Source organism: Vibrio sp. MED222 (assembly GCF_000153005.1).
GTDB classification, from domain to species: Bacteria; Pseudomonadota; Gammaproteobacteria; order Enterobacterales; family Vibrionaceae; genus Vibrio; species Vibrio tasmaniensis_A.
In genome coordinates this window covers 191636-249306 of sequence record NZ_CH902607.1, presented here as the reverse complement: position 1 = coordinate 249306, position 57671 = coordinate 191636, and the positions used below count along the sequence as shown (strand labels likewise).

Annotated in this window: 42 protein-coding genes (1 of these 42 cut by a window edge); 25 read left to right on the top strand and 17 right to left on the bottom strand. The window is 44.0% G+C overall.

Going from position 1 to position 57671, the window contains the following annotated elements; all coding sequences use genetic code 11:
• The 3 genes from MED222_RS13675 to speA all read right to left on the bottom strand — a co-directional run.
• On the bottom strand, window positions 1-9239 hold the 5' portion of the coding sequence (locus tag MED222_RS13675) for a retention module-containing protein (RefSeq protein ID WP_009846514.1). Its footprint begins 5884 nt before the window's first position; only the first 9239 of its 15123 coding nucleotides appear in the window; it begins with the start codon at window positions 9237-9239; the stop codon falls past the left edge of the window.
• Window positions 9240-9963: 724 nt separating this feature from the next.
• Window positions 9964-10890, bottom strand: coding sequence for an agmatinase (gene speB, locus MED222_RS13680; protein WP_009846513.1), 927 nt, complete (start codon window positions 10888-10890; stop codon window positions 9964-9966).
• Window positions 10890-12797: an arginine decarboxylase gene (speA, locus tag MED222_RS13685; RefSeq protein WP_032555232.1), complete on the bottom strand. Its 1908-nt coding sequence runs from the start codon at window positions 12795-12797 to the stop codon at window positions 10890-10892. The genes speB and speA overlap by 1 nt, the downstream gene beginning before the upstream one ends.
• A 561-nt stretch (window positions 12798-13358) precedes the next feature.
• On the opposite strand from speA, the gene MED222_RS13690 reads away from it, so the two are divergent.
• The 4 genes from MED222_RS13690 (at window position 13359) to MED222_RS13705 (ending at window position 18793) form a co-directional block, all read left to right on the top strand.
• Window positions 13359-14795, top strand: a complete 1437-nt coding sequence (locus MED222_RS13690; RefSeq protein WP_009846511.1) for a coniferyl aldehyde dehydrogenase — start codon at window positions 13359-13361, stop codon at window positions 14793-14795.
• Window positions 14792-15370 carry a TetR/AcrR family transcriptional regulator gene (locus tag MED222_RS13695; protein WP_009846510.1) on the top strand — a complete coding sequence of 193 codons (579 nt, stop codon included), beginning with the start codon at window positions 14792-14794 and terminating at the stop codon, window positions 15368-15370. Before MED222_RS13690 ends, MED222_RS13695 begins: the two co-directional genes overlap by 4 nt.
• A gap of 495 nt (window positions 15371-15865) precedes the next feature.
• Complete coding sequence (locus MED222_RS13700; RefSeq protein WP_009846509.1) at window positions 15866-17440, top strand: ABC-F family ATP-binding cassette domain-containing protein; 1575 nt, start codon at window positions 15866-15868, stop codon at window positions 17438-17440.
• A gap of 114 nt (window positions 17441-17554) precedes the next feature.
• Entirely contained in the window at window positions 17555-18793 is a 1239-nt protein-coding gene (locus tag MED222_RS13705) for a leucine-rich repeat-containing protein kinase family protein (protein WP_009846508.1), read from the top strand.
• Window positions 18794-18913: 120 nt separating this feature from the next.
• Here MED222_RS13705 and MED222_RS13710 read toward each other — a convergent pair whose 3' ends face one another.
• The 6 genes from MED222_RS13710 to thrS all read right to left on the bottom strand — a co-directional run bounded on the left by MED222_RS13710 (window position 18914) and on the right by thrS (window position 23092).
• Window positions 18914-19363, bottom strand: a complete 450-nt coding sequence (locus MED222_RS13710) for a hypothetical protein (RefSeq protein ID WP_009846507.1) — start codon at window positions 19361-19363, stop codon at window positions 18914-18916.
• A 68-nt stretch (window positions 19364-19431) separates the two neighbouring features.
• Complete coding sequence (gene yqfB, locus MED222_RS13715) at window positions 19432-19746, bottom strand: N(4)-acetylcytidine aminohydrolase (RefSeq protein WP_009846506.1); 315 nt, start codon at window positions 19744-19746, stop codon at window positions 19432-19434.
• A gap of 168 nt (window positions 19747-19914) precedes the next feature.
• Window positions 19915-20268, bottom strand: a complete 354-nt coding sequence (gene rplT / locus MED222_RS13720) for a 50S ribosomal protein L20 (RefSeq protein ID WP_004733517.1) — start codon at window positions 20266-20268, stop codon at window positions 19915-19917.
• Window positions 20269-20310: 42 nt separating this feature from the next.
• Window positions 20311-20505: a 50S ribosomal protein L35 gene (rpmI, locus tag MED222_RS13725; RefSeq protein ID WP_004738430.1), complete on the bottom strand. Its 195-nt coding sequence runs from the start codon at window positions 20503-20505 to the stop codon at window positions 20311-20313.
• Window positions 20506-20609: 104 nt separating this feature from the next.
• Window positions 20610-21161, bottom strand: a complete 552-nt coding sequence (gene infC, locus MED222_RS13730) for a translation initiation factor IF-3 (RefSeq protein WP_077680304.1) — start codon at window positions 21159-21161, stop codon at window positions 20610-20612.
• Window positions 21162-21163: 2 nt separating this feature from the next.
• On the bottom strand, window positions 21164-23092 hold the full coding sequence (gene thrS / locus MED222_RS13735; RefSeq protein ID WP_009846504.1) for a threonine--tRNA ligase: 1929 nt from the start codon (window positions 23090-23092) through the stop codon (window positions 21164-21166).
• A gap of 493 nt (window positions 23093-23585) precedes the next feature.
• Here thrS and MED222_RS13740 point away from each other — a divergent pair, with 493 nt between their 5' ends.
• From MED222_RS13740 to MED222_RS13755, 3 genes are all read left to right on the top strand, one after another.
• The gene (locus MED222_RS13740; RefSeq protein ID WP_009846503.1) at window positions 23586-24209 is read left to right on the top strand and encodes a hypothetical protein; all 624 of its coding nucleotides are present in this window, start codon (window positions 23586-23588) and stop codon (window positions 24207-24209) included.
• Window positions 24210-25280: 1071 nt separating this feature from the next.
• Window positions 25281-25475 carry a hypothetical protein gene (locus MED222_RS13750; protein ID WP_009846501.1) on the top strand — a complete coding sequence of 65 codons (195 nt, stop codon included), beginning with the start codon at window positions 25281-25283 and terminating at the stop codon, window positions 25473-25475.
• 229 nt (window positions 25476-25704) lie between these two features.
• On the top strand, window positions 25705-26055 hold the full coding sequence (locus MED222_RS13755) for a hypothetical protein (protein WP_009846499.1): 351 nt from the start codon (window positions 25705-25707) through the stop codon (window positions 26053-26055).
• Window positions 26056-26299: 244 nt separating this feature from the next.
• Here MED222_RS13755 and MED222_RS13760 read toward each other — a convergent pair whose 3' ends face one another.
• Together MED222_RS13760 and MED222_RS22620 are read right to left on the bottom strand one after the other, a co-directional pair.
• On the bottom strand, window positions 26300-27115 hold the full coding sequence (locus MED222_RS13760; RefSeq protein ID WP_009846498.1) for a tetratricopeptide repeat protein: 816 nt from the start codon (window positions 27113-27115) through the stop codon (window positions 26300-26302).
• Between the two features lie 160 nt (window positions 27116-27275).
• A complete protein-coding gene (locus tag MED222_RS22620) occupies window positions 27276-27569 on the bottom strand; it encodes a hypothetical protein (RefSeq protein ID WP_009846497.1) in 294 nt (97 codons plus the stop codon).
• 303 nt (window positions 27570-27872) lie between these two features.
• On the opposite strand from MED222_RS22620, the gene MED222_RS13770 reads away from it, so the two are divergent.
• On the top strand, window positions 27873-28856 hold the full coding sequence (locus MED222_RS13770) for a DUF3187 family protein (protein WP_009846496.1): 984 nt from the start codon (window positions 27873-27875) through the stop codon (window positions 28854-28856).
• A 118-nt stretch (window positions 28857-28974) separates the two neighbouring features.
• On the opposite strand, the gene MED222_RS13775 is transcribed toward MED222_RS13770, so the two are convergent.
• Window positions 28975-29718: a sporulation protein gene (locus MED222_RS13775; protein WP_009846495.1), complete on the bottom strand. Its 744-nt coding sequence runs from the start codon at window positions 29716-29718 to the stop codon at window positions 28975-28977.
• Window positions 29719-29899: 181 nt separating this feature from the next.
• On the opposite strand from MED222_RS13775, the gene hutC reads away from it, so the two are divergent.
• The 7 genes from hutC (at window position 29900) to MED222_RS13810 (ending at window position 38417) form a co-directional block, all read left to right on the top strand.
• Complete coding sequence (gene hutC / locus MED222_RS13780) at window positions 29900-30613, top strand: histidine utilization repressor (RefSeq protein WP_009846494.1); 714 nt, start codon at window positions 29900-29902, stop codon at window positions 30611-30613.
• Window positions 30614-30726: 113 nt separating this feature from the next.
• Window positions 30727-31977, top strand: coding sequence for an imidazolonepropionase (gene hutI / locus MED222_RS13785; RefSeq protein WP_009846493.1), 1251 nt, complete (start codon window positions 30727-30729; stop codon window positions 31975-31977).
• Window positions 31964-33028, top strand: coding sequence for a formimidoylglutamase (gene hutG / locus MED222_RS13790; RefSeq protein WP_009846492.1), 1065 nt, complete (start codon window positions 31964-31966; stop codon window positions 33026-33028). The genes hutI and hutG overlap by 14 nt, the downstream gene beginning before the upstream one ends.
• Before the next feature lie 78 nt (window positions 33029-33106).
• On the top strand, window positions 33107-34801 hold the full coding sequence (gene hutU, locus MED222_RS13795) for a urocanate hydratase (RefSeq protein WP_009846491.1): 1695 nt from the start codon (window positions 33107-33109) through the stop codon (window positions 34799-34801).
• A gap of 14 nt (window positions 34802-34815) precedes the next feature.
• The gene (gene hutH / locus MED222_RS13800; protein WP_032555189.1) at window positions 34816-36348 is read left to right on the top strand and encodes a histidine ammonia-lyase; all 1533 of its coding nucleotides are present in this window, start codon (window positions 34816-34818) and stop codon (window positions 36346-36348) included.
• 124 nt (window positions 36349-36472) lie between these two features.
• A complete protein-coding gene (locus MED222_RS13805) occupies window positions 36473-37522 on the top strand; it encodes a hypothetical protein (RefSeq protein WP_009846489.1) in 1050 nt (349 codons plus the stop codon).
• Window positions 37523-37691: 169 nt separating this feature from the next.
• The gene (locus tag MED222_RS13810; RefSeq protein ID WP_009846488.1) at window positions 37692-38417 is read left to right on the top strand and encodes a DUF3581 domain-containing protein; all 726 of its coding nucleotides are present in this window, start codon (window positions 37692-37694) and stop codon (window positions 38415-38417) included.
• 138 nt (window positions 38418-38555) lie between these two features.
• Here the strand turns inward: MED222_RS13810 and MED222_RS13815 are convergent, their stop codons facing one another.
• Together MED222_RS13815 and ydiJ are read right to left on the bottom strand one after the other, a co-directional pair.
• A complete protein-coding gene (locus tag MED222_RS13815) occupies window positions 38556-39017 on the bottom strand; it encodes a methyltransferase family protein (RefSeq protein ID WP_009846487.1) in 462 nt (153 codons plus the stop codon).
• A 66-nt stretch (window positions 39018-39083) separates the two neighbouring features.
• The gene (ydiJ, locus tag MED222_RS13820) at window positions 39084-42119 is read right to left on the bottom strand and encodes a D-2-hydroxyglutarate dehydrogenase YdiJ (RefSeq protein ID WP_009846486.1); all 3036 of its coding nucleotides are present in this window, start codon (window positions 42117-42119) and stop codon (window positions 39084-39086) included.
• A gap of 219 nt (window positions 42120-42338) precedes the next feature.
• Between ydiJ and MED222_RS13825 the strand changes: the two genes are divergently transcribed.
• From MED222_RS13825 to MED222_RS13855, 7 genes are all read left to right on the top strand, one after another.
• A complete protein-coding gene (locus MED222_RS13825) occupies window positions 42339-43022 on the top strand; it encodes a DUF3334 family protein (RefSeq protein WP_009846485.1) in 684 nt (227 codons plus the stop codon).
• A gap of 220 nt (window positions 43023-43242) precedes the next feature.
• Window positions 43243-43932: a DUF2786 domain-containing protein gene (locus tag MED222_RS13830; RefSeq protein WP_009846484.1), complete on the top strand. Its 690-nt coding sequence runs from the start codon at window positions 43243-43245 to the stop codon at window positions 43930-43932.
• 105 nt (window positions 43933-44037) lie between these two features.
• Window positions 44038-44706 (top strand): OmpA family protein, encoded by a 669-nt coding sequence (locus tag MED222_RS13835; protein ID WP_009846483.1) that lies wholly within the window; start codon window positions 44038-44040, stop codon window positions 44704-44706.
• 156 nt (window positions 44707-44862) lie between these two features.
• The gene (locus MED222_RS13840) at window positions 44863-45963 is read left to right on the top strand and encodes a tetratricopeptide repeat protein (RefSeq protein ID WP_009846482.1); all 1101 of its coding nucleotides are present in this window, start codon (window positions 44863-44865) and stop codon (window positions 45961-45963) included.
• 165 nt (window positions 45964-46128) lie between these two features.
• Window positions 46129-46317, top strand: coding sequence for a hypothetical protein (locus MED222_RS13845; RefSeq protein ID WP_009846481.1), 189 nt, complete (start codon window positions 46129-46131; stop codon window positions 46315-46317).
• Window positions 46318-46710: 393 nt separating this feature from the next.
• Entirely contained in the window at window positions 46711-47118 is a 408-nt protein-coding gene (locus tag MED222_RS13850; RefSeq protein ID WP_009846480.1) for a SulA-like leucine-rich domain-containing protein, read from the top strand.
• A gap of 270 nt (window positions 47119-47388) precedes the next feature.
• On the top strand, window positions 47389-48492 hold the full coding sequence (locus MED222_RS13855; protein WP_009846479.1) for a phosphoribosylaminoimidazolesuccinocarboxamide synthase: 1104 nt from the start codon (window positions 47389-47391) through the stop codon (window positions 48490-48492).
• A 160-nt stretch (window positions 48493-48652) separates the two neighbouring features.
• Here the strand turns inward: MED222_RS13855 and MED222_RS13860 are convergent, their stop codons facing one another.
• A complete protein-coding gene (locus MED222_RS13860) occupies window positions 48653-49030 on the bottom strand; it encodes a hypothetical protein (RefSeq protein ID WP_009846478.1) in 378 nt (125 codons plus the stop codon).
• A 203-nt stretch (window positions 49031-49233) separates the two neighbouring features.
• Window positions 49234-51618 carry a helicase-related protein gene (locus MED222_RS13865; RefSeq protein ID WP_009846477.1) on the bottom strand — a complete coding sequence of 795 codons (2385 nt, stop codon included), beginning with the start codon at window positions 51616-51618 and terminating at the stop codon, window positions 49234-49236.
• Window positions 51619-51802: 184 nt separating this feature from the next.
• On the opposite strand from MED222_RS13865, the gene MED222_RS13870 reads away from it, so the two are divergent.
• The 3 genes from MED222_RS13870 (at window position 51803) to MED222_RS13880 (ending at window position 56068) form a co-directional block, all read left to right on the top strand.
• Window positions 51803-53491 (top strand): NAD-dependent malic enzyme, encoded by a 1689-nt coding sequence (locus MED222_RS13870; RefSeq protein WP_009846476.1) that lies wholly within the window; start codon window positions 51803-51805, stop codon window positions 53489-53491.
• Window positions 53492-53662: 171 nt separating this feature from the next.
• A complete protein-coding gene (locus tag MED222_RS13875) occupies window positions 53663-54499 on the top strand; it encodes a SanA/YdcF family protein (protein ID WP_009846475.1) in 837 nt (278 codons plus the stop codon).
• A gap of 198 nt (window positions 54500-54697) precedes the next feature.
• Complete coding sequence (locus MED222_RS13880) at window positions 54698-56068, top strand: SLC13 family permease (RefSeq protein ID WP_009846474.1); 1371 nt, start codon at window positions 54698-54700, stop codon at window positions 56066-56068.
• A 332-nt stretch (window positions 56069-56400) separates the two neighbouring features.
• Here MED222_RS13880 and MED222_RS13885 read toward each other — a convergent pair.
• On the bottom strand, window positions 56401-57671 hold a 1271-nt coding region (locus MED222_RS13885; protein WP_009846473.1), incomplete at its 5' end, for a GGDEF domain-containing protein.

Below are 57671 nucleotides of genomic sequence, written 5' to 3'. Positions count from 1 at the left end.
GTACCTACAAAGTAAAGCACTGCGCCTTCTGTAATATTGCTGATACGAACAAACAGTTCTTCAGAGCCATCCGTATCGACCGACTCTGTCATGGTAATAACTTCGTCTAACGTGAATGCATCTTTGTTAGCTAGCGGACCTATGTAATCAGGATCATCTATATTGTCTTCGTTAATCTGAATACGATTAACACTGAACTTTCCAGCATCCGCGTCAGCGGTGACATCAATAATGATGTTTTGCTCTATAGAACGGGCCTCAGTTTTATCATTTGCTCCGCCGTTGGCAGTATCTTCATAAGGATTCAGTGTTTCTTCTGTAACCGCTGTTGCTTTGAATTTAATCTGACCCGAGAAATGATCAATAGGGTTAACCACGGTGGTGTTAATGTCTTCTGCCGCTATTTTATATACACCATCCGCCGTCAGCGTAAGCACATTGCCGTCTTTATCAAGAAGCTCAAACTTCCCGTCGCCTTCGATAACTTCTAACTCATAGGTGATCGTTTCAGTTTGAGTGTTATCTTGTGATTCTGCATTCAGCTGTAATGTGACATTGTCTTCATCTTCATTGACTTGATACTGATAAGTGCTATTGCCATCATCCCAAGTAGCAATATCAGCTACCGCTTCAATCTCGATTTTGAAGCTTGAGTTTACTTTGTGGTCAAGAGTGCCTCCATTATCGATCTCCAATTGATAGCGGATCTCAACACCATTACTATCTGAACCATAGTTTTGGTCAGGAACGAAATAAAGGTTTTCGATGGTTGCAATGGTTTGTCTTACTTCACTTGGGTTTAAAGCATAGCTTTGTTGCATTTGAGGCGGTCCAAATAATATTTGACCGTTAGTTTCAGGCGTTAACTTGTGATACTCACCACCCTCAAAGTAATAGAACGTGCCTCTATGGTTACTGTTTTTTATAATCAGTTGACCGATAGACTCGCTGTTATCCCTGTCATTCAGGTTAACCTGAAGCGCAACTTGAGCTGGTGCATTAGGTAATCCGCTTTGGTTGTCTTGTATATTTTCAAGAATCGGAGCATCACCTGCAGCATATGGTATTGTCGAGTCTCTACCCGCATCCTCAAAGGTGGTCACTGTCAGCGCGATTTTCGACGAATTCCTATCCGTAATAGTGATGTCCAAGGGTGTCGATGACGTATCTGAATCGCCATCCTTCGCTGTTACATTAATAGAGAAATTAATTTCATCACCAACATGCTCTAAGTAATTATTGGCTCTAAACTCTATCTCACCATTTGAGTTTATTTTCAGTCGACCCAGCTCTCGAGGATCAACAGCGCCATTGATCTGCTCATATACTCGTACCTCTTGAGTACCACTATTTAAATCGAAGTCACTACTGTAAGACCCACTGTTCCCTGAACGGAAAACAATTCCACTTCCGTCAAATGCTTCAATTTTGCTCAGTACCGCGCCATCGGCACCGACATCTGTAGCATCAGCAAACATATCGACTATAGAGCCGCGATAACCCTGACCTTCAACACGAGTAATCGATTGTGTTGTCACTAATGGAATATCATCAGTGACTGTTATTTTGAGATCAATCGCATTCGATTGGTCTTGATCAAAATCTTCAGCAACGATGGAGAAATCAAGATCTATCGTATTCTCGTTTGCACCGTCAGGGTGCTTCAGTGGTTTAAATAATTCGAATTGATAGCTGTTATCAGAGGTATCGAAAACAATCTCAAACACCGCTTCATTGCTGATCACAGTTTGAGCAACGTATGTGAATTTTGTGCCGCTTTGTGAAACAGCTAGCCACTCTAAGCTTTCTCCATCGGAGGTTAAACCGGTCAAGACTAAATCTTCATCAACCAGTTCATACTTCACAACGCCATCGGCACCTTCATCGACGGTGAACAGTCCATTGATAATGGTGTCTTCAGATTGATCCGAACCTATGCCTGAAAGGTCGTCTTCATCGACAACCGTTTCGCCCGTCGGCGGCGTCATTACTGGAACATCATCAATGACTTGAATTGGTAGTTGATACTGGTTGGAGTCATCGCCATCACCGTCTACCGCCACAACATTAAATGGTATGGTTAGGTCATTTGATCCAGTAGCGTGATTTAGAGGGCCAAGTAAAGTGAATGTGTATGACCCATCGTTACCAAGTGCAAGAGTAAAAATCGGAGTCCCACTTGTGGTCGCACCTTGGTAGGTGGTTGTGTTCGCAGCCCCAGTGACCTCAGTGATCGAAATCGCTTCATTGCCTGATGTCAGAGTAGTTTCTAGAGTGGCTACGTTACGCAGTTCGTAAACCTCTACTTGGTCTGCACCTTCTGTGGTCACAAACGAGCCTGTCGCTTGAGCCACAACAGAGCCTAAATCATCTTCATCAACAACAAACGTACTCGCAACTGTTGTATCCGTAATGACGGGTACATCATCAGTAATAGTCACCGTAAGAGGCTTAATTACTGAATCCGTATTGTCTTGGTCGACCGCAATAACTGGCAAGGTGAAGATTTGAACGTTATTACCTTGCACAGGCAGGTGATCTAACTCTTCTAACAATGTGAAGGTATATTGACCAAGCACCAAACTATCAAAAGTGATGGTGAAAATGTCCGTTTGGACACCACCGTTTTCTACGAAGCCAATATAATTGTCGCTGTTTAGAGGATCTTCTTTTAGCTTAACAACCAGACCATCCGATTTTAGGTCCCCAGTTGTGTTGAACTGCGCAGTATCAATACGGAAGTGGTTCACATCATCACTACCAGATGTAAACGTCATTGTTCCGGTTTGAGTGACCGTTATGCTCGGAGAGGTGCCATCAAGCAAGTTTGCTTCAGCCAAGGCGACTGGTGGTATGTTATCAATAACAGGTGGAGCACCATCTGAAATGGTAAGCGTAACGGTCGACGTGACTTCGTCACCATCTTTATCTTCAGACATGACCGTAATAGTCTTAACAATATCGCCCCCTGAATGATTGAGGTTGCGATTAGGTTCGAAACGGACATCACCTTCCAGAGTTATATACAGTTTACCTTCAGCAACAGGGAAAACCTGCTCTCCGGTTGTCCCCTGAACTAACGTGTACACGTTGTTATCGTAAGTAAACTGGGTAATCGTTGCCCCGTCGGCACTTTGGTTTGGCATGACATCGACAGTACCTGTCGTGACAACACCAGCGGCTAAATCTGCAACCGTTGGTTCCGTAATGCTCAGCGTTTGATTTTGCATGCCTTGAACATCATCGCTGACCGTCACTTTCAGTGGCGACATTAATGAGTCATCACCATCACGATCTACCGCATAAACGGGGAGTTCAAATATCAGGTCATTCTTCGCTTGTCCATCAGCATGATCTAATGCTTCAAGCAGAGTAAAGGTGTACTCACCCACAGTGCTAGTAGAGAAACTAATCGTAAAGACAGGAACTTCTGGGTTGGCTCCGTCTTTCACAAAGCCGATGTACCCCCCAGTCGTGTTTGGATCGGCTTTAAGCTCAACGACCAACCCATTAGATTTAAGTGTGTCGTTGGTATTAAATAAGCTTGGCTCAATGCGGAAACTGGTCACATTGTCGCTTTGATTGGTAAAGGTGATCGTCTCTGTTTGACTCACAGGCGCGTTGCTTGCGGTTGAGCCGTCTGCAAGATTAGATTCCGATAGCGTGACGCTTGGAATGGTATTAATCGTTGGAATATCACCATCGGTGATGGTCAACTTCACGGTAGATGTCACTGGGTCTTTATCAAAGTCACTTGACGTCACCACGATGGTTTTAACGATGTCTTCGCTGCTCGTGTGGTTTAAATCGCGATTGGGTTCAAAACGCACTTCACCTTGAAGGGTGATGACTAACGTCCCTTCAGTGAAACCGAAGCGCTGCTCACCAGTATCTGTTTGAACCAATGTTCTAAGTTGCCCGTCATAAACGAACTGGGTAATCGTTGCCCCATCTGCACTTTGCACTGGCATCACATCAACCGTGCCTGTCGTGACAACACCAGCAGCCAAATCAGCCACCGTTGGCTCAGTAATGGTCAACGTTTGGTTTTGCATGCCTTGCACATCATCGCTGACCGTCACTTTCAATGGCGACATCAATGAATCGTCACCATCGCGGTCGACGGCAAATACAGGCAGTTCAAAGCTCAGATCGTTCTTCGCTTGGCCATCAGCATGATCTAACGCTTCAAGCAGAGTAAAGGTGTACTCACCCACAGTGCTAGTAGAGAAACTAATCGTAAAGACAGGAACCTCTGGGTTGGCGCCATCTTTCACAAAGCCAATGTACGCCCCAGTCGTGTTGGGATCCGCTTTAAGCTCAACGACCAATCCATTCGATTTGAGTGTGTCGTTGGTATTAAACAGGCTTGGCTCAATGCGGAAACTGGTCACATTGTCGCTTTGATTAGTAAACTGAATAGTCTCGGTTTGACTCACAGGCGCGTTGCTTGCGGTTGAGCCGTCTGCAAGATTAGATTCCGATAGCGTGACGCTTGGAATGGTATTAATCGTTGGAATATCACCATCGGTGATGGTCAACTTCACGGTAGATGTCACTGGGTCTTTATCAAAGTCACTTGACGTCACCACGATGGTTTTAACGATGTCTTCGCTGCTCGTGTGGTTTAAATCGCGATTGGGTTCAAAACGCACTTCACCTTGAAGGGTGATGACTAACGTCCCTTCAGTGAAACCGAAGCGCTGCTCACCAGTATCTGTTTGAACCAATGTTCTAAGTTGCCCGTCATAAACGAACTGGGTAATCGTTGCCCCATCTGCACTTTGCACTGGCATCACATCAACCGTGCCTGTCGTGACAACACCAGCAGCCAAATCAGCCACCGTTGGCTCAGTAATGGTCAACGTTTGGTTTTGCATGCCTTGCACATCATCGCTGACCGTCACTTTCAATGGCGACATCAATGAATCGTCACCATCGCGGTCGACGGCAAATACAGGCAGTTCAAAGCTCAGATCGTTCTTCGCTTGGCCATCAGCATGATCTAACGCTTCAAGCAGAGTAAAGGTGTACTCACCCACAGTGCTAGTAGAGAAACTAATCGTAAAGACAGGAACCTCTGGGTTGGCTCCATCTTTCACAAAGCCGATATACGCCCCAGTCGTGTTTGGATCTACTTTAAGCTCAACGACCAACCCATTCGATTTAAGTGTGTCGTTGGGATTAAATAAGCTTGGCTCAATGCGGAAACTGGTCACATTGTCGCTTTGATTAGTAAACTGAATAGTCTCGGTTTGACTCACAGGCACGGTGCTTGCTGCCGAGCCATCGGCTAGATTGGATTCTGATAGCGTAACGGTTGGAATAGTATTGATGATTGGAATATCACCATCGGTGATGGTCAAAGTCACGGTGGATGTCACCGGATCTTTATCAAAGTCGCTCGACGTCACTACGATTGTTTTAACGATGTCTTCGTTGTTTGTATGAACTAAATCGCGATTGGGTTCAAAACGCACTTCACCTTGCAGGGTGATGACTAACGTCCCTTCAGTGAAACCAAACCGCTGCTCACCAGTATCTGTTTGAACCAATGTTCTAAGTTGTCCGTCATAAACGAACTGAGTGATTGTTGCACCATCTGCACTTTGTACTGGCATCACATCAACAGTGCCTGTCGTAACAACACCGGCAGCCAAATCAGCAACCGTTGGCTCAGTAATGGTTAACGTTTGGTTTTGCATGCCTTGCACATCATCGCTGACCGTTACTTTCAGTGGCGACATTAATGAGTCATCACCGTCGCGGTCTACCGCATAAACGGGTAAATCAAAACTCAATTCATTATTCGCAAGGCCATCAGCATGATCTAATGCTTCAAGCAGAGTAAAGGTGTACTCACCCACAATGCTAGTAGAGAAACTAATCGTAAAGACAGGAACTTCTGGGTTGGCTCCATCTTTCACAAAGCCGATGTACGCTCCAGTAGTGTTTGGATCAGCTTTAAGCTCAACAACCAACCCATTCGATTTAAGTGTGTCGTTGGGGTTAAATAAGCTTGGCTCAATACGAAAGCTGGTCACATTGTCGCTTTGATTAGTAAACTGAATAGTCTCGGTTTGACTCACAGGCACGGTGCTTGCTGCCGAGCCATCTGCAAGGTTAGATTCTGATAGCGAGACGCTTGGAATAGTATTGATGATTGGAATATCACCATCAGTGATGGTCAAAGTAACGGTGGATGTCACCGGATCTTTATCAAAGTCACTTGACGTCACCACGATCGTCTTAACGATATCTTCGCTGCTTGTGTGGTTTAAATCGCGATTGGGCTCAAAGCGTATTTCACCTTCAAGGGTAACAAACAGTTTTCCCTCAGGCACAGTGATAAGCTGCTCTCCCGTTAAGCCCTGATTCAAGGTGTAAACGGTATTATCATACGTGATCTGGGTAATGGTCGCGCCATCAGCACTCTGGTCAGGCATCACATCAATGGTGGCAGTCGTCACCTTACCAGCAGCCAAATCCGCAACCGTCGGTTCAACAATATTGAGCACACCATCTTTCATGATTTGCACATCATCACCGATGGTCATTGTAAGCGGGGAAATTTGCGAGCTATCGCCATCAGTGTCCACGGCGTAAACAGGCAGTTCAAAACTTAGCTCGTTATTTGCAAGGCCATCTTCATGATCTAACGCTTCAAGCAGCGTGAAGGTGTATTCCCCTAATGTACTTGTAGAAAAGCTAATCGTGAATACTGGGACATCAGGGTTTACCCCATCGTTAACAAAACCTATATAAGTACCTAAGTTCTGAGGGTCTTCCTTGAGTTCAACGACAAGCCCATTCGATTTGAGCGTATCATTGGTATTGAATAAGTTTGGATCAATCCGAAAACTCGCGACATCATCACTACCGGCTGTAAACGTAATCGTTTCAGTGGCGCTAACCGCATTTCCGCTTGGCGAAGATCCGTCACCAAGATTCGTTTCAGATAATGTCACTGGTGGAACTAGGTTAATTACCGGATCTTGGCCATCAGTAATACTAAGATCAAGCGTTGAGAAGCTCTCGTCACCATCAGCATCTTCAGCTAAAAAGGCAAATTGTTTTACTATGGTTTCGCTGCTTGAGTGGTTGATATCACGAGCGACTTCAAAACTAAAATCACCATTGAGTGAAATCGTTGCAACCCCTTCTGTAAATGGGAAAGTTTGTGCCGCATCTGGGAGTAGATTTTGGTCTAACTTGTATTCGACCCCATCGTAAGACAGTGATTGGATTGTCGAACCATCCGCACCCTCAAAGTTGAATAGATTGTAAGAAACAACAGTATCACCAGCTAAGGTCGGTTCATCGACGGAAACGACATTATCGATGAGTTCGACCACATCATCTTTTACACTGATTAAGATCTCAGCAGCTTCTGGTGTATTTGACCCACCAGACAGTGCAGAGCGGTCACCATCCGCGTCAACCGCATAAATGGGCAATACAAAGGTTAGCAACTCACCTTCAGCACCTTGATGTGAAAGCGATTCGTACAGAGTAAATTCATAATTCCCCAATGATGGACTATCGACTTTAACGTCAAAGACCGTAATTCGAGATCCATTGACCTCAACATAACCTTCATACGTTCTCACACCATTGGTTTGACTAACTAACTCTAATTGAACGGCAGCACCATTGGAAACCAAGGCTCCCGCTGTATTAAATTCAGTCGGTTCAAGTTCGTAATGGTCAATAATGTCACTTTCAAAAACACTTGCTGTGATACTGCCAATACCGCCTACTGGGGTTGTTCCTTCTTGTGAGCCGCCAACAATGCCTGACTCATCAACATCGATGCCATCAACATTAATAATGAACGGGCTATCACCATCAGAGATATCAACCTTAATCGTATTCGTTACGACATCCTGGTCAAAATCGGTAACCGTGATCGGTAGAGAGAATGAAAGCGTGTCGGAGCTCACTTCTTCTATTGGTTTAAACTGTTGGAAATTATATGTGCCATCGGTATCGAGAGAGATTGTGAGAACAACCTCACCTCTCCCTTGAATAGACAGAGTGATCGTTGTTCCGTCTTCAGACAGTCTTGCTACCGTATTTTGGTTATCACTGAGCAACCCATCAAACTCTCCTAACGCACTTGCATCAAAGACAGCAGATTGAAGTTTATCACTTCCAATATTAGAAAAAGTGCCTTCAATAGGTGCACTACTCGTTTCTACATTATTGATATTCACGCTTTCAGCAGACGGATTCACCCCGTCAAATAAAGTAACCAGCGCATTAATTGGTGATGCTATTGGGTTTCCTGCGGAGTCTTCACCTTGAATATCAAAAGCAAAGTTAATTTGATCGCCAGTATAAGAGACCTGCCCACCACCGATAGACGGAACATGATCAATAGATTGAGAAATCGTGGTGGTTAACGAGATATCGATATTATTGCCAACACTAGTAGCATCAATATCGATACGTAATACTTCGTCAGTACCTTGAACACCAACAATGGAATTCGTTACCGAGTCGTAAGTAAACGTGACAACTTGGCCGCTTGATGTAATGTCGTTATTAAGCTCACTTAGGAGTGAAGCAAGGGAGAGTGTGTCTGGGACAAAAGAATCTGGGTCTAGAGCTAAACTGCCCGCAATAATCGTTTCTGTGGTCGTAATAGATTGGGGGTAGGTATTGCCAGAAATAGAACCTTCAGTGACTGATTCGCTGATCGATTGACCACCAGCTGAACGTGTGATCGTTCTAAATTCCTCTCGAGTTTCCTCTACCTCTTCTTTCGCAAGCCCTGATGTCTCAAAGAATGTCGAGGGCTGAGTTTGAATATTATTGTATTCAATCGTAACAAAGCCAGCATTTGCAGAGCCTAGCCCTTCACCAGCAGCCGTTGCTTCCAAAATTTCAGTAGGATCGGCGCCACCTAAAATAGCTTCTTGGATTGCCGCAATATCATCGTCAGTAAAGGCTCCGTCGTCAGACTGCTCTAGATCGAAATTGACCTCTCCGGCGATTGGGGCATCTGCCCAAGACAATTCTTGGTCAATACATCCAACACAATTATCGCCAACCAGAACCTCACCATTTGGAGCACTCAATACAAGTTCTGCATTATTTGCGGTAATGACTATCTCATTTTCACGGATGATATCGCCAACTAGAACTTTTTTTGGGTTGCCGTCAGGTGTTACTACAACCACATCCCCACTTACTGCTTCAACAACCGCAGCTTGGCGCGAAACCTCAATATCCATATATCCCCCGTTATCACAAGCACTCTTATCTAGAGCTGTACAAATTATTTTTGTTAATCATTACAGGCTTTAATCAAATTCATACTTACCCCTCATCAATGGCCAATCTTTTGTTGTGCCTCTTCGAGTTGAAAAGAGATAAGTATTTAACCTGTTTTTTTATAGTTTACTTACTGTTAAGCCTAGTCTTCCCCATAAAAAATGCCATGTCTGTGCTAAGAGACTCCTTTTCACAGATTCACTTATTCTCTATGGATTTCTAAAACACAAATTAAACGTTAGTAGTGCATTGATTTATATGCAAATAAACTCACAGCGATGTTACATCTCTTTAATCCTATAAAGATATACAGGAATAAAGTAGATAAATCATGAGCGAATATCAGACATTGCTTGAGGCAAACGATGTGATAGCAATAAAGCAGAGAGTAGTCCCAAACTTGAGACAATGTTCAGCACAAAGCGGATGAAAAACCATTTATTAAGCGTATATTTCGCCAATTTCATATATACCCATCAACATATTAAGGTGCTATGGAGGAACAATAGTCATGACTTATCATTGGATATACACATATCAAAAGGAATACGTTTTAGGACAAAACAATAGATACAAAAAAGCCGCCCGAGTTTAACTCGGGCGGCTTTTAGAAGATCATGTACCGCAATATTGTGTTTATCTGTAAAACGAGATTGTCACGTTCAACATGGCTCGCTAACTATTTTATTTTGTTAAACGATTTGCCGTCCAAACGTAAAGCAGCTCAAGTGCGATAGTTGCACCAGCTAGAGCGGTAATTTCGCTTTGGTCATAGGCTGGAGACACTTCTACCACATCCATACCAACCATGTTGATACCTTGTAAGCCACGGATGATTTTGAGCACTTTATCTGAATTCAAACCACCACACACTGGTGTCCCAGTACCCGGAGCAAACGCAGGGTCCAGACAGTCAATATCAAACGTTAGGTAAACTGGCTTATCACCAACAATGCCTTTCACTTGAGCAATGATCTCATCCACGCTCATGTCATTCGCTTGCATCGCATTAATAACATTAAAGCCGTGACCTTCCTGTTTATACTCAGTGCGAATGCCAATTTGCACAGAATGCTCAGGCGAGATTAGTCCCTCATTTGGCGCATGGTAGAACATAGTACCGTGATCGTAACGACTGCCCTGACTGTAAGTATCAGTGTGCGCGTCAAAATGAATCAGAGCCATCTCACCGTACTTCTTGCCGTATGCTCTTAGCAAAGGCAGTGTAATGAAGTGATCGCCACCTAAACCTAACAGTGTTTTACCACTGTTTAGAATCGCATCAGCGGCTGCTTCTAAACGCTGAGTTAAGTCTTCAGCATCACCGCAATCAAACACAAGATCGCCAGCATCAATCACCGAGGTGTGTTCAAATACATTGAAGTCCCAAGGGAATTTTTTGCCTTCCCACGCCAAGTTTACAGACGCACGACGAATCGCATCAGGCCCCATACGAGCACCCGGACGACCCGACGTCGCCATATCTAGCGGCGCACCTAGAACAACCACATCAGCGTCGTTGTCGATTGGATTCTGAACTAATGGGCGACGCATAAACGTCATCGCATTGGAGTACAGCGAGTAATCTGGTTTGGTAAATAGATCGTTCATTAAAAATCCTCAAGATAGGTGTAACCCATCAAGCCTTGCTCTAACTCTTCAAGTACGCTTTGTTGCTCTTGTGCTGGTACTTTCGCCGTGACCAAATCTTTGTAGTTCTGACGAATCAGATCCGTATCGATGTGAACATAACGCATCATGTCTTCAACCGTATCGCCTTCATTGATGTAGTCGATATTCGCTTGACCGCCTTCATCAACATTCACCACTACACTGTGGGTATCACCAAATAGGTTATGCATATCACCCAAGATCTCTTGGTATGCGCCTACTAAGAAAAAGCCCATTAGGTAGGGTTCATCTGGGTTCCATGCAGGAACTGGCAGAGTCGTTTCAATACCTTGACCATCAACATACTGGTCAATCGTACCGTCAGAATCACAAGTAATATCCAATACTACAGCGCGTCGCTCGTCCGCATTATCCAAACCACTTAGAGGCAATACAGGGAACACCTGATCGATACCCCAAGCATCTGGCAACGATTGGAACAGCGAGAAGTTCACGAAAAACTTGTCGGCTAAGCGTTCGCTCAACTCGTCCAAAATAGGACGGTGGTAACGGTTCTTAGTGCTCATTCGAGAGCTAAGTTCGTAGTTAATGCGCAAAGACATCTGCTCTGCCCAAGCACGGTGCTGAAGGTTCAGCATACCCGTCGCAAATTGGTTGTGTGCTTCTGCGATATCACTTTGCGTGTCGTTGTAGATCTCAATCAGCGCGCGGTCATCATTACCCGCATCTAGCTCTAAGAAATTCTTCCACATGTTGTTTAGCAACATTGGTGCGTCAGCTTCAGGCGCAGCCATATCTTCCGGAGAATAGCTTTCTGTACCGATCACGTTAGTAACAAGCACAGCGTGATGCGCAGTCAACGAACGACCAGATTCAGAAATGATCACAGGTTGCGGCTGATTGTAGAGCTTACAAATATCCCCTACTGTCATTACGATGTTGCGAGCGTACTCAAGCAAGCCGTAGTTCATTGAGTTTGAAGACTGGCTACGTGTGCCGTCGTAATCGACCGCCAAACCGCCACCAACGTCTAAGAACTTCAGTTGAGCACCTATATCACGCAGTTCACAGTAAAAACGAGCCGCTTCACTCACACCATTTCGTACATCACGAATATTCGCCATTTGCGAGCCAAGGTGGAAGTGTACTAGCTCTAGAACATCCAGTTGATCTTCTGCTTTCAAGCGTTCAATAACGGTCAATACTTGTGATGCAGACAAACCGAATTTCGACTTCTCACCACCACTTGCTTGCCATTTACCTGCACCTTGAGATGCAAGACGAATGCGTAGACCTAAACGAGGTTTCACGCCAAGCGCTTTTGCTTCAGAAAGGACAAGATCAAGCTCTGACAACTTCTCTAGAACGATAAATACTTTGTGGCCTAGCTTTTCGCCAATAAGCGCAAGACGGATGTATTCTCTGTCTTTGTAACCGTTACACACGATCACAGAGCTCGCTTTTTGAGCCAGTGCCAATACCGCTAATAGTTCAGGCTTGCTGCCCGCCTCTAAACCAAGCTGCTTCTGCTCTAATTGAGCTTGGCTCGCTAAGATCTCGTCAACCACTTCTTTCTGTTGGTTAACTTTAATCGGGTAAACAAGTAGGTAACGGTTATCGTACTGATATTCGTCGATCGCTTGGTTGAATGCGTTACAGATATTGTGCACACGTTGATGCACTATTTGAGGAAAACGCACAAGAGCAGGCAAACCAATATTTCTCTGCTCTAACTGTTTTACGATCTGACTTAGCGGAACTTGATGATCGGTTTCGCTCGGTGATACATACACCTCACCATTATCATCAATTCCATAAAAACCTTGGCTCCAGTGCTTTACATTATACTCAGCACGGATGCGTTCCAAATTAACCGAATTTTCCAATTCTAGAGACCTCACACTATAGGGCCATCGACAGAAGATACCTCATTGGAATAGCGAGGTATAACCCAACAAAAAACGTTCGAAAACGATTTGTTGGCTGCATTAACCGATATTATTAAGAGTGAGTCCAACCATTGATATTTGTGGTTACGATTACGTTTTTTTATCGTCGACCCGACTTAAAGTGACAGGTAAGGTATTACAAGGTTTTAGGCCAAAAAACAGGCTGAAGTGCATTAGATTTAAAGCACTTTCTAACAAAGAATCAGGTGAATAAAATACCAAAGACACATAAAATTCTTAGCTAACCTGGTCAAGTTAAGTCAGGGTTGTGACAAATATGCGCACTTCCCAATCTGAACTCTCGCTATCACAAACACAACTTGTACCCCGTGATTCGATACCTATAAACACTTCGTTCTTCCAACTAAAACTCGCTCACTTCAATGTTGTAGCCGCTCAATTATTGAACTTTTCTCGTGCATATCTTGTATTCGATTCGATCTTCTTGTAAATTCAACTGACCAACCAATCGGTCAGCCTTAGAATTTAGGGGATACTATGAGCCATAATCTAGACCTTGAACCAACCACGTCGAACATCAACGACATGGATCAAACATTCAACCGACAAAAAAATCACTACCGCAGTAATGTTAGTCCAACGCTTGAGCAGAGAAGAAAAGACCTCTCAGCACTAAAAGCGTTGTTAATGCGCTACCAAGAGCAGTTGATTGAGGCAGTATCTGAAGATTATGGCCATCGAGCAAAACACGACAGCTTGATTGCTGATATCACCCCTTCTCTTCACCAGATCAATTACAGCCTGAAGAACCTTAAGAAATGGTTGAAGCCATCTCGCAGAAAAGCAGGCTTAATGCTGACACCCGCGAAGATCACGGTTCATTATCAACCAGTGGGTGTTGTCGGTATCATTGTTCCTTGGAACTTCCCGGTGATGCTCTCTTTAGGTCCTCTCATCACGGCGCTGGCGGCAGGTAATACTGCAATGCTCAAGATGTCTGAGTTCACTCCTGCGACAAACCGAGTTTTGAAAGCGATGTTGGCTGAGGGTTTTAACGAAGATCAAGTCGCGATTATCGAAGGCGAAGCTGACGTTTCCGCTAAATTTAGCCAGCTCCCGTTTGACCATATTCTATTTACTGGCTCGACCTCTGTGGGTAAGCACGTCATGAGAGCAGCAGCCAACAACTTAACGCCTGTAACCTTGGAATTGGGCGGCAAGTCTCCAACGATTATTGCTCCCGACTTTGATGTGGCTGACGCCGTTGAACGCATCCTGTTTGCAAAAAGCTTAAACGCTGGCCAGATTTGCGTAGCACCCGATTACATCTTATCGCCACGAGAAAAAGTCGACGCGTTCATCACGGCTTATAAGCAGTACTTCAAAAAACTTTATAAAGCCGGTATTGAAAGCAAAGACTTAACCTCAGTGATCGATATGCGCCAATACAATCGTTTGAAGGGTGTGATTGCAGATGCTCAGTCTAAAGGTGCGGTTATTCACACTGTCACCGAGCAAGCACAAGACGATGTGAACCACAGAATGACGCCACACCTTCTAACCGAAGTGAACGACGACATGGTCGCAATGCAAGAAGAGTTGTTTGGCCCTATTCTGCCTATCGTGCCTTATGATTCTATTGAAGAAGCGATCAGCTACATCACAGCAAGAGAACGTCCACTTGCTCTGTATCTGATGAGTCATGATAAGCAAACCCAAGACCAGTTCTTATCGAATACGCATTCTGGCGGTGTTTGTATCAACGACTCGCTAGTGCATGTGGCAGCAGAAGATGCGCCGTTCGGTGGCATTGGCCCTTCAGGCATGGGACACTACCACGGTATTGAAGGCTTCAAGACCTTTAGCCATGCCAAAACCGTTCTAAATAGAGGAAAAATTAACTTCACCAAGTTAATGCACCCTCCTTACAACAACCCAATTAAAAAGATTCTGTTCAAAGTAGTAAATAGATGATTACGAAAAGGCAAAAAATCCTAGATGCTGCACTCCTGCTCTTCTCTCAGCAAGGGCTAGAGGGTACATCTACAGGACAAATAGCGAAAACAGCAGGCGTAGCAAAGGCGACACTGTTTCATCACTTTGAGAACAAATCTCTACTGATTGATGAACTGTTTCGTGAACTGAAAATAGAGCTATTTTCTACCCTTGACCAGCACACAGAAATCGCTGAACAAGATCGCTACCAAGCCTTTAAGTTCATGTGGATTACAGGGCTTGAATGGGCGTTAAAAAATCCAGTTGCGATGAAGTTCTTCACTAATGTTCATTTCGATCCGACGACTCAAACTCGAGAAGTCATCGTCTCACAGATGTTCGCATCATTAGACGAGATCATTTTGAAAGGACAAGAAACTGGTGAACTGATGGTATTAGACATCAACCTTGTTAGGCACTTCATCCACAGCCACTTTCTAATTTGTGCAAACTGGCTTATTGAGCAAAACGAATCTCCACCAGAGCAAACATCGAAGTACATCAATGATAGCTTTGATATGTGTTGGCGAGCTGTCGGCGGACAAAACCTGTAATTTGCACATTATTTGAAGCTCTTGCTTTCAAAGAACACTCTAAAGCGCCTCATGGCTATATCTATATATAGGAATGAGGCGCTTTAATTATTTGGATACATTTTAATCACATCACCATATTGACTTTAAGCACCCTCTTTCAGTACCATCCCACCATCATTTCAAAAGAGAATAACGCCATAATGAAGTACTAACATCCTGACATCCGATTTATTTTTATAAAAATCATTTGGACACTCGGGGTTAGTGGGCGTTACTTCGTCATCTATTTTCGCGACAAATCAAGCTCTTAAAGATCCGTTTTTTGACAAGCTACATCTTTAAGATCAGCACCTTAAAGACAGAAATCAGATCAGCACTCTATTTCCTATCTTTGATTGGTACGCTACCTAAGTAACGTCTTTGGCGATCTATACATAGAATTCTGTGTAGGGTTCTATATAGAAAAAGCGCCTCACCCCTTTTACTCGTTTACACGTAAAGGGAGGTATTTTTATGCCTACTATATTAGCCAACAATCTCTCATTCCAACTCGATACTGGAGAGTGGTTATTCAAAGACATCACCTTTAATTTGAGCACTCGCCTCACCGGCCTAGTCGGAAGAAATGGGGCTGGAAAGTCACTACTGCTTTCGTTACTGGTCGGGCAAACACAACCCACATCAGGCAGTGTTTCCAAACAAGGCTCGATCGGCTTTTACTCCCAGTTGCCATCAACGCTACTGGATTCCGCCACCACCATCGCTGACTTCTTAGGGCTCACCGAAAAGTTAGACGCATTGCACGCCATAGAACAAGGCAGTTGCGAACTTCAGCACTTCAATATCGTTGGCGAGGATTGGGATTTACAAGCGAACACGAAGCAACTTTTAGCCACATTGAAAATAACCAGTGGGTTAACCACGCCGTGCCATACATTGAGTGGTGGGCAACTCGCCCTTTTACAGCTTCATCGGTTATTCGCATCAAACCACGACATACTGATTCTCGACGAACCTACAAACCATTTGGATAACGAAGGGCGCAATTGGTTACTAGAACAATGCCAGTTGTTTGAAGGAAAAGTACTTGTCGTCAGTCACGATCGAAGCTTGTTGAGACACATGGAAGGGATCTATCACCTCAACAGTTTGGGCATGCGTTTCTATAACGGGAATTACGATGATTACTTCACGCAAATGTCGAGTCAAAGTGAAGCACTGGACAAGCAGATAACGCATCATCAATCGGAAAAGAAACGACTCGAGCGCCAAGCTCAGACTAACAAGGAAAAAGCCCAACAACGTGAGTCTCAAGGTAACCGACTCCGAAAATCGGGTAGCCAACCCAAGATATTATTGGATGCAATGAAAGATAAAGCAGGGCGAACCCAAGGTGCATCGGCAACAAGCCACAAGAACTTAAAGGATCAAAACCAACATAAACTTCAATCTCTTCAAGAACAACAAGAACAACTGAAGCCGCAAGCGTTGTACCTACAACAAGCGAATCGTTCTAAAAAACACTCACTATTAACCGTTGAAGAGTGTCGCCTAAGTTTTGGTTCTGGTGCTCCTATTAGCTTCTCTCTATCACAAGGAGAACGATGTTATCTAACTGGGGCTAATGGGTGCGGAAAATCGACACTGTTAAAAGCCATTCACGGCCAACACTCGAACTATATCGGGCCCATTAAGCGCTTAGGAGCGACCGTATACTTGGATCAACACTTTGGCCTGTTAGACACCAACGACACCATGTTCGATAGTTTGATGACACACAGCTTTGGGTTAACAGAAAGTGACGCTCGAACCTTGTTGGCAGGGATTGGGTTCAGGCGAGAGTCTGTATATCGCAAAGTCGCTCACCTCAGTGGTGGCGAGAAAATGAAGTTGGCGATGTTGATCGTCAGTCATAAACAGGATGCCCCACTTCTTTTGCTTGATGAGCCAGACAATCACTTGGACATAGACTCAAAGCAAATATTGGCTTCGGCTCTGCGTGAATACCAAGGTGCGTTCATCTTGGTCAGTCATGATAGCGATTTTGTTGAGGAGGTCGGCGTTAGCCAAAACCATATACGACTTTAACCTTTGTAAAATCGTTCACTTAGTTTAGTTAAGCGAGCATCGTTCCGGTGCTCGCCTTTCTTGATTGAGACAAGTAAACTACGCGCCTCGAACATCTATTCATAAGGCTAAGGTTTGCATACTCTAGAACAATTAAAATCAGGGCAACTTAAAGGGATTAAACGCTTAAAACTGTCAGAAGGTCTCACCGAGTTTCCTTTAGAGATTTTGGAACTTGCTGATTCTCTTGAGATCCTAGACCTTTCAGGCAATCAGCTGTCAGATCTACCAGAAGAGTTATCACAGCTGACTAACCTGCGTATTATCTTCGCGTCGAATAACCTGTTCACGCACCTGCCTGATGTTCTGGGGTTACTTCCTAAGCTTGAAATGGTTGGCTTCAAAACCAACCAAATCAAAACCGTTAGCGAGCAGTCTCTACCGATTCAACTACGTTGGTTAATCCTGACCGACAATGAGATCGAGGTTCTCCCTCGCTCTTTAGGTAAAAGACCACGCCTACAAAAACTCGCATTGGCGGGTAACAAGATTCGTGTTTTACCAGAAAGTATGGAAAAGCTATCAAACCTTGAACTGGTTCGTCTGTCTGCAAACCAACTGACTGAATTCCCAGAGTTCCTTATCAAGCTACCAAAACTGGCTTGGTTAGCGTTTGCGGGTAACCCATTTTGCAAACATCCAAGTAGCTTAGATAGCGTGCCTGCCGTAAGCTCGCAATGCTACTCACTCAATCAAGTGCTGGGCCAAGGTGCGTCTGGTGTAATTTCACATGCTAACTGGTTAAACCGTGACTTTGATTTCCCACAAGAAGTGGCGGTTAAAGTATTCAAAGGCGAAGTAACCAGTGACGGTTACCCACATGATGAACTTGAAGCATGCCTTCAAGCTGGTCATCATAGCAACCTTGTGAAGTCTATCGCTCAAGTTGATGAAGAGAACTACCTAGCGTTGGTGATGGAGCTTATCCCGAGCAACTTCTACAACCTAGGTTTGCCCCCTACTCTTGAAAGCTGCACTCGTGATACGTTCAACGAAGGCTTTAAGCTTTCAATTGCTCAGATCAATAGCATTACCGAACAGATGATTGATGTGTTTGAACACCTTCATGCCAACAAAGTTTGTCATGGTGATCTATACGCACACAACACTTTAGTTAACGAGCAAGGTCAGATGATCTTTGGTGACTTTGGCGCCGCGACTATCTACGGTTATCTGACTGAAGAGCAACAACAAGGCATTCGTCGAATTGAAGCGCGTGCACTGAAGTACTTTATTGAAGACCTATTGGCGGTATGTACAAAGCAAGACCAAGACAGCGAACTTTATACTAAATTGGCGAACTTCGAAGCTTAATAGTTCATTGTTCAGAAGTACTCGGTCGAATTGAAAACAACAAAGCCAACATCACTGTTGGCTTTTTTATTCTTGGAATATCACTTATTCTAATGGACAAGCAAGGTCGGCTAAAAGGGATTAACGCTCAGCCTGCACCAATTTCAGATACGAATGCAGCTCACCATTTTTATATTCCACCGCAGAGTGAATATTGAGATCAGCACGAGCCACAACAGTAAACTGGTAGCGATTCTCGCCCTTCAAAATCTCGACGTGTAACAACCCATCTTTTAGTTGCCACTGCCCTGTTGTTTCAAATCGATCGAACAAACGATATTCAATCAGAGAACCGTCAACATTGAAGTGTACTTCAGTGATGTAACCGCCGGGGCAACTCTTCACCCAAACTCGATTCTCGATATCACTGACAATGAAGTCACGCTTTGTATCACGCCACGCTAGAAAGCCTTCGCTATCATAAAGAGCAAGGTCGAGATCAGTTCTAGAGATTAACGGCTGCTCATTTTGCTCACGACAATAAAGTTGGAGCAAAATTTGCTGAGCTGCACCATTCTGTAATTCACTCATTGTGACTTCCCTTTCTCATTGCTCTGCGTTAGACGCTGTATTGATCAACAAATTCTATTTAAAGCGGGTTACACAAGCTCGTAAGAAACCACATACAGTTGAGAGATACCCGGATAGATATCTTGAATCACACCCTTGAGGACTTCTAGCGTCATGTTCTCTTGCTCCGCATGGAACTCACCTAAGTCATCAAACAAGATTGGTTCTACACTAATGATCTTAAGATTACAGAATACACGTCCCTGCTCTAGCGTTGATACTTCTACAACGCTACCTGGCTGGTAATTGCGCTCAGATTCATCGCGAATAGTAATCGTCTTCTTGCCAGAAAGGATGTCAGTTTCAAAACGTTCGAAGAACGTCATAGTAGTCGGTGCGGTCATTTATCTCGGTCGCTTAACATTTAAAGGTTAGGTAAATGTTTATATACCAGAATGCTTGTTCAAGCGAATAAAAATTAGATGCGAGAGAATGCGGCAAAGCCAAATAGCAGGCAATAAAAAAGGAGAACCGAAGTTCTCCTTTTATTAAACCTTTAAGCTAACTCTAAATTATAGAGATGCTTTCGCTTTTTCAACTAGAACAGCAAATGCTGCTTTGTCGAATACTGCGATGTCAGCAAGAATCTTACGGTCGATCTCGATAGATGCTTTCTTAAGGCCATTGATGAAACGGCTGTAAGATAGACCATTTTGACGAGATGCCGCGTTGATACGTGCAATCCAAAGTTGACGGAATTGACGTTTCTTGTTGCGACGGTCACGGTAAGCGTATTGACCAGCTTTGGTAACTGCTTGGAAAGCTACGCGGTAAACACGTGAACGTGCTCCGTAGTAACCTTTAGCTTGTTTTAGAACTTTCTTATGACGTGCACGAGCTTGTACACCACGTTTTACGCGAGGCATTATGCTTCTCCTAAACTAAACGAATTTATAAACTAAAAAGAATTAAGCGTATGGCATCATACGTAGAACTTGAGCAACTTCACATTTAGGAAGGATCGAGTTCGGACGTAGCTGACGCTTGTTCTTAGTAGTACGCTTAGTCAGGATGTGACGTTTACCAGCGTGCTTAAACTTAATACCACCAGCAGTTTTCTGGAAACGCTTAGCAGCACCTTTGTTGGTTTTCATCTTAGGCATGATGAATAACTCCGCATTGTTGAGTTGTTAATAACATAGTAATTAGGGCGAATAAAACCCCGCAACCTGAGGCTGCAGGGTTTAATTACTTGCAAAGCCGTTAATTACTTCTTTTTAGGGGCCAACACCATGATCATCTGGCGACCTTCAATTCTCGTTGGGAAAGATTCGACAACTGCAAATTCTTCAGTATCTACTTTCAAACGATTAAGAACGTCAACACCGATTTCTTGGTGAGCCATTTCGCGGCCACGGAAGCGAATTGTTACCTTCACTTTGTTGCCGTCTTCAAGGAAACCAGTCAGGTTGCGTAGTTTTACCTGATAGTCTCCAATATCAGTTCCAGGTCGGAATTTAATTTCCTTAATCTGAACCTGCTTTTGCTTTTTCTTCTGCTCTTTCGCAGCTTTGCTCTTCTCGAAGAGGAACTTACCGTAGTCCATCACACGACAAACTGGCGGCTCGGCGTTAGGGCTGATCTCTACAAGATCCATACCAGCTTCATTTGCAGCTTCCATCGCTTCAGCGATTGTTACTACACCAACAGCTTCGCCGTCTGCGCCAGTTAGACGCACTTCACGAACGCCACGAATGTCACCGTTTAAACGGTGCTGGTTTTGTTTGGCCGGTTGTTGGCCACGTCTTCCGCCTTTAATAGCTATTCCTCCAGATTGAGCTTACGGCTTGAAACCTCGGCTTGGATGTATGAAATAAAGTCATCCACTTTAAATTTGCCAAGGTCCTTACCTTTACGTGTACGTACTGCAATTTCGCCGGCTTCCATTTCTTGGTCACCACACACAAGCATGAACGGTACACGTTTCAAAGTATGTTCGCGGATTTTAAAGCCAATCTTCTCATTTCTCAAGTCTGCTTTGACTCTAAATCCACTTTTTTGCAGTTTTTTCGCAATTTCTTGTACATATTCAGACTGTTTGTCTGTAATGCCCATAACAATTGCTTGTTCTGGCGCCAACCACGTTGGGAAGAAGCCAGCGTATTCTTCAATAAGAATACCGATGAAGCGTTCTAGTGAACCTAAAATCGCGCGGTGAATCATAACTGGCGTGTGACGCTCGTTATCTTCACCTACGTAAGTTGCACCTAAACGTTCTGGTAATGCAAAATCGAGCTGCACTGTACCACATTGCCATGCGCGGTCCAAACAATCATGCAAAGTAAATTCAATCTTAGGTCCGTAGAACGCACCCTCGCCTTCTTGAATCTCGTATGCAATCTCCATCGCCTCAAGCGCTTGCTTAAGATCGGCCTCTGCACGGTCCCACATTTCGTCTGAACCTACGCGCTGTTCTGGACGAGTAGATAGCTTAACAACAATGTTTTCGAAACCGAAAGTTGTGTAAGTATCGTAAACCATTTCAATACAAGCTTTAACTTCTTGCTGAACTTGGTCTTCAGTACAGAATACGTGAGCATCATCTTGAGTGAAGCCACGAACACGCATAATGCCGTGAAGTGCGCCAGACGGCTCGTTACGGTGACATGAGCCAAACTCAGCCATACGTAACGGTAGATCACGGTAAGATTTCAAACCTTGGTTAAAGATTTGAACGTGACCAGGGCAGTTCATTGGCTTGATCGCGTATTCACGGTTCTCTGAAGAAGTCGTGAACATCGCTTCAGCGTACTTATCCCAGTGACCAGAGCGCTCCCAAAGAACACGGTCCATCATTAATGGGCCTTTTACTTCTTGGTAATCGTACTCAGTCAGCTTCTGACGAATAAATACTTCTAGCTCACGGAAGATAGTCCAACCGTTATGATGCCAGAACACCATGCCTGGTGCTTCTTGCTGCATGTGGAATAGATCTAAGTGCTTACCGATTTTACGGTGATCACGCTTAGCCGCTTCTTCTAGGCGCACTAGGTGAGCCTTAAACGCTTTTTTGTCGTGGAATGCAGTGCCGTAGATACGTTGAAGCATCTTGTTGTCACTGTTACCACGCCAGTAAGCACCCGCTACGTTAAGTAGCGTGAAGTGTTGGCAGAAGCCCATATGTGGAACGTGTGGACCACGACACATATCGATGTATTCTTCATGATGGTACAGGCCTGGACGATCGTCTTTAGAAACGTTCTCATCCAGGATTTCGATTTTGTAAGTCTCGCCGCGAGCTTCGAATGCGTCACGCGCTTCCTGCCAGCTAACTTTCTTCTTAACAACCTGATACTTGGTCTTCGCTAGCTCTTTCATACGCTTTTCAATCTTTTCTAGATCTTCTTGCGTTAGAGAGTGCTCAAGGTCGATATCGTAGTAGAAACCGTTATCAATGGTAGGACCGATCGCCATTTTCGCTTCTGGAAAAAGCTGCTTAATCGCGTGACCTAAAAGGTGAGCACAAGAGTGACGAACGATCTCAAGGCCATCAACTTCATCTTTAGCTGTGATGATTTCTAGGCTTGCATCGTTTTCGATAAGATCACAAGCATCAACACGCTCGCCATCTACACGACCAGCAATGGTTGCTTTCGCAAGACCAGGACCGATTGATAGGGCAACATCTAGAGTTGATACAGGGTTGTCAAATTGACGCTGACTACCGTCAGGAAGAGTAATAATTGGCATTATTTGTCCTTTACAGTGGTGTTGCACACCAAGCAACACATGAAAATTATTTAATATATTTAATTCAACAAGTTAGATAACTTGATGGGGATATATGTAAGAATTGGTACAAATTCAGGTACAAATACAGATGCACCCTCATTTATTCCAAAGGTATTGTAACGAATTAACATGAAATGACAATAATGTACTGAACAAGAGGTTAAGGAAACATCTCACCTTCACTGACCGAATACGATTATTCTGCTGTTTTAATGCGATGCCCCCTCTTCTTACCCTCTCACAATACTAAGACCTATCATGGCTACAGATCAAGGTTACTCGCCACAAAGCAATCTAACACCTCTAATACATCACTAACCCATTGATTCATTGTTGAATCGAATATATAAATTAGGCATCATTCAGCCTCAAAATACGAAGCATTGCCGTATAAGAAGCATTAAGTACCAGAGTGAGTTTATCGAACCATCAAATAGTAAAGGTGAATGTAATGATGCTTGGTCGAGTTAAAGTTAACAATTTGTTCGCAACAATAGATTGGTGTTTGAAAAAAACATTTCCAACAGATTATGACTCTCGGTGTCTTTATACGGCTTGTGCAATATATTCGATACTGCAGAAAGAAGGTGTTAGTTCCATTATTGTCGGGGGTAATGTCGGCGCATTCACAATGTCAATCGATGGACGTCAAGCTTCCTTAGAGGGCTTTGCTGGTTCAAATCGTGATCAACCAAGTCATTATTGGGTTGAAGTCAACGATGTGTTACTGGATCCAAATGTTTCTTATCTACCAAAAAGCTCGAAAATACCAAGAGTACCAATGCCAATGATTGCTTGGAAGCGAAAAGGGACATTGCCAAAGAGTCTGCAATATAGAGCCCAAATTCGTTACGACGAAAATGTAGAGTTTAGGTTTCCAGGTGACATAGCCGAGCGTATCAGCGGTTTTGTTGATATGTGCCAAAAAAGGTATTCATCGAAAGCAGCAAAGAAGAAACTCTCTGGCTTTATACTTTCTTCACCGGAAAACTTACATCAATATGCAATTTCGGGTAACAAATGGGCAGTTGGAGCAATGCGCTTTGAATCATTACCGTCAGTGCCAACTATTTAGCATTGTAGTAATGGGACTTCACAAGCGCTTAAAACCGATTCCCAACACTCGGCATTTTTGGTTTGCTTCAGCTTAAATTTACAGCACAATAGCTTTAGGTAAGGTGGTTTGCGTTACTCACCACTTAACGCTGCTTTAGCAGTCCTTTTAGACTTCAGGAGACAAGTTAAGTTGGAAGAGCTTAAATATTTAGCGAGAACGTACTACTCCAATACTGTCAGTATGCGATATTTTGGAATGGAAGGTTTAGGGTACCTGTCTATTTCTATTATTCTGTTTGCTCTTGCTGGTTATTTACAGCTTGTTTTGGACTACGTAAACATATCAATTCTTCCAATGCTAATTGCAGGCTTTCTTGGTGGAATTGCACGGCGACATTATGACAAAAATCTCATTCGACATTTGTCCAGCTACACTCTTCTTGATAGTGATAATATCGACTTTCACAAAGCTGTTTATCTACAATCGCTTGTATCTCACATTGGTAAGTCACTTCTTGAAGCAATGAAGAACCTAAAGGAAGTGAGAGAGACTGATGCAAGTAAGCATGGTTTATCAACTCAATCAGAATGGAGTCGGTTTTTCCAGTTTATCTACTCCCCAGACTCGAAGAATAGGATTCTGAGCTTGGTTATTTACCTAATTAGTCTTATTGCTCTTATCACCGTTTCCAAATCGGAGAGTGATACAGTGTTATATGAATTATTGCAGAATGTTACTTGGGACAAGGTACAAAGCTTCGCTTTTTTTAGCATCATATTAATAGTTACAATGTACGCGTTGGTGGTGCTACCAATTTCGTTTGTATATAAATATTTCGCTGTACCGATCCTGTTAAAGGCGTCATCGGTAGATACTCTTTCAAGATTCTTTATATCTGAGTTAAATCGGTATGCGTACCTTGAATGTCGTGCTAATCGGAGCTGCTGACAAACGACTAAGAGTTATTCCCCACGCTCGGTATTTTTGGTTTGGGTGTAGTCCAGTGTTTATGGTGTTCTGGTTAAGTGTCTTGGCAAACATGACTCACACCTTAATATAGTGTTAAGTATACAGGAGATATTTTGAATTATGAGTGATGGAATAGTGGGCAAAGCAAAATTTCGCTGCTCAAAGTGTGGGGAGTTTTACGAAGAAGAAGTTACTTCTTTTGAAGTTACTGGTGGTTCAAGTAGGCAGATGGGGGATGAGAATGAATACACCGCAATAATCTCTGAAGAATGTCATAACTGTGGTTCCAGCTATGAGGTAGAGATGAAGGTTTGATAATACCCTATAGGTATTATCAATTACACATCTGAAAAATCGAGTGGCGTTGCAGAACTCGAAGCTGATTATGAGCTTTATGATACACCAGTACACGATAGCTCTAGGGTCATGGGGGCTGCAGCTGGAGGTGCAATATTTGGAGCATCAATTGGAGGCCCATTTGGCGCTATTATAGGTGGCATTTTAGGAGGCTTAATTGGAGACTCTGTAGCGAAAGGGGATAAAAATGGATAAAGCCATATATATTCCATCGGCTATATTGGGAGCTATCTTGATCTTAATATATACATACAGGTGTCACAGAGCGAAACGCGAGTTCAATCAGGCTGTAATGGTAAACGCCATACTTCAATCCAGTGGTATCATATGCGGTTTTTTGCTCATTCTAGGAACGTTTAATGATGATGCTAAAAAACTACTAAATGAAATTGATCTATACATATTAATCGCTGGTTTTGCGGTGACTGCAGCTTCAGTGAAAGGAATCTACAAGGATATATTCCTATCCACTGTAATCAAACCTCAAGAATCTAAAGCATCGCTAAAGCGTCAAGAGGAGGTCAAAACGAATCAGTAAACATAGCAAACTATTCAAGATTGATTTGCAACGCTTTGCATTTTTACCATTCGTTTGTTAAAGCAAACAAGATGGTTACAGCTTAGCGTTACGCATCACGCTCAAAACCTAAGTTCGATATTGGCAATTCAGTGTCATGCCAGTGGTGGTGGCTATATGACCCGAAAAATTTTTATTTCGCGGGGTGTAGCCGCGTTTGCGACCTTATAGGCTGCAGAAGAACCTAGGTTACTGAATTTACTGACTAGCTAGACAATAAAGATAGATGATATTTTGCGTAACTATTACCTTTAGATGCTGACGATTGTAACAGCAATATTGCTTTTTCTTTATCAACAGCTCCACCCTGCCCTCTCAAATAAAGCAATGCTAAGCGCAACTCACCTTTAGCATCTTCTAATTGTACAGCTTGTTTATAATACCGCTTCGCTTGCTCGTAATCCTGACCCACACCGTAACCATATTCATAGAGATACCCTAAGTGAACAAAAGCTAGGCTGTAAAACTGATTAGAAGATTTTTCAAACCAATATTTAGCTTTAGTGAAGTTCGTAGGTGTCCCATGCCCACGCTCATACATTTGAGCCAAATTATTTTGAGCATACATGTGGTTCTGTTCCGCAGCCTGCTTATACAAAGAGAAAGCCATCTCATAATTACCAAGCGTTGGAGATTGGCTATCATAAGATAATGCTAAATTATATATAGCATCCAAATTACCCTGAGCTACAGCCTGCTTGTACCACTCTTGTGCTTTGGGGTAATCCCTTTCTATAAAGTGGTATATCCAACCTATATTATTCATGCACGCTGGGTTGCTCACTTCAGGTGAAGTTAGATGCCAATCCAACAAGCTATTCAACGCTTTAGGGTTGCTATAATAATCAGAAGCTTTGATATCTTTACTGCAGCTTTTTTCTTCAAAAGAATAAATGGGTTCATGTTCAGTGCTCAAAATACTCACAGATTTTGGGCTACTTACACAACCCATGACTTGCTGGGTTAGCAATACGATGACTCCGGCTTTAAAAATGCTCTCCAAACCTATAACTTTTCCCACGAACCACAACTCCAAATTAATTATTCAGCAACGATACTATTGATCTCATCAATCTCTGCCATTGTGCCGCAAAAGCTGAGGCTTATTCAATCGAAATGCCGAAGATTACGATTCAACTTGAGTATAATTTCGATATGCAAGACGGCTGCCTTTAGAACATTCAATTATTGTAATGTTGATAACCAAATTGCACTCCTCCCAAATCTAGCCCTACACTCGATCTCGTTAGATAGCATCTCAGATATAAACTTCTCAAAAGAGAACTGGCCCAACTTGGTGACAAATCACATCGCTCAGCAATAAGTTGCGCTGTCACTTCTTCACCCTGCTTTATCGAATTAAATACCTTTAATTGGGTCTTGCTTAACTTCACCCATTTCACCTGGTGCGGGGCAAGTCGCGCAGCAGCCACTAAAGCGTGACTCACCTCACCTTTTTGCTCAAAATTACCCATACTAATACTGTCCTCTGCAATTATGATCTAGATGGTTTTTACTTGTTGATCTAATAGATCATTTTCAATGTGAACGTTTTTTAAAAATCAGCAATAAGACAGTCTCGCCAGCAATTTTTTAGCCACGAATGATAGGTTTCATATGCTAGCGGTAACTTCCCTGCCCCTCCTCTTTCCAGTCAAGCTGTATCAACTCAACTATTTGTCCTATCTCTTGTGAGTACGCCCTTCCAACTTATCTCTTACAAACGAGTTATTTAGAACTAAGCTATATAGAGGCAACGGAATGCGAATGAGGTGCATATGGGAAAACAGGCTGTCTTTATATCGTTCATACCACCTTTATCATTACTAATAGCAACTGTTGTTTTTACTCCAACCGCATGGGCCAACAAAGATTACGGCCCGCTAATCAGTTATACCCAAGCACCATTGCAGTCAGTTCGTCTTACTCCAACGCTCCGCTCTGGCTTTCCGCTCGAAGAAAACAAGCTTGAAGTATTTGCTTCTTTAACCGCCGCGAGTATATGGGCTAACTCTCACGACTATCATTTAGACTATTATCAGAATCAACTTCAAACAGGGCTGAAATGGCAACTAACAACAGCATGGCAAATAGAGTTCAACTACCGCTGGTTATACGCCGCCAACAATCACCTTGATAAAGTCATCATCAATTACCACGATCTATTTGGCATCGACCAAGCAGGGCGGGAACGTAAAGACAGACACCAATTTGATGTTTACGCGCCAAGCCATGGCATCAATATCAGTGACTTCTCTGGCGACACGCTGACAAGTGCTTTCACACTCTACACTCAATACCAAATCATAGACCTTGAAAACCACGGACTATCTTTTGGTGTCTCCCTCTATCATAACAACGTCAGCCACGGTGCATTTAAGGGAAACAGCACCGAACAAAGCGCTCAACTCAACTATGCATACCAACTCGACATCAATACCTTCTATACAAGCTTAGGGTTAGCGAATCAGTCCAGTAGAGAAGCAGAGAATAGCTTTTCGCATAAGAAGACGACATGGTCATGGATGGGCGGCTATCAACTCACGCTATTTGAAAACCATGAATTGCATCTTGAATACCGTTGGTATGAAGGCGCAGAAGATGGTGACACTGAGTTTTCAGAAGCCGCGAATGAAATGATGTTTGGCTATCGCTATCTCATGCAACGCTCGGCAGTTGAGATATCCATAATCGAGAACATCTTCAATATGGACAACTCCACCGATGTTGCCTTTCAATTGTCCTATCGGCACCAGTGGTAAACCCATTTCAGGACTGGACAGATAGTAGAATCAAAAAAGCCGAACGGTTAAGTTCGGCTTTAGAAATCGTATTACCGTCTCTCTATTAATAGACAGAATGACTACTAACAGAGACCGACTACGCACTCATGATTCTTGAGACTGCGTTGCGAATGTCAGAATCGGCCGCGTTTGCAGGCATGCTGAATGAGATGTATTGGTCGCCACGGAAGCTCATTGAGCGATCGATTTCTGCTAAGCAGTGAACCATTGAGCCTTCAACGATGAATGATAGCTCGATCTCTTTGTTATTCATGAAACCGCCGCTACGAAATTCAATCTCTTGGTAACAGCCAGAGCGAGAAGTAAAGCTGTTGCCTTTCAAGAAGCCCTTCTCTACGTCTGCTTTCACCATTGCCATTCCCGATGCTTCCACGCCTTGGATGATTTTAGCAACTGTTGGCAATGGGTGTACGGAGATGAAGTCGCGGTCTTTAGGATCAATCGCAAAGCCGATATCTAGGTTGGTTTCAACCCACACATGACACTGATTCATTTGCGCGTTCAACGCGGTGACTGGCGTTTCATCATTTAACTTAAGACGGAATGGCACCAATTTGGTTTCACCCGGTTGGATCACGAAAGGCTCTACGGCTTGAATACGACCTAACGAAAATGTTTCGTAGCTGGTGCTACCTTCCGTTTCGACTTTTACTTCTGTGTTGAGAACCAAGTTGATCAGGTCGATTTGTTGCTCAACGTCGCCGCCAACAATGTGAACATTGCCAGACAACTCTCCACCTTGGAAAACTTCAATATTATCTAAGACGGTATCAACTTTTGCTGCACCGATGCCCAAGGAGGCCTTTAATTTCTTAAACATATTATTTCCCTTTCTAATTATCTGATTTACGAATAGTTATTGCGTGACAATTTGCGACACTTGCCTCACAGAATCAAGCAATTTGCCCCATCTATGTTGAATAAGGTCACATTGCCCGAGGAAATGTTGAAATCGTGAAAAATTCCGTTACTCTATTTGTATAGTCAAATAAGGTTTCATTATGTCGAAAGCGCCGCTCTACCTTCAGATAAAACAGTTCATAGACGACAATATCACCAGTGGTCACTGGCCAGTGGGTTACCAGATAACCACAGAACTCGAACTCACCGAGCAGTTCAATGTGAGCAGAATGACGGTGAATAAAGCCATTCGAGATCTGGTGTCTGAAGGCAAGCTCATCAGGAAGCCAAGACTGGGCACTTTTGTTTGTGAGCCTGACGAAAAAGCGCAATCTCCTCTGCTTGATATCAACAACATCGCGCAAGAGATCAAAGACCGTGGCCAAACGTATACTAGCCAAGTTATCAAACACAAGAGCATCAAGGCTGATGAAAGCACGGCTACACGGCTAGGTGTGATGATCAATGCCGAAGTATTCTATAGTGAAATCATCCACTTTGCTGACAACACACCGATTCAATTAGAAGCGCGCTGGGTGAACTCTCAAACCGCTCCAAAATACCTAGAGCAAGACTTTTCAACCTCGACACCCAATGAATACCTTTCAAAAAGCTGCCCGTTGAGTGCTATCGAACACACGGTTGAAGCCATTATTCCTGACTCTCAAATAAGAACGTCACTAAAGTTATCAGAATCAGAGCCTTGCCTTCTTTTGAATAGAAGAACATGGAGCAAAGAACGCCTCATCAGCTTTGCATTGCTCTACCATCCCGGCTCTAAGTACAAATTAAGCTCCAAGATACTTCTAGATTAAAGAACATCATCCTGATCGCCGATCACATTTTTGCAACATCAACTTGATTCGGGTCAGCGTTTAGCCTATTTATTTGTATATACATTTAATGTTTAGCAAAGATCTAGGTGATTATGAATTTGATCCTCAAAAACGCACGAGTGGTCTCCATGAGTTCGGGAACCGATGGTTATCAGCCCACTTCCCCTCAAAATATCGTTATCGAAAACGGTAAGATCGTGTCCATCTCTTGTTCAAACCACGAGGCACTTGCTTCTGAATTAGAACAAGTAAGTGTTGATGGTTCTTTGGATTACGTCACCTATGACTGCAAAAACAAACTCGTCACCCCTGGGTTAATTGATTGCCACACTCACCTTGTATTTGCAGGTAATCGTGCCAATGAATTTGAGCAGCGTTTGAATGGTGTGTCTTACACCGACATCGCCAAGCAAGGCGGCGGCATTCTGGCGACAGTAACCGCGACCCGCGCAGCGCAAGAATCCGAACTGGTTGAAATGGCTTTGCCTAGACTCGATGGCCTGCTAAGAAGTGGCGTAACCAGCATCGAAGTAAAATCTGGCTATGGTTTAACACTTGAAGATGAGCTCAAGATGTTACGCGCAGCTAAAGCGTTAGAGAATCATCGCCGAATTAAGATCACCACCACTCTCCTTGCAGCGCATGCTGTGCCACCTGAATATAAAGAACAACCAGACAGCTATATCGATCTGGTTTGCCAAGAGATCATTCCTAAAGCCGCAGAGCAAGGACTCGCCGATGCAGTTGACGTGTTCTGCGAATCTATCGGCTTCAATTTAGAACAAACCGAACGTGTATTTGCAGCAGCCAAAGAACACGGACTAGCGATTAAAGGCCACACAGAACAGCTTTCAAATATGGGCGGCAGTGCGCTCGCAGCTAAATACGGTGCACTCTCTGTCGATCATGTTGAGTACCTTGATGAAACCGGAGTCAAGGCACTAGCGGAATCAGGCACAGTTGCGACCTTGCTACCCGGAGCTTTCTATTTCCTAAAAGAGACTCAACAACCGCCCGTTGCCCTACTTCGTGAACACGACATTCCAATGGCAATCGCGACCGACCTAAACCCCGGCACTTCTCCCTTTGCTGATTTAACTCTAATGATGAACATGAGCTGCACCCTGTTTAGTACGACGCCTGAAGAGGCGCTGCGCGGTGTAACTTGTAACGCTGCGGCTGCCATTGGCGACTCACAAACTAAAGGCAAAATTGAAGTTGGTTATGCCGCTGATTTAGCTATCTGGAATATCGAGCACCCTGCCGATCTAAGCTATCAAGTCGGTGTTCCTCATCTTCATAAACGCATTGTTAATGGCGAGGTGTGTCATGACTCAATCTAATTCCAACGGCATTCAAAAGAACTCAGAAACCGTACATAACTTCGTGTGGACGGGACGTAATGATCTTGAAGATGGCGCACTAGGTACACGCGTTCATCACATTACCAAACAAGTTCAAAGTAGCGATTTAGGTAACGAGCTTACTGATAGCGCTATCGCCTTAGTTGGCTTTGCCAGCGATGCAGGCGTTGCAAGAAACAAAGGACGAGTGGGCGCAAGACAAGCACCCAACCTGATTCGTCAAGCGTTGGCTAATATGGCTTGGCACAGTGATACACACATCGCGGACCTTGGTGACATCGAATGTAACGATGGTCAACTCGAAGTCAGTCAAAAACAGTGTGCTTCTGTTATTGCTAATGCTTTATCAACCAACAAAGTGATTACCCTTGGCGGTGGTCACGAAGTTGCTTGGGCATCTTTCCAAGGCCTCGCGGAACATTTACATAAAGCAGAACGCCTTCATAAAACTGAACGTATTGATAAAGATCAGCCAATACACAAACCTAAGATCGGCATCGTTAACTTTGATGCTCACTTTGATCTTCGTGAATTTGAAAGCGAAATCGCCGATGTTAAACCGAGCTCAGGCACGCCTTTCAACCAGATAAGTGATTACTGCCATACACATCAATGGCCGTTTCATTACGCTTGTCTTGGCGTGAGTGCTGCTAGCAATACCAAAGCGCTGTTTAACAAAGCTGACCAACTGGGTGTTTGGTATGAACACGACCGCAACATGACCCAAGTTAACCAAGTCGCTCAACTGGTTACGTTGCAAAAATTCATCGCTGAATGTGATTACCTCTATCTCACCATTGATCTCGATGTATTCCCCGCAGCGACTGCGCCGGGCGTAAGTGCACCAGCGGCAAGAGGCGTGAGCTATGAAGCACTCGCTCCGTTTCTAGAACAGATTTTCAAACACAGTGAAAAACTCATTATCGCGGACATTGCGGAATACAACCCAGACTACGACATCGATGGCCAAACGGCTCGATTGGCGGCACGTTTGTGTTGGGATATAGCCAGTGCAATGGCCAGCGACTAATCCAGCTATACCGATAACTACAACTACAACTACAACTACAACTACAACGATATAACGTGAAACAGAAGGAATTCCAAAATGACGGAACACCACAACAGTGACCCTCGTCTCGACACGACTCGCGAAATTCGCGCACCTCATGGCACCACTTTGCGCGCTAAATCTTGGTTAACAGAAGCACCACTGCGTATGCTGATGAACAACCTAGACCCTGATGTGGCAGAACATCCACATGCACTGGTTGTGTATGGCGGTATCGGTCGCGCGGCACGTGATTGGAAATGTTATGACAAGATTGTTGAAGTATTAGAGCGTTTAGAAGACGACCAAACGTTGCTTGTTCAATCAGGTAAACCTGTGGGCGTGTTCCCGACACATAAAAACGCACCTCGCGTACTGATCGCTAACTCGAACCTTGTTCCACACTGGGCGAACTGGGAACACTTCAACGAGCTCGATAAAGAAGGCTTGATGATGTACGGCCAGATGACCGCAGGTAGCTGGATTTACATTGGCTCACAAGGCATCGTTCAAGGCACTTATGAAACGTTTGTCGCTATCGCGAAGAAGCACTTTCAAGGAGAAGCAAACGGCAAGTGGGTTCTAACGGGTGGTCTTGGCGGTATGGGCGGTGCTCAACCTCTCGCAGCGACTATGGCTGGCTTCTCGATGATTGCGGTTGAATGTGATGAATCACGAATCGATTACCGCTTGCGTACAGGCTATGTCGACAAAAAAGCCACCAGCATAGATGAAGCGATGGCAATGATTAAAGAATCAGACACACCAATCTCTGTTGGCCTACTCGGTAACGCAGCAGATGTATTCCCAGAGCTTGTTGAACGCAATATCACGCCTGACGTAGTGACTGACCAAACCTCTGCCCACGATCCGCTGAACGGCTACTTGCCGCAAGGTTGGACGATGGAGAAAGCAGCACAAGAACGTACTATTGATGAAGCAAAAGTGGTGAAAGCCGCTAAGCAATCTATGGCTATTCAAGTTCAAGCTATGCTAGATCTTCAGTACCGTGGCGCTGCGACCGTAGATTACGGCAACAACATTCGCCAAATGGCACTTGAAGAAGGAGTGGAAAACGCATTTGATTTCCCAGGTTTCGTTCCTGCTTATATTCGTCCTTTATTCTGCGAAGGCATCGGCCCGTTCCGTTGGGCTGCTCTTTCTGGCGACCCTGAAGACATCTACAAAACAGACCAAAAAGTAAAAGAATTGATTCCAGATAACCCGCATCTACACAACTGGCTAGATATGGCGCGTGAACGTATTCAGTTCCAAGGCCTACCAGCTCGTATTTGTTGGGTTGGCTTGAAAGATCGTGAACGTTTAGGACAAGCATTCAATGAAATGGTGAAAAATGGCGAACTGAAAGCACCAGTTGTTATCGGTCGTGACCACCTAGATTCGGGCTCAGTAGCAAGCCCGAACCGCGAAACAGAAGGCATGATGGATGGCTCTGATGCAGTTTCTGATTGGCCTCTTTTGAATGCCCTTCTGAACACAGCTGGTGGCGCAACATGGGTTTCTCTGCACCATGGCGGCGGCGTTGGCATGGGCTTCTCACAACACTCAGGTATGGTGATTTGTTGTGACGGTAGCGAAGATGCATCACAACGTATTGCTCGTGTACTTCACAATGATCCGGCTACTGGCGTTATGCGTCATGCTGATGCGGGTTACGATATTGCCAAGCAGTGTGCTAAAGAGCAGAAGCTTGATTTACCTATGCTAAACGAAGAACTTCGTCGCCTTTAATGTCTGGAGAAAACATGTTGAATTTATTACTTAAGCCAGGACTTCTAGGCCTGCCTGAACTGCGTAAGATTAGCCGTAGCCCTGTGAATTTATCTCTCGATCCTGCAGCGATTCCTGATATAGAAGCGAGCATGCACGTTGTCGAACAAGTGATTGCTGAAGATCGCACTGTGTATGGCATCAACACGGGTTTTGGCTTGTTAGCAAATACCAAAATCGCCCCTGAGGATTTAGAAGTACTACAGAAAAGTATCGTGCTTTCTCACGCGGCGGGCATTGGTAAATTCATGTCTGATGAAACTGTTCGCTTGATGATGGTGTTAAAGATTAACAGCTTGTCTCGCGGTTACTCTGGTATCCGCCTCAAAGTGATTAATGCCCTTATCGATCTTGTGAACGCACAGGTTTACCCATGTGTTCCACAAAAAGGATCTGTGGGTGCTTCAGGAGATCTTGCTCCCCTCGCCCACATGAGTACGGTACTGCTAGGTGAAGGCCAAGCACGCCACAACGGCAAGATCATCACTGGCTTAGAAGCAATGCAGATCGCAGGCTTGGAGCCAATAACACTCGCTCCGAAAGAAGGCTTAGCTCTGTTAAACGGCACACAAGCATCGACAGCATTTGCATTAGAAGGTCTGTTTGCAGCTGAAGACTTATTCGCGTCTGCAACCGTGTGTGGTGCAATGTCTGTAGAAGCCGCGCTAGGTAGCCGTCGTCCGTTTGACCCTCGTATACACCGCGTTCGTGGTCATCGTGGCCAAATGGATGCAGCACTTGCTTACCGCCATATGCTTGATCAAAAGAGTGAAATTGGCGAATCACACACTTGCTGTGAAAAGGTTCAAGACCCTTACTCACTGCGTTGCCAACCTCAAGTGATGGGTGCTTGTTTGCAGCAGATTCGTAACTCAGCAGAGACTTTAACGATTGAAGCGAATGCCGTATCCGACAACCCGCTTGTTTTCGCTGACGATGGCGACATCATTTCAGGTGGTAACTTCCACGCAGAGCCCGTCGCAATGGCAGCCGATAACCTTGCACTAGCGATAGCTGAAATCGGTAGCTTGTCAGAACGTAGAATGGCGCTGCTGATTGATAGCGCACTAAGCAAACTTCCACCTTTCTTGGTCGATAACGGCGGCGTGAACTCTGGCTTTATGATTGCTCAGGTTACCTCTGCAGCATTGGCAAGTGAGAACAAAACCTTGGCTCATCCGGCGTCAATAGACAGCCTACCTACTTCTGCCAACCAAGAAGACCACGTATCAATGGCCACCTTTGCCGCGCGTAGGCTTAGATACATGGCTGAAAACACCCGTGGGATATTGGCAGTAGAATATTTAGCAGCAGCACAAGGACTCGACTTCCGAGCGCCTAATCTATCTTCCCCTCGTGTGGAAGAAGCGAAGCAGATTTTGCGTGAGAAAGTGAGCTTCTACGATAAAGACAGATATTTTGCTCCAGATATTGAACAAGCTAACCTGTTACTCAAGTTATCCGTTCATAACCACCTAATGCCAGAAGGAACACTGTCAAGTTTTTAGTACTTTCCGTATACTGGGCTGTACTCTCGTTACAGCCCACTTGTCCATAAAAAATGAATACACTTATTGATAGGAGTGAGACTATCCGAAAAATCATCACTCACCGTCGGAAAGTTCATTACCAATGATAACAAAAAAATCCCCAATCCTGCTTACAACAGCCCTTATCAGCACCTTATTCTTAGCCGGCTGTGGATCAGACTCAAGCAATAAAGCACCAGCAAAACCAACGACTCCAACGACTCCAACGACTCCAACGACTCCAACGCTAACGAAAGTCGCGACCTATACCAGCATTAAAAACTGTTCAACAGCAGCTGAAGTGCCAAACTGTGCTTTTGAAAAAGGTATTTACATTCTGCCGATTGGTCCAAACATTACTCAAGTTCAGCAAGATGCCGTAAAACTGCAAGTCGAAAATTTGCTTAAATGGGCTCATGATGATGTAAGAAAACAGTTTAGCCAGAAAAAAATACTCATTGGCATTTCCGAAGAAGAGCCAAATCCATCAACAGCCCACGGTAAGTTCATTATTGCACTTGCACAAAACATCTATGCGAGCAGCCCTAATATCAATGGCTTAGAATTGATTTACACTACAAGATCGGGGATGGATGAAACACTAAGTACCACGACATATCAAAAGCTTATGCAAGTTTTCGATTACTACGTTGATGGTGACAACAATACAGCCGTAGGTGCCGAGTTAACTAAGAGCTACGAAGGCTTCAAGACTCTTGTTAATAAGAAAATAGGAACCGGTACACAAGCTCTAGGTTACCTAAAATATAACGAATGTAATTACGGTAACGGACAATTAGGTTCAGATCGTATTGATGGCACTCCGAGTAAATGTCTGGCCGATAATGGTACGAGCATTAATGACGAAGGCGATGATATTTCAAACGGCAAGTTAGACTATACCCACACTATCAAAAAGAACCTCAACCCTGGTGCATTTTTGGGGTTAGTTTATGAATACAAAGTAAACCCTGCTAACGGTAAATACCCGAACGAGCTGAAAGACGCAAACCAACCAAAAGGTTTTACGGCAATTGGTAAAATTGCAAGTGGTGAAACAACAACCGCTAATTACCCATTTAACTACGCAAACCTTGCTTTTGCACCGATGAGTGATTACTTAGATAAGTGGTTCTTCCCTAATAAAAAATAAGCTTATATAAATAAAGGTCTAGATTTTCTAGACTTTTATTATTTTTACGGCACCAAAAGTCCCGCTCACCAATCTCCCTCCTTTTTCGGCCCTCGTAAACTGGATAGACCATTAAAACCAAGTTAGTTAGCTATAATCCCCGCCAGATTTGATGACTAATAGCGATACTATGTTTCTGATACCTTACTTTTCTACTGAAGACAATCAATTTCAATTCACTCGTGAACAAGCTAGCCACTTTGCTAAAAAAGTAGCCGCTGACTTCAACCCAATTCACGATGAAGACAACAAACGCTTCTGCGTGCCTGGCGATCTTTTGTTTGCAGTACTTCTGCAAAAAGAAGGCATCAGCCAAAAAATGCGTTTTGATTTTTCAGGTATGGTGGGTAACGGTATTGCGCTAAGCGTTGACAACAAGTGTGAGAAAGAAAGCTCACTGGTTGACGAGAAAGGCAAAGAGTACCTACACATGTCTTGTGAAGGTGAAAAGAGCCACGATCAAGCATTCATCGAACACGTAGTAACAAACTACGTTAAGTTCTCAGGCATGAACTTCCCACACATCATGGTTCCTCTTATGGAAGAACAACAAATGATGATCAACTGCCAACGTCCTCTTGTGATTTACGAGAGCATGGAAGTTGAATTTACTCGCCTAGACCTATCTCACCCAGAAGTTGAATTCTCTGGTGCGACTTTTGATGTTGAAGGCAAGCGTGGCATCGTGACACTGAACTTTGATTTCAAAGAAGACGGTGAAGTAGTCGGTAAAGGCGTAAAGCGCATGGTAGCAAGTGGTCTTAAGCCATACGACCAAGCTTCTGTAGACGACCTAGTAAACCGCTTCAACGAACGTAAAGAGATGTTTCTAGCTCAGTTCGCAGCTGCCGCTTAATCAGCACTCTTATTTACATCACTTGATGTAAATAACTAGAGACAAGATCAATAAAGCCCAGCTTGGTATCACAAGCTGGGCTTTTTTATTTCGATGACTAATGACATCAAGTCACTCAAGCCTGTATTCAAGTCAGAACTAAATCCAGCGCCTAACCTTTTGTTTGTAATCAACATATTCCGCACCGAATAATTGCTCTAGAGCGCGTTCTTCTGGCTTAATTTGGAACTGATTCATGTAGATTACGAATACAAAACTGAGTAAGACACTGAACAGGTTTTGGAAGAAGTAGCCAAAACAAAACAGTAGGATAAATAGCCCTAGATACATTGGGTTTCGCGTGTAGCCAAAGATTCCACTGTCCACAACTGCAGAAGCGGTGTCGACTTTGATCGGATTAACGGTGGTTTTCTGTTTGCGAAACTCCCATATGCCTGATATCCCAATAACACCACTCAAGACAATCCCGATACCGAGCACAACCATTCGATAAGGCATTGCCAATGTTCCTTGGCTCAACTGCTGAGCGCAGAAGTATGATGCTACGAATACAATAATGAACAGTGCAACGGGTGATACTTTTAATTCTAGAAAATTCATACTTTTCCTTATTAACATTCCTTTGTTAGTTTAGAAAAAAGCCCAGCAATTGCTGGGCTAAATGTATTAAAGAATTTTTGCTAGCGCTTGTAATGGGTGAGCAAGCTTCTCACCTTCAAAACGCTTCACTTGGCTACGGCAAGAATAACCCGTCACCAAACAACGATCTTTTGGTAAGTCCTGCATTTGAGGCTTCCAGCTTAAACCGTATATGTCTTTCGACATTTGTAACTTATCAACTTCATGCCCGAAGGTGCCCGCCATACCACAACAGCCAACCGGAACGCTGGTTAACGCAGCACCAAAGTGCTTGAAGATAGTGCCCCACTCTTTTTCAGCGTTCGGCATTTTGGTTTTCTCAGTACAGTGAGCAAACAAGTACCACATATCTTCACTTGCTGAACGTGCTTCGAACTCACCTAACGATGGCATTAACCATTCATGCACGGTAAGCACATCAAAGTCGCCACGTTTGTCACCTAAGATCTCTACGTATTCATCGCGGTAACAAAGCACAAGAGCCGGGTCCACACCCACCAAAGGAATACCGATATCCGCCACCATCGACAAGAAATCCGATGTTGATTTCGCTTCACGCGCAAAACGACTTAAGAAGCCTTTAATGTGCAGAGCTTTACCATTTGGCTTAAACGGCAGCAACACCGGAGTTTTACCAAGTTTTTGAGCCAGAGTGACGAAGTCTTCAATCACCTCCGCATCATAAAAGCTAGTGAACGGGTCTTGAACGATCAGCACATGCTGTTTCTTCTCTTCAGAAGACAAGCCTTCTAAGTACTGTAAGTCGAAGAGTTGCAGCTCTTTGCTCGCCAGACGATTTTTAAGTGTAGGTACCGACATCAAAGGAGCATCAACATAACCGACCGTCCTAGCCGTTGCCGTTTGTATCCACTTTTGACCCAATGCAGCGTTCACTACTTTTGGCGCTTTCGCCATCAGCGGCAGCATGGTTTCAATGTTAGCGACTAAATAGTCTTTTGCTGGGCGCTGGTAACGCGAATAGTAGATGTTTAAGAATCGAGAACGGAAACTTGGTACATCAACTTTAATAGGACACTGGCTCGCACACGCTTTACACGCCAAACAACCGTTCATCGCTTCATGAACTTCATGTGAGAAATCGTACTCATGGCGTTTGTTCATCGTGTTACGAACACGTTCCACCATGGTTTTAATCGGAGTATTGTCCTTCAGCGCTTCTTGCTCTAAATCGAGAATATCGACGCCTTGTTCCGTTAACTGACGCAACCATTCACGAACCAAGCCTGCACGGCCCTTTGGTGAATGACGACGGTCAGCCGTGACTTTCATCGAAGGACACATTGGCGAACTCGTATCGTAGTTGAAACACAAGCCGTTACCATTACATTCCATCGCTTGCTTGAAGCTATCACGGACTTGTACGTCGATCTGACGATCGTAGAAACCACGCTTGGTATCAGTGACTTTCACCAACTCAGCATCGCTTTCTAACGGCGTACAGATCTTGCCTGGGTTCATCTTGTTATGCGGGTCAAATGCCGCTTTAACTCGTCTTAATTCGGTAAACAGCTCTTCACCAAAGAAGTCAGGACCATACTCAGAACGGAAGCCTTTACCGTGTTCACCCCACATCAAGCCGCCGTATTTAGCCACCAGCTTAACCACTTCATCAGAGACTTCATGCATCAATGCTTCTTGCATCGGATCACACAAATCTAAAGCAGGACGAACGTGCAGTACGCCCGCATCCACGTGACCAAACATGCCGTAGTTCAACTCTTTTGAATCGAGTAATACTCTAAATTCAGAGATGAAGTCGGCCAAGTTTTCTGGTGGTACACAGGTATCTTCAGCAAAAGCGACTGGCTTAGCTCGGCCTTTCGCCGCACCTAATAGGCCTACCGCTTTCTTACGCATGTTGTAGATTCGGCCAATGCTCGCCAAATCACTGCACACTTGGAAGCCAATCACACCGGCTTCTTCAGTTTCTACCATGCTTTCAAGCTGTGCGGTCAGCGCTTGAACTTGTTGTTCAACTTCCGCTTCATCTTGGCCTGCAAACTCAACCATGTTGATGCCAAGCATCTCTTTATTTGGAACATCCATCAGCAAATCGCTCACGGTGTGCCAAACAATGTCTTGTTTCGCTAGGTTCAATACTCTTGAGTCAACGGTTTCAACAGACAGCGCTTTCGCTTCTACCATGAACGGCGCATTACGCAGTGCAGAATCGAACGTATTGTATTTCACGTTAACCAACGTTCGTGCTTTTGGAATCGGCGTGAGGTTCAGCTTTGCTTCAGTGATGAATGCTAATGAACCTTCTGCACCACATAGAACACGAGTCAGGTCAAAGCTATCGTCTTCTTCGTTGATTGCGTTCTTTAAATCGTAACCAGTTAAGAAGCGGTTCAATGGTGGGAATTTATTAAGAATTTGAGCGCGCTTATCTCGACAAACGGCTTCAGTTACTGCAAGGGCATGGTGAGCAAATTCACCTTCAGCAGGTAAGCCGTGTGATAAATCGGATTCGAGACATGAACCATCTGCGAAGACCGCTTGCAGCGACAACACATGGTCAGACGTTTTACCGTACTTCAATGACCCTTGGCCCGAAGCATCGGTATTGATCATGCCACCTAAGGTTGCTCGGTTACTGGTAGAAAGGTCTGGAGAGAAAAAGTAACCATACGGACGCACAGCATCGTTCAATTGGTCTTTAACGATACCTGACTGAACTCTTACCCAGCCTTCTTGCTCGTTAATCTCAAGAACCTTGTTCATATAACGAGACAGGTCAACCACGACGCCTTTTGTTAAAGACTGTCCGTTAGTACCGGTACCACCGCCACGAGGGGAAAAGGTCACGCGTTCGTAAGCAGATTTTGCACCCACTTTACCGAGCAGCACAACGTCTTGGGTTGTTTTAGGGAGAATAACTGCCTGCGGCAATTGCTGATAGACACTGTTATCAGTCGCCACAGCCAAACGGCTAGAATATTGAGATTCAATGTCGCCAGTAAAGCCCGCTGTTTTTAGTTCATCTAAAAAGCGTACGACTACTGGATCGACATCAGCATTGAGTTGAAGTCTTGGTAACATTTGCTTCCTGCCCCTACTTCGCTGATCCTATCAGCATTGGGTTATCTGAGATTTTTAATATTTTTCTTTGAATTTCGTCACTTTACTACTATTAAGATCATATAAAAAGGTGATCAAATAAGAATCTCGGTGCAAGAATGGAGAAATAGTCACTTTCGTCTTAATTCAGTAGTAAGATAGTAGATAACTTTTTTACGACATCTCCATGAGCAAATAACAATGAAAAAAAGCAAAACAGTCACAACTGAAGATATTCTTCTTAAGCTATGCCAATCAGTCTCAAACGTACTTACTTCAGCGACGGCTTCACAGGTGTCCTACTCAGCCATGGTTCAAAAGATCAACAAGACAAGTCTTAAGCCAGATTTTGGTTGTTTCGTCTTGTTCGACGGCGGGTTTTCAGGTCTTGTTGTGATCAATTTTACGTCGAAAGCAGCGCTAGAGATCTACACAAATTACATGCGTAATATGGGCATGCCTGAAGACGAACTCGCTGTACTTCATACTTCAGACGAAGTAGGTGATGTATTAGGTGAGTTGATGAACCAGTTGGTTGGCGACTTTACCAACAAAATCCGTAAAGAACTGCAGACTAACATCACACAAAACCAACCGAAAATGCTGGCATTGAACAAGCAAGTGAACCTTTCTGTTGATACTAACTTAGATCGCCCGCAAGCTCGTCGTGTTACTTTCTCTACTGCCGACAACAACATTTTCTACCTTGAGCTTGCAATGGACAAAACAGAATTCATCCAATTGGAAGAATTCGAAATCGCTGAAGACGAATGTCCAGACAGCATTCTTGAAGCGACTCAGAAAAAAATGCAAGAACCAAAGCAGCCAGAGCAAAGTTCAGGCAACGATTCTGCAGCTGATTTACTCGATGAACTTGGAATCTAGGTTACAAATACTCTAGTTAATCAAGAAAATCGTGTCACTAACGCCATCAATCCTCTTGATGGCGTTTTGTTTTGTCCGGGACCCGCCGCTTCCTTCCTATGTCCTTATCTTCCATAATCGTTCACCACATTCCTACAAATGACTTTTGACTTTGCTGTTACTCGCCAAAACATGTAAAATGTTGGACTTTTAAAAATTTGCGGTAATGATTAAGTTGTCGATGGATAAGAAAAAAGCCCTAAAGAAAATTGCCAAGTGTCTTGAGCTTGGAAACTCTGCGAACGTCAATGAAGCTGCCAATGCGATAAAAATGGCGCATAACTTGATGCTGAAATATGGTCTCGAAAAGGACGATATTGAATTTATCAAGATGGGAAAAACTCAATCCAGTCACCTGTTACCTGCAAATATCAGCTCTACACTGCTGCGTGTTATTCGTGGTATTAACACCAAGTTTGGCGTAGAAGCCGTGTTACTGAATCACAAAGGCCTTAAACGCGTTGAATTCATTGGTGAAGCCGATCGCGCTATCTTCGCGGCTTTTGCGTTCGATATTATTTATCGCGAACTGAATGAGCACACTGGCCAATTCAGAAACAGTTTTGCGGGCTCGGGAACAGGGACACTAGAAGTAACACGTCGCGTAAACTCTTACGTTTCGGGTTGGGTAGAAGGTGCACTTGAAAAACTGCCTGTTATCACCCCAGACGACGAGTCAAACAACAAGATCAATAACTACATTGATAAAGAGTTCCAAAACATCGACCGCGAAACGTTCAAACAACAACTCAGAGAAGCGATGAAAAACCTCACCGCAGACTATGAAGTTGGTTTGAAGAAAGGTCGAAAACTGTCTGTAAATCGACCAGTTGGCGGAACTCAAGCCGTTAAAAAGATAACTAAATCATAGAGCCACTTTACATTGCTTCAGCGTATTGATAAAAACCACCAATAGGACTTATTGTTGTCTTTCGTAATTCATGCGTTTGACAGAAGTACATGATGGAGAAATACGTTGAAAAAAATCACACTAGCCCTGGCACTCACTGTTGCTCTAACGGGCTGTCAAGCGACACAACGCCAAAACGCGACAACCGGCGAATCTGAGACTAATTCCGCAACTCAAGGCGCTTTAATTGGTGCAATCGCCGGCGCTGTTGCTGGTGCTGCTACGGGTGACGACTCTAAAGACCGTCGTAAGCGTGCACTCATCGGCGCAGCAGGTGGCGCCGCAGTTGGCGGTGGTATCGGTTACTACTTTGACCAGCAAGAAGCTGCACTTCGTGAAGAACTCATGAACTCAGGCGTTCAAGTAGAGCGTGTTGGTGAGAACCAACTTCTACTTCGCCTAGAGAACGGCATTGGTTTCGATTCTGGTTCTTACGCTTTAGAATCAAGCATCCACAAAACACTTCGCGGCGTTGCGCGCATCTTAGTTGAATACCCAGACACTAGCCTAGTGATCGAAGGTCACACTGACAGCACGGGCAGCGAGTCTTCTAACCAAGTTCTTTCTGAGCGTCGTGCTGAATCGGTTCGTGCATTCTTGATCTCTCAAGACGTTGCTGCAGGCCGTGCCATTGCTCGTGGTAACGGTGAACGTTACCCTCTATGTGACAACAACACCTCTCAAGGTCGCGCTTGTAACCGTCGCGTAGAAATTCAAATCTTGCCGCTTAAGTAGCACGATTAAAGCCCAGTTCGTCTTTATCTATTGAATTAACCTCTATATAGTTGCTTATCGTCGTGTTGCTTGTTCAAAGTCACACGACTAACTAACAACCGTAAATCGTATTCATACTGATATACCAACTCTGGGCTTTTTTACGAGACTTATCTATTGTTTATCCTATCCAACTTTCTGCCATCATCAATTCTCAGAACTCTATTTTTTGCCCTCATCTTTTCTACAATACAGTTCTCTACTGCACACGTCGTTCATGCAGAAAGCAACGTTGCATTCTCGATAGAATCTCAACCTCAAGGTCCAGTTTCTCAATACCAACTAGCTCAAGCTTATGAATCAGGTAATGATGTCCCTTTGAGCACCAACGATGCATTTTATTGGTACTCGCAATCCGCAGAAAACGGCAATGCAGATGCGCAATTTAGGCTGGGTGAATGGTACTTGGCAGGATCAGGTGTAGAGCAAAGCAACAAGCTAGCTTTAGAATGGTTTATTAAATCAGCCTTACAAGGTAACCAACGCGCGCCTATCGAAGTCGCAAAGCTCTACGAATCCTCACTTGAGGAAGAACTCCTAAAACCATTAGATGAAGCACAGCTATGGTATGAAGCGGCCTTAAAAAACAATCCAACAGCCGAAGATGGCTATAACCGTATTCTGGAAGCGCAATTCAACCAGCAACGTGCCAAGCAGATCTCTTCGATTGAGAAGCTCAATGACAACGTCATTGCTGAAAGCAGCACGAATCAGAGGCTATCTAATCCAGAGCGAGCAAGTAGATCCCCTTCTTATCTGCCCTCTAGAGAGCAGGTAACACGTTCTAACCTAACGTATTCAGACTATCTAATTGGCACAGCCTTAGCCGTGTTGATTTCAATTGTCAGCATTATCATGACTCTGGTGATATCAAAAAGAAGACACGCTCTAAAATCGGGTGAATTGGGGCAACAAAAGCAGACACTTGAAGCACAGCTTAGCTCGAAGGACTTCACTATTAAGCAGCAGAAACGTCAGCTGCACACGATATTCCATGAGTTAAAAAAACAGAAAAATGACAACAGCCTGAACAATTTACAAGTAGCCTGCGCTCTATTTGGGTATACACCTAGCTCAATTCCGAATCAAAAAAGCATTAAAATTCGATATAAACAGCTATCCAAAATCTACCACCCAGATGGTTACGGGTGTGACGAAGAGATGAAACGTTTGAACAATTCGCTAAAAACCATCCTTAAGAGTGTTACAAAAACGTAAACAACCAAGCAAACTCGATTTCCAAAGTCGCAAAGATATCGATTTTATTAGTACTGCAATCGATCCCCCTCTCAAAAACAGGTAACAAACTATTAACTAATGAGTCTTACTTGTGTCATAATTTGCGCCGAAAATACACCTGACTTAAACAGGTGAGGAGAGAATATGTTCACAATAGAAGGCGTTTGTGATTGGTGCAAAAAGCCAAGCCTAGTTAAAAAGCACGACTACCTAGATGGTAAGTGTCATCATGCATGTCAAGAGTGCAATGATATGGCCACCATTGATGTTCGCCAGTTCAATATTGGTGAAATGGAAATGAGAGCAAAACTCTCCCAAGCGGCATTGAGATAAGCAACACCGTTGAAATATAAGAAAGCGCCTAAGGCGCTTTTTTTGTATCTGAGATTTATCTTCTTATCTTCTTATCTTCTTATCTTCTTATCTTCTTATCTTCTTATCTTCTTATCTTCTTATCTTCTTATCTTCTTATCTTCTATACAGGTGTATACAGTACTTTTCTGTCAAACCCACTGTATACACCTGTATAAAGCTCACATTTCTTCAACTTATGAGACAAAACAACAAATTCATTCAAATTTAATTTTTACCATATTTTCAACAGCTTAAATAAAAACCACTTACCCAACCAAGCAAGATCGGCCAATAATCCCTCAAAAAACGCTTGATCTTATAAGCAACAAAAACTACTGTATACACATACAGCATGTATATAAGGACAGCAAAATGATTCCAGCACACGTTAAAGCACAACACTCTAGCCCGCTAACTCACTGCGCATTTACATCCGTCTCTCGTGACACAAAAAGTTCAAACGAAGAAGCGTTGTTTGCCAAAATGGCGTTGCTGTCCAATCAACATCAGTGGTTACTGTTTACGGCTCAAACACCAAGACCATCGGCTAAACAACTGCAGCAACATAATGTTTGCTGTGATCGTGTTATTCACATGAAAGCCTCTAATCAAATGACAGAAGTAGAAACCGTCGAGAAAGCCATTCGATCTAAGAATGCGAGCGCGATTGTTGCGAGTGCTTCGATTGATCAATTCAGTCAGCAATACCTAAGAACATTAGGAATGCGCTTTCAGTGCGAAGTCTTCTTTATTGATGCCAATTCAGAGCGTATTCACTAGACCGCCTGACTTAATAACATTTTGGCTAGCAAACTTAAGTTAACTTGACAGCATGGCTCCAAAACACAGTCCAAATATACTGCCTTCCCCTGCCTACAATTCGCCAATTTTCTAGCGAATAGTTAGGCGGGGGTTTTTATTTGATCAATAGATTTAGCAATCGTTTGCTTTTTCTCTGGAAGCAAATAGTAGATTGGGTATAATGCCCGTCTAATCATGTGCACACCGCACTTCTCTGTATGACGTTTGATAAAAGATAGGAATGTCTAAATGAGCCTTGCTGATCAAGTTCTTGCCGTAAATGATGACCTACCAATCCGTACTGATAAACCTGTCCACAGTGGCAAGGTTCGTTCGGTCTACTGGTTAACTGAAGAAGATAGCCAACGACTAATTAAAGAGAAAGGCTACGATGTAGCACCAGATGCGCCATTAGCAATCATGGTGATCAGTGACCGTATCTCTGCATTTGATTGTATCTGGCGTGGTGAAGGGAATCTAAAAGGTGTCCCAGGTAAAGGAGCGGCTCTGAATGCTATCTCTAACCACTGGTTCAAATTGTTTAAAGACAACGGCCTTGCTGACAGTCATATTCTTGATATCCCTCATCCATTCGTATGGATTGTACAAAAAGCTCGCCCAGTCATGATCGAAGCGATTTGTCGTCAATACATCACAGGTTCAATGTGGCGTGCATACGAAAACGGCGAACGCGAATTCTGTGGTATCGAGATGCCAGAAGGCCTTGAGAAAGACAAGAAATTGCCTGAGCTACTGATCACACCTTCTACAAAAGGGATTTTGAAAGGTATTCCTGGCGTTCCAGAAGCTGATGATGTGAACATCACACGTAACAACATCGAAGATAACTTCGCAGCGTTCAACTTTACTCAAGCAAGTGACATTGCGCATTACGAGAAACTTCTAAAAGAAGGCTTCAACGTAATTAGCCAAGCGCTAGCAAAAGTCGATCAAACCTTTGTCGATACGAAATTTGAATTTGGTTACGTCAACGATGCTCAAGGTAATGAAAAGCTTATCTACATGGATGAAGTCGGTACTCCAGATTCATCTCGCATTTGGGATACTCAGGAATACAATAACGGCAACATCGTTGAGAATTCAAAAGAAGGTTTCCGCCAGTTCCTACTTAACTACTTCCCTGATCCGGACATTCTTTTGAACAAAGAGCGTATGCCAGAGCGTGAAGCGTTAGCTCGTGACAATGAACTTCCATTGGATTCATTAATGTCTCTGTCACGTACTTATCTTGATATCGCGGCGAAGATTACAGGTGCGGAAATCGTACTGAGTGAGAATCCTAAGCAAGAGATCATCGATGTATTGCGTGCTGACTATGGTCTAGTTGACTGATTGCATTCTAGAAAGCGAGTAAGCTCGTAAACACAAGTTCCAGATACTAAAAGGGCCTCATCATTATTGAGGCCCTTTTTCGTGTGCGATTTTTAATATTCTTTGAGCTCGCTCCTAAGCTCTAAGCTCTAAGCTCTAAGCTCTAAGCAATACTGATAGATTAAAGCTTAATAGTAAACTCTTCTCCAGTATTCTCGGCAATCACCAAATGACTGCGCGATTCAATGTACTCGATCTGCTCTTCTTCAAGAGAATATGGCATAGCAACTTTGAGTTCATTGATCCCCTCTAGCTTGGCTAGCTTGAGTAAGGTAACAATGTTTGACTCATCACTTTTACGCGTCGACATCGATTTCAATGCCATCTGCCATAAACGATCTTCAGGGCTGGCTAGCTCTTTAATGCTATCTCGCCAGACGGTACTAAATACTGGCGCAATCGTGGTTAGTGCTTCCAGAAAAGTCCATTTTTTACTGCATGAGGCGCCAAGAAATGTTGTGTAATCAAACTCTACACGCGTCTCTGTCTGTTTATCCATGATGTCCCCCGACACTTTGACAACACAATATACTCAATATCTATCAACTCTTTCTTTATAGCAATAGGATATAGAAGAATAGTCTTTTATGACCTTTTGATTGGTTAAAAAGGCATATAAAAATCAAACTTGTAACAAAATAAGTACTGAAAAAACATATATGCACCTATTTGATTAATATTTTAGAGATAAAACTAATCCATCTATTTGATATCAATTATCCGACTCGCTTTTTTGTACTGGATACGCCAGCCAGACCATGTAGGGAGCTCCCAGCGTTTTGGTGATAACTTTCGGCTACCCGATTGATAGTGAACGTAAATCAGCTTGCGTGCGGGCAAGTATTCTACATCGAGTTGTAAGTCGGCAAGGCTCAGTGCAAACGGGTATTTTTCAGAGAACTCTGAATAGAACCAACTTGGAATCCCATCGAAAGGTATGTCTGCATGGTCGAACATTTCCAATTCGCTCACATCAGTAACTCCTAGCACCTCAAGCTGCTCTATCAACCATAGCTCAAAGTTAATGTTCTCAATTTCTGGTGTGTATTGGGTTTGTTCATCGAGACCGAGTTTCACATACAGCTGCCAATGTTTGATTTGTTGAGTGCGAGCTTGTGCAAAACCCGGAAGTTGAACCCCATTCGATACAAGATCGACGATCGGCTTTAACGATAGTTGCCCTTCCGCTGCCACGAGCTTGGTCGTGATCGTGCGGCCAGCGTACACCAATGTCATCTCAGCAAAAACGCCATCATCATTGACCACGGTTTCACCTTGTTGCCACTCTCCCATCTCCGCTTCAATCATAAGATCCAAAGGAATAGGTGCAGTGACCGTCGCTAAGGTCAGTGTTTGCTTAACGCCTCTTCCCGGCAAACTATGGGTATCAAGCACCAACATCGCTTGTTCATTATCAGGGAAACGATTCTGACGGCCGAGTACTACCTCTAAAACTCCATTAGCAAAGGCTTCTTTTCGTTTCAGTCTGCGTACGAACACCAGTTCAGGGTGAAGTTGAACAATAGTGTTAAGCAGTTCAATACGCTGGAAACGGGACGCGACTTCTAATTGAGGAAGTTCAAACACCTCACGCATTTGCTTAGCCAGTCCCTGTGCTTCATTCAATGCCTGCTGATCGATTTCTAGATTTGGATACTCGCGACCGCGAACGATCTGAATCAACAGGCTTAGATCACACCCTTCCTTTTCTTGCTGAGCGAGTGCTTCCAAATGTTCTGCATTGTTCGGTAACTGATACAAGCGAGCCGGAACGGACAACGCAGCTGTGAGATCGACCATCGCTTCTTTTAATGCTTTGGTTTTGATTCGAGTAACGATATCGGCATACAAAGCATCAATCGGCAGCGGATACAGCTTTTTGCCATGCTCGGTAATTTGATGGTCGGCTTTAATCGCTTCCATCGTCAGCAAGGTTTGAGTAGCACTGTTTAGTGATTTTTCAGGAATAGGATCAAGGAAAGACAAGCTCTCAAGCGGAGCACCACAACAGGCCGCGGCCAACATCGGTGAGATCAGCTCTTCACGCTGCAATTCAGGCGGTGTGACTAACTCTAACGCCGCATGCTCACCATACAGACGCACACAAGCGCCGTCCATTACCCTACCCGCACGGCCAGCTCGTTGCTTGGCACTGGCTCGTGATATGGATTTAAGCATCAGAGTCGTTCTACCGTTTCGTTGAACGGTGCGTCTTTCTAATCCTGAATCTATCACCACACCAATATCGGGAATGGTTAATGAGGTTTCTGCCACGTTGGTTGCAAGAATGACCTTTCTCAGGCCATAACCGTTAGCATTGATATCGATATTACGACCCGATAACGCTAAATCTCGCTCCTTATCACTGACTGACGCATGCAATTTCACCACTTGGATATCAGGATTTTTCGCCAAGGCTTGTTCACATTGCACGATCTCTTTTTTACCCGGCAGAAAAACCAACATGTCACCAGAAGAAGCGATCAGCTGATGATTAACTTCTTCCGTAATGCGCTGCTCTAGATGTCGACTATCAGGCAGTGTTCTGGATTCGCTCGCTCTGTGCTCAATCTCAACTTGATAAGTTCGCCCTTCACAGCTTATTCGATTCGCATCCAAATAATGAGCAAGACGTTCCCCTTCGATGGTTGCAGATGTGATCACCAAGCGATGGCTCGCTTTTTGTTTCAGAATCGCCACCAGCAAATCGATATCCCAACGCCTTTCGTGAAATTCATCGACAACGATGACATCAAAGCCAGCGAGTCCATCTTCAGATAACCAACGCAGCGCGATACCGGGCGTCACAAAAACGACGTTAGTTTTCTCGTTGTATTCAGACTCAAGTTTGATCGCATAACCAATTTTGTCACCAAGCTTCTCGCCCGATTGTAGCGCGAGATATTTAGCTAATGAGGTACAAGCTATTCGTCTTGGTTCAACCACCAGCACTCGCCCATGTTGGCAAGCCCAAATTGGCAAGCGCGTTGATTTACCCGACCCGGTTTCAGCTTCTACTACTAGGTGAGAATTAGCGATTTGTTCGTGAAATACGTTTTGATAAGCATCGATGGGAAGTAATGACATAAAAAGGAGGCGTCGCGAAAAAGTGTGAGCAAAGTATAACGAATTATGGTGCTAAAATTCGATAAGTGTGGGACATGGGTAAGAATATCATTTTGTTTGCAAAGATCGGAGGTAAACTATTTACAATTGAATAACTAAACCGTTATCATTTTTCGGTTACCCTTTCTCCCATATTAGGCATCTAATGAACAACGATAAACGCCCTCTATATATCCCTTATGCTGGTCCTGCTCTACTAAGTACCCCTCTTCTAAACAAAGGCAGCGCATTCTCTGCTGAAGAGCGCAGTTCTTTCAACCTTGAAGGCTTGTTACCGGAAACAACCGAAACAATCCAAGAGCAAGTAGGACGTGCATACAAGCAATATTGTAACTTCGAAAGTGATATGGATAAGCATATCTACCTTCGTAACATCCAAGACACTAATGAAACGCTTTTTTATCGTTTAGTTCAAAACCACATCTCTGAAATGATGCCTATCATTTACACGCCAACGGTTGGCGCAGCATGTGAGAACTTCTCAAATATTTACCGTCGTGGCCGTGGTCTGTTTATCTCATACCCGAACCGCGATCGTATCGATGATCTACTGAATAATGCGACAAACCACAACGTTAAAGTTATCGTGGTTACGGATGGTGAGCGTATTCTTGGTTTGGGAGACCAAGGCATCGGTGGTATGGGTATTCCAATTGGTAAGCTAGCACTGTACACAGCTTGTGGTGGTATTAGCCCAGCTTACATGCTACCAATCGTGCTCGATGTGGGTACCAACAACCCTCAACGTCTTGCTGACCCTATGTACATGGGCTGGCGCCATCCTCGTATTACGGGTGCTGACTACGATGCATTCGTTGAAGAGTTCATTCAAGCGGTTCAACGCCGTTGGCCTGATGCATTAGTTCAGTTCGAAGATTTCGCACAAAAGAACGCAATGCCACTGCTTGAGCGCTACAAAGATCGCATCTGTTGTTTCAACGATGACATCCAAGGTACAGCTGCCGTAACGGTTGGTTCTCTACTTGCAGCATGTAAAGCAGCGAACAGCAAACTGTCAGATCAACGTATCACCTTCTTAGGTGCGGGTTCAGCAGGTTGTGGTATTGCTGAAGCTATCATTGCTCAAATGGTGTCTGAAGGTATCAGCGATGCACAAGCTCGCTCTCAAGTTTACATGGTTGACCGTTGGGGTCTGCTACAGGAAGGCATGCAAAACCTGCTTGATTTCCAACAGCGTCTAGTTCAAACCAACGCGAACACCAAAGATTGGGAAAGCGACGGCACTGGTTTCTCTCTACTAGACGTTGTTCGCCACGCGAAACCAACAGTATTAGTTGGTGTATCTGGTGCGCCGGGTCTGTTCAGCAAAGAAGTCATCAAAGAGATGAACCTTCACTGCGAACGCCCTATCGTGTTCCCACTGTCAAACCCAACAAGCCGTGTTGAAGCAACACCAAATGACATTATTCGTTGGACTGACGGCCAAGCGCTTGTTGCGACAGGTAGCCCGTTTGAGCCAGTGGTTCACAACGGCACCACTTACCCAATCGCTCAGTGTAATAACAGCTACATCTTCCCAGGTATTGGCCTTGGTGTATTGGCTGTGAATGCTTCACGCATCACTGACGAAATGCTAATGGAATCAAGCCGAGCACTTGCAACGTGCTCCCCACTTGCTATCAATGGCTCAGGTGCTCTACTTCCACCATTGGAAGAGATCCACACCGTATCTAAAAAGATTGCTTTTGCCGTTGGTAAAAAAGCGATTGAGCAAGGTGTTGCTCTAGAGATCACTGAAGAAGCACTACAACAAGCGATTGACCAGCACTTCTGGCAGCCGGTTTACCGTCGCTACAAGCGTACTGCATTCTAATAAACGTGCTGCGCTTGGAATAAAGAGCGTTAACTACTCTTACAAGAGCCTCTGCAACTGCGGGGGCTTTTTTCTTTACACTGTCTTGTCTTTTTAACTGATTTTTCTCATTTTTATTTGGTATTATCGAGCACTCAAAAATTATTGCTCAGTCAAAGGACCATACCGAGAGTGAAATTTGATTCTCACATTTTCCGTAGCCACTTATTAAAAGCTTACAAAAAACTGCAAGGTTTTCTGTTTGGCGCTTTCCTCGTGTTCTTAATAGGCAGCGCTGCGGTTATTGCGATCGATTATTGGGTTTCATGGCAAGCAGAAGATCGCATCATCTACGATATAGATGAAGTGCCCGAGCTTGAGGTCGCCGTAGTGCTTGGCACAAGCAAATATTTAGGTAGAACACTCAACGACTATTATAAGCACCGAATCGAAGCGGCAATTGAGCTGTTCGATCGTGAAAAGGTAGACCAATTTCTACTGAGTGGCGATAACGCTCATCGCTCTTACAATGAGCCGTGGACGATGAAACGCGACTTGTTAAAAGCGGGCGTCCCCGATGAACGCATCAATCTAGATTATGCGGGGTTCAGAACCCTAGATTCGATTGTTCGCGCCAAAAAGATATTCGATACCGATAACTTCCTAATCATCACTCAGAAGTTCCACTGTGAAAGAGCGCTATTTATCGCTAACTCTTACGATATTAATGCGCAGTGTTTGGCGGTTTCAGGACCAACCCATCATTCAGGAACCTCAATACGTTTACGTGAAGTGTTTGCACGTACCAAAGCGTTTCTTGATCTGTATATTATTGGTACTACGCCAAAATTCCTTGGCCCTAAAGAGCCGATCCAACCCAGTCCAAAACCAGAATCATTGCCGATTCCTAGCCCTATTACGGACCCCAATGTAAATCCTATAGCAGACCCCAATACAAACCCTACTGAAAATCCGATTACAACTCCTTCAGTAAGCCCTATTTTAGAACCAGCAGAGACCGATGTGTAGAAAACTACACATTTTGAATTTGTTGCCTCACACTTCCCCATTGTTAAGCAAAAACACACCAACACTCCTTTATTAACTTGAGTAACATTCTCCCAACAAAGTCTGACCCTACATCAAGTCTATATACCTCGAAAATAATAAGCACCGCTCAACGAAGTCGTGCACCAATAAAACGAGGATAAACAAAAGGAGCGTCTTATGACGGCACTTGTTACTACACTGAAACACTGGTTGTTTACCCGCAACAGCATGATATTAATTGGTAATTTCACGCTATTTGCAGTTTTGCTCAATTCCCTGCCATTCGAAGCGCAAGTGAATACGGGTTTAAGTATTCTCGTGTTCGTTGCCATTCTATGGTTAACAGAAGCTATCCACGTCAGCATCACCGCTTTGCTCGTTCCCCTATTGGCTGTCTTGTTTGGTGTATTCAACACGCCCGCAGCACTGGCTAACTTTTCGAATCCCATCATATTCTTATTCATGGGCGGATTCGCGTTGGCAGCCGCACTGAACAAGCAAGAGCTGGATAAAGCGATAGCTGACAAAGTATTGCTCATAGCAAAAGGCAGAATGTCGGTAGCCGTGTTCATGTTGTTCGGTGTGAGTGCGGGTTTATCCATGTGGATCTCAAACACAGCCACCACAGCAATGATGCTCCCTCTTGTACTAGGCATCATGAACAAAGTTGACCAAAGTGAAGACCGTAACACCTATGTATTTGTGCTACTAGGCATCGCTTACTGTGCTTCAATCGGTGGTATCGCAACTTTAGTAGGTAGCCCGCCAAACGCCATTGCTGCCGCAGAAGTTGGCTTGAGCTTCACAGAGTGGATGGCACTTGGGCTACCTATCTCGATGATCTTACTGCCAATCACGATGATTATTTTGTACGTGATGACTAAGCCAAAACTTGACCACAAATTCGAGCTAGACCATGCACCTGTCGAGTGGACAAACAGCAAGAAAATCACACTGTCTATCTTCCTTTTAACCGTAACGCTTTGGATATTCGGCAAGCCGATCAACGCAATGATTGGCGGGTTCTCTAAGTTTGATAGTTTGGTAGCGATTGGCGCCATTGTACTGCTTGGCGCTTCTAGAGCCGTGGAATGGAAAGACGTTGAGAAGACAACGGATTGGGGTGTACTTATCCTGTTCGGTGGTGGTATCTGTTTAAGTAACATTCTGAAAGCGACCGGAACCAGCGTATTCCTAGCACACTCACTAAGCGGATTTTTAGAAACAGCAGGTATACTTCTTACGATTCTAGCCGTAGTAGCGTTCGTGGTATTCCTAACGGAGTTTGCGAGTAACACAGCGAGTGCGGCATTGCTTGTCCCTGTATTTGCAACCATTGCTGAAGCGCTGGGTATGTCACCTGTTATCTTATCTGCACTGATTGCGATTGCCGCATCTTGTGCCTTCATGCTACCAGTCGCGACACCACCTAATGCGATTGTATTTGGCTCTGGTCATATCAAACAAAAAGAAATGATGCGAGTAGGTATGGTGTTGAACCTAGTTTGTATCCTAGTTCTGACTCTGTTCGCTTGGATTTTCTGGTAAACACTAATGTCCTATAGACGTATGTTTATAGACAAGTGCTTATAGGAATGCCCCTTCTCAAAAAAAATCTGGTTGCAGCTTCCCCCGGCTCAACCAGTACAAAAATGCCCGCTCTGCTAACAAGATCCGTTTAACTAGCAAGATCAGTTTAACTAGCAAGATCAGTTTAACTAACAAAACCAGCTAAACGGGCACATACAAACAAGAAACGCTTTTCCCTTTTGGTGGCCCCGCGCCACCTTTTTTGTTTTGGCTATTGGGATAAGAACCATAAAAACGCCACACGTCACATATGCACGTGTGGCTTATAAACCAATAAACTCTACTTCCGATTAGTGGCTCAAGATCACCTGATTTCGCCCTGAATGCTTCGCTTGATATAAGGCTTCATCAGCGCGGGCAATGGTCTCTGTCACCCGCTCTTGTTTCATCTCGGCAATGCCGATACTGCAAGTGAGAGAATCCCCATGAATCCAAAGATGTTGGCTAACCAAAAGTCGGATTTTCTCTGCCTTTCTCTGCGCTTCGCCAGCTTCGGTTTCAGGGCAAAAAACAATAAACTCTTCACCACCCCAACGTACAAGTTTGTCCGTCGCACTGATAGAGCTGCCAACCACCATACTGAATTCACGCAAGATATGATCACCCATCAGGTGTCCGTATTTGTCATTCACACTTTTAAAGTAGTCAATGTCCAGGTAGATCATACTTAACTTGCCGTGGCCTTGCTTCACCTGTTGCGACTGCATTTTCAACCAATCACGAATCGCGTGTCGGTTAAGTATCCCTGTCAATTCATCACGATGAGCCTTTTCAGAAAACTCGAAGTTTTGCTCTCTCAATGCCCGATTGACGTTTTTTAAGTGATGGTGTCTTTTTTCAGCGATCGCGATACGTTTTCTTGAGCGGTGTAATTCTGAAAGCAGAAACACAGTGCCGGTACCCACCCAGATAAACAGCAAAATCAGGAACAGACTTTCAGCCGAAATATACGAACCCTCAAACTCAATACTTCGAATAATTATCCGATGGTGACCTAATTTAGCACCAGAAGCAGTAGCAAACTCAACCATGTTCACATTTGAAAACTCGGGGGCTGAATGCTCTAACGCAACCTCGTTATCCGCTAACCACCACGTCATGACTTGCAAGTTTTTGATCGGGATCTCGATCACGCCACCATCGATTCCTGGAGAGAACTCCATCCCATTGTACTTATGTGTGTACTCATCATCGGGAACCGAATAAGCAGGATTGTAATTACGTAGGTACGTTCTCAGACGACCACTAGAATCAGCCTTCGCATGGTAATCAATATTGACTCTAAAGGTGTGGTACTGCGAAAGGTCAAGGCCAGTGGTTATGTCTGGGCTAATACGAATCGATAGCCCACAATAAGGCCAAGGATATTCGGATTTTTTAAGCTCACAATCGAGAATATACTGCCCATTTTCATAGGACAATTGGGAGGTACTGACTCCTCTATCAACTTGATCGCTGGTCGCGATAAATTCATATTGTTCAGGAGTAATTGTTGTTATCACACGATTTCCACTTACCTGGTAATACTGCACAATGGCAAGTGTTGCGATAACTAGAAAGA

Bases quoted from the DNA above. Each gene is read 5' to 3' on its own strand.
- speB (WP_009846513.1), bottom strand. From the start codon at position 10,890: ATGAACGATCTATTTACCAAACCAGATTACTCGCTGTACTCCAATGCG.
- MED222_RS13690 (WP_009846511.1), top strand. From the start codon at position 13,359: ATGAGCCATAATCTAGACCTTGAACCAACCACGTCGAACATCAACGAC.
- MED222_RS13695 (WP_009846510.1), top strand. From the start codon at position 14,792: ATGATTACGAAAAGGCAAAAAATCCTAGATGCTGCACTCCTGCTCTTC.
- MED222_RS13700 (WP_009846509.1), top strand. From the start codon at position 15,866: ATGCCTACTATATTAGCCAACAATCTCTCATTCCAACTCGATACTGGA.
- MED222_RS13710 (WP_009846507.1), bottom strand. From the start codon at position 19,363: ATGAGTGAATTACAGAATGGTGCAGCTCAGCAAATTTTGCTCCAACTT.
- yqfB (WP_009846506.1), bottom strand. From the start codon at position 19,746: ATGACCGCACCGACTACTATGACGTTCTTCGAACGTTTTGAAACTGAC.
- rplT (WP_004733517.1), bottom strand. From the start codon at position 20,268: ATGCCTCGCGTAAAACGTGGTGTACAAGCTCGTGCACGTCATAAGAAA.
- rpmI (WP_004738430.1), bottom strand. From the start codon at position 20,505: ATGCCTAAGATGAAAACCAACAAAGGTGCTGCTAAGCGTTTCCAGAAA.
- thrS (WP_009846504.1), bottom strand. From the start codon at position 23,092: ATGCCAATTATTACTCTTCCTGACGGTAGTCAGCGTCAATTTGACAAC.
- MED222_RS13740 (WP_009846503.1), top strand. From the start codon at position 23,586: ATGATGCTTGGTCGAGTTAAAGTTAACAATTTGTTCGCAACAATAGAT.
- MED222_RS13750 (WP_009846501.1), top strand. From the start codon at position 25,281: ATGAGTGATGGAATAGTGGGCAAAGCAAAATTTCGCTGCTCAAAGTGT.
- MED222_RS13755 (WP_009846499.1), top strand. From the start codon at position 25,705: ATGGATAAAGCCATATATATTCCATCGGCTATATTGGGAGCTATCTTG.
- MED222_RS22620 (WP_009846497.1), bottom strand. From the start codon at position 27,569: ATGGGTAATTTTGAGCAAAAAGGTGAGGTGAGTCACGCTTTAGTGGCT.
- MED222_RS13770 (WP_009846496.1), top strand. From the start codon at position 27,873: ATGGGAAAACAGGCTGTCTTTATATCGTTCATACCACCTTTATCATTA.
- MED222_RS13775 (WP_009846495.1), bottom strand. From the start codon at position 29,718: ATGTTTAAGAAATTAAAGGCCTCCTTGGGCATCGGTGCAGCAAAAGTT.
- hutC (WP_009846494.1), top strand. From the start codon at position 29,900: ATGTCGAAAGCGCCGCTCTACCTTCAGATAAAACAGTTCATAGACGAC.
- hutI (WP_009846493.1), top strand. From the start codon at position 30,727: ATGAATTTGATCCTCAAAAACGCACGAGTGGTCTCCATGAGTTCGGGA.
- hutG (WP_009846492.1), top strand. From the start codon at position 31,964: ATGACTCAATCTAATTCCAACGGCATTCAAAAGAACTCAGAAACCGTA.
- hutU (WP_009846491.1), top strand. From the start codon at position 33,107: ATGACGGAACACCACAACAGTGACCCTCGTCTCGACACGACTCGCGAA.
- hutH (WP_032555189.1), top strand. From the start codon at position 34,816: ATGTTGAATTTATTACTTAAGCCAGGACTTCTAGGCCTGCCTGAACTG.
- MED222_RS13805 (WP_009846489.1), top strand. From the start codon at position 36,473: ATGATAACAAAAAAATCCCCAATCCTGCTTACAACAGCCCTTATCAGC.
- MED222_RS13810 (WP_009846488.1), top strand. From the start codon at position 37,692: ATGTTTCTGATACCTTACTTTTCTACTGAAGACAATCAATTTCAATTC.
- MED222_RS13815 (WP_009846487.1), bottom strand. From the start codon at position 39,017: ATGAATTTTCTAGAATTAAAAGTATCACCCGTTGCACTGTTCATTATT.
- ydiJ (WP_009846486.1), bottom strand. From the start codon at position 42,119: ATGTTACCAAGACTTCAACTCAATGCTGATGTCGATCCAGTAGTCGTA.
- MED222_RS13825 (WP_009846485.1), top strand. From the start codon at position 42,339: ATGAAAAAAAGCAAAACAGTCACAACTGAAGATATTCTTCTTAAGCTA.
- MED222_RS13830 (WP_009846484.1), top strand. From the start codon at position 43,243: ATGGATAAGAAAAAAGCCCTAAAGAAAATTGCCAAGTGTCTTGAGCTT.
- MED222_RS13845 (WP_009846481.1), top strand. From the start codon at position 46,129: ATGTTCACAATAGAAGGCGTTTGTGATTGGTGCAAAAAGCCAAGCCTA.
- MED222_RS13850 (WP_009846480.1), top strand. From the start codon at position 46,711: ATGATTCCAGCACACGTTAAAGCACAACACTCTAGCCCGCTAACTCAC.
- MED222_RS13855 (WP_009846479.1), top strand. From the start codon at position 47,389: ATGAGCCTTGCTGATCAAGTTCTTGCCGTAAATGATGACCTACCAATC.
- MED222_RS13860 (WP_009846478.1), bottom strand. From the start codon at position 49,030: ATGGATAAACAGACAGAGACGCGTGTAGAGTTTGATTACACAACATTT.
- MED222_RS13865 (WP_009846477.1), bottom strand. From the start codon at position 51,618: ATGTCATTACTTCCCATCGATGCTTATCAAAACGTATTTCACGAACAA.
- MED222_RS13870 (WP_009846476.1), top strand. From the start codon at position 51,803: ATGAACAACGATAAACGCCCTCTATATATCCCTTATGCTGGTCCTGCT.
- MED222_RS13880 (WP_009846474.1), top strand. From the start codon at position 54,698: ATGACGGCACTTGTTACTACACTGAAACACTGGTTGTTTACCCGCAAC.